Below are 57,671 nucleotides of genomic sequence, written 5' to 3' on the forward strand. Positions count from 1 at the left end.
CGACGTGCTGTTCCACCTTCGCCACGCGCCGTCCCCGGTCATCGCCCGCCGCCTGGCCCAGACGATGGACAAGTCCGCGGCCGCGCTGAGCAAGACCTTGACGAAGCTGGAGCAGCGCGGGCTGGTCGAGCGGGTGCCCAACCCGGCGGACAAGCGGAGCGCGCTGGTCACGATCAGCGAACAGGGCGCGACCGCGGTCGACGAGGTCATGCCCCGCCGTCTGGTGCTGGAGGGCGAAGCCATCGCCGCCTTGACCGACCGGCAGCGCGCCGACGTGGCCCGCGCCTTCCGCGTGATCGGGCAGGTGCTGGGGTCGACGGCCGGCGTGCGGGTCTGACGAACAACGCGCAGGCTGGTCCGGAAGCGCTTTCAGCCGTCGGTGTTCGCGCCTTCCTCGCCGTACCCGCGGCGCCAGCCGAGCCGTTCGAGATCGGGAAGGCCGGCGCCCATCTCGTAGTTGACCCGCGCGATCTCGGCCCGGTCGGGCAGCTGCTTGACTTCGACCTCCGGCGGCATGGTCATCGACTCCGCCGGCACGCCGATCAGCCGGAACAGGGCGACGTTGTCGTTGATGCTCGGATACTCCCGGCTTGCCGTCACGGTGAACGACAGCATCCGGGTGGCCGGCGAGGTCGCGACGAACCAGTGGATCCGGCCGGCCGGCAGGAACACCAGGGAATTCCGCTCGGCGTGGTGCTCGGCCCCTTCGACCCACGCGGTGATGCTGCCTTCGATCACGAAGAACAGCTCGTGCTCGTAGTGGTGGATGTGCGGCGGCGGGCCGATCCGCTCCGGGATGTTCCCTTCCCAGACACAGCAGGTGTTGTCCACCACGTCACCCTGCGCGTAGACCGTCATCAGCTGGCCTTCGTACCAGAGCGAACGGTCCACGGTGCGCTCGGAAACGAACGGTGCCAGCGGTTCGTACTCGCCGATGCCCCGCTCGGACCGCAGCCGCGCCGATTCCGCTTTCCAGTCCATGCCGTGCTCCACTTCGGGTGAGGTATCGTTGGAACAAAGTTCCAGCCAAGTCAGGACGGGCCCCATGGCGACCAGGAGGCAGCGCACCGAACGGCGCACGGACGCGCTCTCGAAGGAGCGGATCGTCGAGGCCGCGATCGAGATCCTCGACACCGAGGGCGAGAGCGCGTTGACCTTCCGCGCGCTCACGACGCGCCTGGCCACCGGGCCCGGGGCGATCTACTGGCACGTCGCGAACAAGAACGAGCTGCTCACGGCGGCCACCAGCGACGTCATCGCCCGGGTGCTGACCGACGTGGCCGCCGGCACGGAGCCGCGCGAGGCGATCCGCACCCTCGCGCTGGGGCTGTTCGACGCGATCGACGCGCACCCCTGGGTGGGCACCCGGCTCTCCGGCGAGCCGTGGCAGTTCGCGATGCTGCAGATCTTCGAAGGCATCGGCGGCCAGCTCAAGGCGCTCGGCGTGCCCGAGCCGGAACTGTTCGGCTCCGCGTCCGCGCTGGTGAACTACATCCTCGGCGTCGCCGGGCAGAACGCCGCGAACGCCCGCCTGGTCGCGCCCGGGACGAACCGGTCGGCCTTCCTCGCGGACGTCGTCGCCCAGTGGACGCGGCTCGACCCCGCGGAGTACCCGTTCGTGCACCACATCGCGAAGCAGCTGGTCGAGCACGACGACCGCGATCAGTTCCTCGCCGGTATCGACCTCATCCTGGCCGGCGCCGGGACCCTCCGGTAGGCGCAATCGACCTCCATCGTCGCCACGATCGTCCTCGACCATTAGAGATCGGCGTTCGCTGGCGGGGCAAGTGATCCACCGTTACCGTCGAGAGCCGCCACCGTCAGCGGGAATGACGCTGACCGCGACCGGTGATCACCGCGCCGCGGCGTTCGAGCAGGCTCGGGAGCGCGGCCCGCGTCGCGCGGACGTTCGACACGATCGGACCGGCTCGACGTTCAGGGCCGCTGCCCGTTCCCGGACCGTTGCGCGCGAAGGAGATCCGCCGGGTCGCCGCTGTGGGCGTGGCGTGCCTCGTACGCGCGGCGGAGACCCGCCTGCCGCTCCGCGAGATACGGGTGTCCGGGCGGGGTTATCGCCACCGCCTGCTCGGCGACGTCGATGGCCAGGTCGACGTCGGCGCGGGCGTTGGTGCGCTCGAACCGGCGCTGGTAGGCGGTTCCCAGGTTGTGCAGGGCGATCGCCCGGTCCAGGTTGTCCGCCGGGTAGGTCCGGACCGCGTCCTCGCCGTAGGCCACCGCGCGGTCCAGGTCGCCGGGCTCGCCGAACCGCTGGTAACGCTCGCGGTAGGCCAGGCCGACGTTGGAGTAGTGCCCGGCCCGGTCCGAGGGAAGGGCGCAGTCCGCGGCGACGGACTGCTCTCCCCACGCGACGGCGAGCTCCAGATCCTGCACGGTCCGGCGGACCTCGTAGCGCCGCCGGTGCGCGATGCCGAGGCGGGACAAGCGTTCCGCGCGTTCGGGATGGTCCTCCGGAGTGGCCACGACCGCGTCCCGCAGCGATTCGATCGCCAGGTCCAGGTCACGGCGCCGGCCGTCGTCGAGGAAACGCTGCAGGAGCAGCATCCCGAGCTCGGTCCGGAACTTCGCGCGGTCGCCGGAGCCCTCCTCCGCCGTGTCGAGCAGCTCCCGGCAGAGCCGTATCGCGCGCTCCAGGTCTTGCGCGCCGCCGGCCACCGTGGCGGCGCAGGCACGATGCGCGGTCACGGCCATGGACATCGCCTCCCGGCGCAGGCCGGAGTCCTGGGGCAGACCGGCCAGCGCTTGATCGAGCGAGACGACGGCCGCGAGCGCGTCCAGCGGAGACCGGCTCCGCGAGTACTTCCGGAGCTGGCTGCCGCCCAGATTGTACTGGTAGAGCGGCAGATTCGGGTCCGACCGCGCAGCGGCCGCGACCGTCCGCTCCAGCAGCCCGTGCGCGGCGTCGAGTTCGGCCGCGTCGCCGGTGCGGTGGTACCGCGACTGGTGCGCGGCGCCGAGATTGGACAGCCGCGTGACGTACCCGGCACTGGTCCGCGGGGTGGCCGCCAGGGATTCGGTCAGCAACACGACCGCGGCGTCGGCGAACACCCCGTCCTCGGTGGCCGCGTCCGCGCCCAGCATTTCCACGGCCAGGCCGGCCTGCTGGTCCGGGTCCGCGGCGGGACCGAGCAGCAGTTCGTACCCGGGCGGGACGGCACCGGGCCGGCCGGTTATCGGCGCCAGGTACACCAGCCCCTGGGCGAATTCGTGGAGCCACTGCCCGGAGGGCACCTCCCTGGCGCGGTAGAGGTGCGCCTTTCCCACGACGCGCCGGGCTTCGGCCAGCCGGAGGGCTTCGAGGTGGCTGGGCCGGCCGGCGTCGGCGGGCTGCGCCGACCGCCACAGCTCCGCCGCCTCCACCTGCGCCGCCGGATCGAGGATCGTTTGCGCCGCCTTCGTGGTTTCCCGCGCGGCCACCGTGCGTTCGTACGCGGAGAGGCGTTTGCCGACCTTCTTCAGCACCCGGTCGAAGCTCATCGCGTCCTCCTGGTCAAGCTCGGTCGGCTAGCGCCCCTTGCGAAGCAGGCGGCTGATCCGCTCGCCCTCTTCGGGGGTGAGCGGGCCACGGGATTCGGTCTCGGCCACGCCGAGCGCGACGGCGAGGGCCCGGCCGTGCAGGTCCACCGCGGCCTCCGACAGGGCGGCCAGGTCGTCGACGGCCGGCCGCGCCCGGGCCCAGCCCACCAGCAGCACCACCGCCCCGAGCACCGCGGCCGGCCACCACACCACGCCCAGCACCAGGTACGGCCAGCCCCAGGTGCCGACCGCGATCGCGGCGGTGAACGCCGCACTCGCCGCGGTGATCTCGGCCCGGGCCGTCTCCGGCAGCACCAGCCACAGCCGGGACCAGCCGAACGCCAGGTCCAGTCCGGACCGGTCGAGCGCCACCCGTTCCACGGCGTGCAGCCGGTCCCCGATCCACGTCGGCCGCCCCGGCCGGGCCGGGGCGAACCGGGTGATCCGCCCGGCCGCGTGGTCGATTTGCTCCTGCTGCTCGGGAGTCCGGGTTTCGCCGGGGTACGCGTCCTGCAGCTCCCGGCGTTTCGCGACCAGCCGCTCCCAGCGGAGGCGGCGTCGGCGCACTCCTGGCCGGGCAAGCATTCGCGGCCACCGGCCGAGCCACAGCGCACGGGTGAGGGCCGCGAGGGCCTGTACGGCGAGGCCCGCGCCGGTGACCGCCAGCAGGGCCACGAGGACCAGGATCGCTTGCGCGCCACCGGAAAGACGGCCGATGGACGCCAGCACCGCGGCCGCGTCGGCCCGCGGCCAGTCGAGGGCGTGCGCCTGGCCGAGCCGGACGGCCAGCCAGACCGTCAGCGCGAACAGCGCACCGGGCAGCAGGAGCAGGCCGACCCAGCGGTCGGCGAGTTTCTTCGCCAGCTCCTCGAAAAAGGTGCGCACGGCGTCAGCGGGGTTTCAGCCGGTCGCCGGTCAGCGGGCACCGCGGGGGCGGCCCGGCCGGATCGGTGGTCGCGAGCCGGTCGCACGCGCCGTCCGGGCAGCCGAACAGCTCCTCGTCCGCCCGGCCGGTCCCGGATCCCGGCAGCCGGCTGCTCAGCGAGCGCACTGTCTCGTCCGGCGGCGCCCCCAGCAGCTGCTCCAGCAGCGCGGTGATCGGGCGGCGCGCGCGGGCCTCGGCTTCGACGCGGTCCAGCAGGCGGCCCCGGTCGGCGGGCTGGCGCGCGCACTCGGCCCGCAGCTCGGGCAGTTCGGCGCACAGCGCGGTCAACGCGATCCGCTCGGCTGGATCCACCCGGCTTTCCTTTCGCTCGCGCTACGCTCATCGGATCGTAGCGAGATGTGCGTGCGGGTGGGGGCCATGCCGTTCGATGACCTGTTCCACCGCGTCCAGCGGGTGCTCGACGACCACCGGCGGTCGGGCCGCGCGGATCCGGTGCTCGGCGAAGCCGTGCTGGCCGATGCCGTGCGGTTGCGCGAACTCGCCCGGCCCGCGGACCCGGCCGGCCCGACCCGGGCCGAACGGCGCCGGCTCGCGGCCGCCGACCAGGTCACCGGCCGGCTGCACTTCCTCCGTTCGCAGCTGATCCCGGACGGCACCGTCGATCTGGCCACGGCGCTGGTGTTGCTGTGGCCGTTCGCGGACGAACCGGGTGTGGTTCCCGAGGGGCTGCGCCCGCTGATCGGCCCGGCCGCGGACCCCGATCAGCAGGCGTCGCGGGGCAGCGAGCTGCTGGCGCACGCGCAGCAGGCCGGCGATCCGGCGGTGCTCGACATGAGCGTCGAGCTGCTGGCGGCGGCCGAGGCGGGGGTGGGGGCCGAGTGGGCGGCGCAGACCCGGAGCAACCTCGGCGCGGCGCTGTTCGTGCGCCACGTGAGAACCGGCAACCGCGCCGATCTCGACCGCGCGATCGAGACGTTGACCAGTGCGGTGGCCGAGACCGACGACACCGCGTCCTACCGTCCTCAGCTGCTCGGCAACCTCAGCGCCGCGCTGTCCCAGCGGTTCCGGCGTGACGGCGCGGCGGCGGATCTGGACCAGGTGATCGTGCTGGCCGGGCTGGCGGTCGCCGCCTGCCCGCCGGAGCACCCCGATCACGTCGTTTTCCTGGCCAATCTGGGCATGTTCCACCGGACGCGGTACGAGCGCGCGAACGAACCCGGGGAGCTGGAACGCGCCGTCGAGGTGGGTGAGCGCGCGGTGCGGCTGACCCCGTCGCACCACGCGAACCGGCCGGCGGCGCTCCACGGCCTCGGCCTCGCCTACCGGGCCCGGTTCGAACGGACGGCGAACCAGCCGGACCTCGACCGCGCGCTGGACCTCGCGGAGCGGAGCCTCGCCGCGACGCCCGCGGGTGATCCCCGGGCGAAGAGCAGGCAGAACGCGCTCGACACCGCGCGTTCGCTGCGTGCCGGGGACCGCAGTGGACCGTCGTTCGACCTGCTGCTGGCGGAGGTGAACCGGGCGCTGGCCGAGCACCAGCGCGGAGGTCGCGTAACCGAGGTGGCCGACGGCATTCCCGAACGGCTGTTCCTGGCGTCGCAGACCGTGGATCGCGACCGGCGGGCGCGGGCGTCGTACGCGCTCGGCTGGCTGTATTACTTCCGGTACCGCGCTTCCCCCGAGCCAGACGTGGTCAGTGTCGACTTCGCGCGCGCCGTCAGCCTGTTTGTCGACCTGGCGATCGAACCGAGCCAGATCCCGCCCGCGTTCCGGCGGATCCTCGGGCCCGCGGCCGAACCGCAAGGGCAGGGCCACATCGGCGGCGCGGTGCTGCGCTATGCCATGGACAGCAAGGATCCGCTGGCGCTCTACGGGGCGCAAAGCCTCCTCGAAGCGGCAGTCGGCGGCGGCTCGTACAGCGACGGTGAACGCGCGGGTTTCCTGGCCGATCTCAGTTCCCTCTACCTTTGGCGGTTCGAGCGGAGTGTGGCGGCGCTGCTCGACCCGGCCGTGGAGCGCGCGGAACAGAGCGTCGCGATTTCGCCGGCCCCGCACCCGTTGTCCGTGCTCAGAGCGGCCCGCGAACTGCGGTTCCGCCGGTTCGGACGGCTCGACGACCTGAACCGCGTCGTCGAGGTCGACCGGCAGCTGGTCGACCTCGACGCGCCGGATCGGGCCCACCGGCTGGCGGACCTGGCGATCAGCTACCGGATTCGTTACGGCCAAACGGATTCCGCGGACGATCTCCAGCAGGCCGTGCGCACCGCCGAGGAGGCGGTCGGCGCCACCGACGAGGAAAGCCCCGACCTGGCGGCGCGGCTGTCCATGCTGGCCCAGGTGCACCGCCTGCGTTACGAGCGCGACGGCGACCAGGAGGACCTGCACTTTGCCGTGGCGCTGGGCGAACGGGCCGTGCTCACCGCGGACCCGGAAAGCGGCAGCTGGGCCATCTGCCTGTCCGAGCTGGGCACCGCCTACCACTTGCGCTCGATCCGGCGGTCCGACCCGGCCGACCTGGAACGCGCGATCGAGATGGGCGAGCGCGCGGTGGCCGCGAGCACCGACGCGGGCCCGCCGCGGACGAACTACCTGTCCTCGCTCGGCGCGGCCTACCAGCTGAGGTACCGGATCGAGCACCGGCCCGCCGACCTGGACCGGCAGCTCGAACTCGGCGAGCAGGCCGTGGCCGGGATGCCCGAGGGCTACCCGGACCGGATCCGCCACCTGCGCAACCTCAGCGGCATCCACCTCAACCGCCACCAGCAGCCGGACCGGGACGCGGGCGATCTCGACCGGGCGCTCGAACTCGGCGAGCAGGCGCTGGCCGCGGCCGAGGGCACGGTGCTGGAGACCGCGTGCCTCGAAGTGGTGGCCGCCTGCCGGCTGCTGCGGCATCGAGCCGATCCGGCCGCGGTCGGCCGCGCCACCATGGAGGGGCTCACCGGGGAAATCGTCCGGGCCGCGGCCTCCTCGCGGCCGCTGGACGTCATCACCGCGGCCCACATCGGCGGGACGCTGGCGGCGGAAGCGGGGCAGCCGGATCTCGCGGTGCGCCTGCTCGACCTCGCCGTGACGCAGCTGTCCCTGCTGACTCCGGGCGACGTCCGCTGGCCGGACCAGGAGTTCCGGCTGATCCCGCACACCGGCCTCGTCGGCCACGCCGTCGCCGCGCACTTCGCGGCCGGGGATCCGGCCGGGGCCGCCGGAATCGCGGAGGCCGGGCGCGCGGTCGTGGTGGCGCAGCGGCTGGGGGCGCGCACCGATCTCGGCGAGCTCGAAGCGCGGCACCCGGGCCTGGCCGCCGGGTTCGCCCGGATCCGGGACCAGCTCGACCGGTCCGAGGCCGACGTCGCCGAACGCGTCCGGCTCCGCGCCGAACGCGACGACCTGCTCGCCCGGATCCGGCAGCAGGACGGTTTCGCCCGGTTCCTCCAGGCGCCCCGGCTGACCGAACTCCGGCAGGCCGCGGCCGGCGGCACCGTCGTGCTGGTCAACCCGGGCCCGGCCCGCGGCGACGCGCTCGTGATCACGGCGGACGCGGAGCCCGTGCACATCGAGCTGCCGCTGCTGACGGAACACGAGGTGAACGTCCGGGCGACCGAGCTGCTGGACGCCACCCACGCCACCGGCCTGACGGCGAGCCTGCGCAAGGCCCGCGTCGTGCGCGAAACGCTGGAATGGCTGTGGGACACGGTATCCGGGCCCGTCGCCGCGGTCCTGCCGGTCGCCGACGGAGAGATCCCGCGGGTGCGGTGGCTTCCGGTCGGCCGGCTCGGGCTGTTTCCGTTGCACGCCGCCGGTTACGCCGGTCGTCCGGGCGCGCTGGACCTCATGGTGTCGTCCTACACACCCACTCTGCGCGCCCTCGCCGACGCGCGGGCCCGTCCGCCGGCGCGGGTCCGGAAGCAGCTGACCGTCGCCGTGCCGCAGACGCCCGGCCTGCCCGACCTTCCGGGCACCGTGGCCGAAGTGCACGCGTTACATCCCGGCGCACTGGTGCTGGCCGGCCGGGCCGTCACCGTTCCCGGGCTGCTCGACGCGCTTTCGGGCAGTACGTGGGTGCACTTCGCCTGCCACGCCGGCACCAACCCGGTCAACCCGTCGCTGGCGTACCTGCAGCTGCCCGGCGGAAAGCTGCCGGTGTCCCGGATCGGCGAGCTGCGGATGCCCGGCGCCGAACTGGCCTACCTGTCCGCCTGCTCGACCGCGCACGGCGGGGAACTGCTCGCCGACGAAGCCGTGACCCTCGGCTCCGCCTTCCACCTGGCCGGATTCCGGCACGTCGTCGCCGGCCTGTGGCCCTTGTCCGACCGGATCGCCGCCGACGCCGCCCGGTCCTTCTACCGCCACCTGCCCGATCGCGCCGACGCCGACGGGGCGGGCGGCGCGTTGCGCGAAGTGGCCCTCCAGCTGCGCGACGCCCATCCCGACCGGCCGGACCTCTGGGCTTCCCTGGTGCACAGCGGCGCCTGACGCCGTCAAGGACTCCTTACCCGCGTCGGACGCTGGTAAGGAGTCCTTGACGGCGCCTGAGTCCGGTTAGGACAGTGCCGGGAGATCAGCGAGGTTTGCCGAACCAGCGGCCGAGCGCCGGCTCCAGACCGTCTGCGCCACCGGCCCAGCACACGTAACCATCCGGCCGGACCAGCATTGGCTCAGTACCGGCGGCCACGCGATCCACCCGGTCGCCCCAAAGGTCGGCGACCTTCGCGAACGCGCCGTCCGGGTCGATCAGGAGGCCGCGGCCGGAGCGCAGCAGCTCGTTCACCCGGGCCGGGCCGAGGTCCACGTCCGGTGCCGGTAGGCCGGCGAGCGGCTGGTCCTCGACGCCCGGGATCCGGTAGCGGATGCCCATGCCGGACAGCATGTCGTCGAGCTGGTACTGCACCTCCGGCAGTTTTGCCATGGCCGTGAACAGTTCCCGGGTGGCCATCACCTCCGGGGCGCGGGTGCCTTCCCAGTCCATCAGCAGGCTCTGCGCCTGGACGTTGCGCAGCACGGCGGCCCCGACCGGGTGCCGTTCCGCGTGGTAGGTGTCGAGCAGGTTCTCCGGCGCCCAGCCGCGTACGGCGGCGGCGAGTTTCCAGCCGAGGTTGAGCGCGTCCTGGATCCCGGTGTTCATGCCCTGCGCGCCGAGCGGGAGGTGGACGTGGGCAGCGTCGCCGGCCAGGAAAACCCGGCTGTGCCGGTACTGCGCGGCCTGCCGGGCCGCGTTGGTGATGCGGCGGGCGTAGCGAAGTTCGAGCAGCTGCACCTCGAGCCCGAACACGGCGCGCAGGCCGTCGCGGATCTCCTCCTCGGTGATCGGGACATCCCGGGCGCGGGCCCGGCCCGGCCCGCCCATGGCGAGCCGCAGCAGCGGCCGGCCCTCCTCGTCGGTGCCGAGCGGGAACAGGTGCGCCCAGTCCCCGGCCTCGTTCCAGCGGTGCGTCATCGTGTGCTCGACCCCGCTCAGCCGGAGGTCGGCGGCGATCACGGTCGCGGTGCCCGCCTGGCCGGGGAACTCGGCCCGCAGCAGCTTTCGCACCGTGCTGTGCCCGCCGTCGGCGGCCACGAGGTAGCGGGAACGGATCGTGGTGCCGTCGGCGAAGAACGCGGTGACCCCGTCGCCGTCCTGCTCGAGGCCGGCCAGCTCCTGGCCCCGCCGGGCGTGGATGCTTTGGGCGGCAAGGTGTTCCTCGAGGAAGCCCTCGATCACGACCTGCGGGATGGACCGCCACGGGAAGCGGTGCCGGCCCCGGCTGAGCGGGAGGTGGATGCCGCCGAAGTGGGCGGTGCCGACCGGGTGGTCCCCGGTGGCCAGCAACGCTTCCAGCAGCCCGCGCTGGTCGAACGCCTCCTGCGTGCGGGACTGCACCCCGCCCGCCTTGGACAGCTCGCTGCGCTGGGACAACTTGTCGACCACCAGGGCTGGCACCCCCGCCAGCTGAAGTTCGTTGGCCACCGTCAGCCCGGTCGGGCCCGCTCCGACGATCAGTACGTCCGTGTCCATGGCTGCTCCCCTGGTCTTGTTGCTCGGCATGGGACAACACTCCCGCCGCCGATCGGCCCGAGCCAGAAAACGGCATGACCGCGCCGGTATCCGGCTTCAGCTACCCTCGGCCCGGTGGAATCCGACTACGATGAGCTGGATCGCCAGCTCGTGCGCGCCCTTCAGCTCGACGGAAGGGCCGCTTTCAGTACCATCGCTGAAGTTCTTGGTGTGTCGGATCGCACCATCGCCCGCCGGTACGCCAAACTGCGGTCGTCCGGGGCGGTGCGGGTGCTCGGCGGGTTCGCCCCGACCGCACTGGGCGCGGTGCAGTGGTTCCTCCGGGTGCGCTGCGCGCCGGGCACCGCGGCCCCGGTCGCCGAAGCTCTGGCCCGGCGGCCCGACACGTCCTGGGTGAGCCTCACCTCCGGCGGCACCGAGATCACCTGCACGGTCGACACCGAGAACGAAGCCGACAGCGAGGCGCTGCTGCTGGCCAAGCTCCCCCGCACGCCCCGCGTGGAGGGGGTGACCGCGCACTCCGTGCTGCACGCCTTCTACGGCGGCCCGGACAGCCTGATCGCCAAGCTCGGCTCGCTGAGCGAAGAGGCGGTCGAGCGGCTGCGCCCGCCACCGGTGCCGCATCGGCCGGCGCCAGTGCGGCTCGACGACGGCGACCGGAAGCTGCTCGCCGCCCTCGCCGCCGACGGCCGGACCGGGTTCGAGCACCTGGCCTCGGCGACCGGCTGGTCACCGACCACAGTCCGGCGCCGGATGCGGGAGCTGCGCGAATCCGGCGTGCTGTACCTGGACATCGACATCGACGGGAGTTTGTTCAGCCTCGGCACCCGGACCCTGCTCTGGCTTTCGGTCGCCCCCGCACACCTGGAGGAGACCGGGGCGGCGCTGGCCGCGCACCCGGAGATCGCGTTCGCCGCCGCCACCACCGGGCCGACGAACCTGTGCGCGAGCGTGGTCTGCGCCGACCAGCGGGCGCTCTACCGGTACCTGACCACCCGCGTGGCCGCCCTGCCCGCCATCACGCACATCGAGACGGCACCGGTGATCAAGACCGTCAAACGGGCCGCGAAACAACCGTGACGCCGGCCGTGGTCAGTAGGAGGACACCAGGTCCGCGGGGCGGAGGTCCAGCCGGTACGGCCGTTCGAGCCGGGCGATCTCCTCGGCGGTCGCTTCGACGTCGAGCACGTACTCGCCGTCCTCCAGCCGGAAGCAGCGGATCCCGGGCGCACGCGGGTCGACCACCCAGTAGTAAGGGCACCCCGCCTCGGCCAGCCGCGCCGGCTTGAGGTGGGTGTCGATGTAGCGGCTGGACGGCGACACCACTTCGACCGCCAGCACCGGGACGCCGACGAGCGCGCGCTCGGTGAACGTGTCCCGCCGGCCGACCACGACGTCGGGGATCATCACCGTGTACTCGTCGAGCACGACGTCGACGGGGGCCGGCAGTACCTCGCAGTCCGCAGGGCAAACCGGGGTGAGCGCCGCGAGCAGGCGCGCGACCACCCTCTGGTGCAGCGGGCGCGGGGAGGGGCTCACTAGAAGAGTCCCGTCCACCAGTTCATACCGACGTCGCTCATCCGAGATCGTCTCCAGGTCCCGACGGGTGAGACGGTCGCCGTGCGCGAACATCGGGACTACCACCATGCTGCCCCCAGGAGCGGGCCGACCGGAAAACGACTACGCCAGAGTAAACGCGCGCACCCGCCACCGCGAGCCGTCTCCCGGGGGCGATCGGCGCCCGTCTGGCCCACCCGGCGGCGCGGCCACCCCGATCAACACTCACAATCCGTGACGGAAACGCGGAGAAACTGCCCCGGGCAGCGCAAGAACCAGACCGGAATACGGCCATTCGAGCACTGTTACCGGATTCTCGAAAACGCCATTCACTCGCACCTTTGAGGACACTCGCCGCTCATCTTCTGGACGCTTGAACTGCGAGTATGCTCGGATAAGCGCTCAACTAAAACCTGCCGAAACGATACCATTGCCCGGCGAACGAGGGTTTCGGCGGCCAGGTTAAACCCGATTTCACCCTTTCGCCCGGCATTAGCTCTGCGTGATTAACCGGACGGCCGGACGCCTGTCCTATCCTGGGTCGTCGTCGCCCATGTTCAGACCTTTCGGTGGTGGTCATGCCAACCCCGTCCTCCCCGAGCAAACCGGTCTCCCTCTTCCGGCTCGACGGCACCGAGGCCGAGCACGAACTGCTCGTCTCGCTGACGGCCGAGCAGGTCACCACCGACGTCCCGGTCGACCTCTCCGGCACGGCGGCCCGGCTCGTCGCCGGCACCTTCCGCACCGAGATGCCCCAGTGGGTCCCGCATGCCGCCGCGCTCACCGGCAGCCGACTCGACCTGTCTTCGACGCTGCCGTTCGCGGTGCTGCTCGTCCCGCGTCCACCGTGGACCTACGCGGTCGCCTGGGGCGCCGGGCACCTGGTGCTCAACGACGAGTACGTCGAGCAGGGTTTCGGGCTGCTGTTCGGGATCCGCCGGCTGGACCCGTACGACCTCGGGCTGGTGGCGAGCGCGGCGCTGGACGTCTCGGCGCGGGCGACCCAGATCTCCATCCCCGGCGGCGGCGAGCTGTCGGCGTTCCGGCTGGAGCCCTACGGCGACCTGGTGAACCGGCTGGCCGGCTCGGCCGACCTGACCGACCTCACCTACGGGCGCGTGACCGGCAAGCGGTACCGGATCCGCGTCGGCAACTCCCTCTGGGCGCCGCTGGCGAAGGAGCCGGACGCCTTCCTCGCGGACCTCGACGCGGTGGGCGCGGTCGTGGACGAGCCGGACGCGGAATCGGCGTTGCGGTTCGTCGCCCAGACCCGGCCGCTGGAGCGCCACCACCGGCTCGTGCCGACGCTCGAACGGCGGCTCGCGGAGGCGTTCGAAGACGAGTCCGCGGCACTCGGCCTGACCTGGCCCGGGGCCGCGGTGCACGACGCCGAGAACGCCGGTTCGTTCCGCATCACCGGCCTCGGCGCGGGCGGGCCGCTGCACGTCGAGGCGCGGCTGGAGCTGGCGCACCTGACCGGCCGGCTGGCCGAGATCCCGGTGGACCGGCGGATCAAGGCCCTGCGCGCCGGGCGCGTCGTCACCTGCGCCGACGAGGCCGGCGAGGAAGAGACCGGCACCCCGCTGCCGGTCGCGCGCTGGCTGGTGTTCGAGACGACCATCGACCACGTCCGGTACGTCTTCCACCAGGGCCGCTGGTACCGGATCGGCGAGACCTACGTCGAGCAGATGCGCGCCCAGGTCGCGGACCTGTTGTCCCGCAAGTACTTCTGGCCGGACGTCACGTGGCGGCCCAGCGGCGAGTCCGACGACGAGAACCGGTACTGCCACCGGGTCGCCGGCGAGCCGGGCTACCTGTGCCTGGACCGGGATTTCGCGACCACGCCGTTGCACCCGCGGTTCGAGCTGTGCGACCTGCTCGGCCCCGGCGACGAGCTGATCCACGTGAAGTGGCTCGGCCGCGCCACGGCGGCCAGCCACCTCTACACCCAGGCCCTCGTGTCGGCCGAAGCCCTGCACGACGAGCCGGAAGCCCTCGCGCAGCTCGCCGCCAAGGTCTCGGCCGCCGACCCGGACCGCGTGCTCACCGAAGCGCCCCGCACGGTGGTGCTCGCCGCCGCGGGGCGGGCGTGGCAGGTGGACGAGCTGTTCACTCTGTCCCAGATCGCGCTGTTGCGCTTGGATCGCGCGGTGCGGGGTCTGCAGGCGACGCTTCGGTTCGCGGACATTCCGTACGTGCCCAAGCGGACCACTCGTGCGCAGCCGGTTCTCCGTCGCCGGAAGCGATAGTGTTTTGCGGCTTGGCGGGTTTGCGCACCAGACTTGGTTGCTCCAGCCCTGCCCCACCACCCTCAACGGAGGTGCTCCGCGCCCAGCCTCGATTCCACGCACCGAACGCCACATTGTGGTTTTCTCAGTGGGGCTGGGTGGGGTGGGTGTTGTCGTGGGATGAGGCGTGGGGCCGCTGGTAGGGCTGAGTTTGCGAAGACCAAGTCTTGGAGTCCAGGGTTTCCTGTGGTGCCACGTTTGATGTGGCGCGTGAGGTGGCCCTGTTCGTCGTCGGCGGCTGTGTGCCGGGGTCAGGCGGCTGCCTCACGTCCGGCCCCGCCTGTGGTGTCTTTGACTCGGTTTTCGTGCAGTGGTGGCGGTGTTGTCGCGTACACCCGCCCCGTCGGGGTGGTGATGGTGCCGTTACCACCGGGCGCCGTGGTGTAGGACCAGCCGGGTTCGTCTTTGAGGCGGTGGTGCCGCCGACAGTGCGGGGCCAGGTTCTCTTCAGCGGTCTGGCCGCCTTGCGCGAAGTCGCGGGTGTGGTCGATATCGCTGTACTGCGACGGGCGACGACATCCGGGGTGACGGCATACCCGGTCCCGTGCCTGCACCAGGTCCGCGAGGGCGGCGGGTGGCCGGTAGCGGGTCCGGCCGACACTGAGGACCTGCCCGGTGTCAGGTTCGGTGATGATCCGGCGCCACACCGAATTCGAGTCTGTGGCGAGCGCCCGCGCCAGCCACGCGGGGACCGTGCCGCAGCCGGAGAGTTCGGCGGGTTCCTCGTTCAATCCGGCTAGTGTCAGAAGGTCCACGTAGAGGTAGATCACGGGCTTGATGCCGCTGTCGCCGGGCGCCCGGTTCAGCAGCCGGTCGGCTAGGACATCCGCACGCAATTGGTCCAGGGTCCGGAGCTCGTCGCCTCGGCGCAGCCTCCGCGCCTCCTGATCGAGGGAGGCGTAAATCGACGAGGCTTGTTCCACGGGCAGGTCACACAGCAAGGTGGACATGGTCTCGTCCTGGTGAATCAGGCAGATGTTGCGGTCGCGCCGTCGCGCCCGGGATCTTCGCTCATATCCTTCGGCATCCACCTTCTGCACTACCCGATTCACGGCGGCCCGTAACGACGACGGATTCTTCCCCGCCAACCGCGTCGCCACAATCGCATCGACCTGACCGGCCATCTCATCGGATAGGGCGATGGTCGGCTCGAATACCATCCGCGCCTTGAAGCCATCGATCTCCCCGCGTCGGAATGCCGCGAACGTCTCCGGCAACCGGGTTGTCAATGCTTGCGCCAACGCGACATCGGCCCCGGCGCGCCGTTCTGTCATCGACAACTCCAACGCCAGCTCGGCCGTCACCGACCGGGTAGACCCGCCCGTCGCCGCGAACAAGGCGACATCAGCGGCCTGCTCGGCCTCCAGCTGCGCCACCCGGACGGCCCGTTCATGAATCCGAGACAAAACATCGGAAGCGTCATGTAAAGAAGAATCCCCATAATTGCTCACTCTTCAATTTTACCGATACCACCCACCGGAAACGTCACCAAATCGAGTGAACAAAACATCTCCATATCGGCTATTGGGTCACCGCAACGCCTCATTGAGGTTTTTTCATCCTGTTGTTGCTGGTGAGGGGGGAAGTGGTTGGTGTGGTGGGCATGTCGATGTTGGGGTGACCTGAATGCTGGCGGTTCGTGCCCTGCTCAGCGGTGAAGCCCCCGGCAGGATCGTGGATGTGAGTCAACCATCCGCCGGGGGCCTCAACGGCCTTGTCTACCAGGCTGTCCTGCCTGTGTCCACGCAGACCGTGACCATGGTCGCGGGTCTGATCCGCGACCGCCGTAAAGCTGTGGGGTCCCGGTGGCGTAAAGCCGGTCCGGGGACTCAGGCGATGCTGGTGCTGGTGGTGCCGCGCCATGATCAGCGGCTGGTTGATCTTGCTGTGGAGGTGTTCGCCGGGACCCGATGCGCGGTGGAACGCGGCTTCGCCGCGATCAAAACCTGGCGTGTCCTCGACCGGCTCCGGATGAACCCACGCCACGCCACCACCCTGACCCGGGCAATACTCGTCCTCGTTCAACACGAACAAAGAACCCGCCGAGCAACACCCTGACCAGCACAAACCACGATGAAACAACCCCAATGTGGCGCTCAGGATCCGCCCGCCGGACCGGGCACCTCAAGCGCGTCGGCGAGCCACTCCCGGGCCACCACGGACCTCGCCAGATCCAGCTGCGGTGTCCCGTTGATCGTGGCCACCAGTGAGTGGTACCGGCCGAGCGCGCCGGTGAACCGGGACCGGAAATCCTTGGCCCGTGGGCTTTCCGCGGCGCCGCGGCCACCGCCGGCCAGCCGGCTCCGCAGCTGGGCGGAGTCGGCCTCCCCGGCCAGCTCGGCGGCCGAAGCCGCCAGGCGGCCGGCGATCTCCTGGGCCCGCGGGGAGTCCGGTGGTAACCCCGACTGCTGGGCCGCCTTGGCTTCCAAGACGATCCGGCGATGCCGCTCGATCAGCTCCAGCGTCGGCGGTGCGGTCACCTGGCGGGCCCGGGCGGCGGAGAAGGCGTGGTGGAAGAACTCGCGGACCGAGCGGCGGAAGTCGTCGTCCAGTACCAGGTCGGCCAGCTCGATCCAGGCTTCGAGCTGCCCGGTGGTGGGCTCCTCCGGCAGGTTCGGCCGCATCCGGTGCAGCAGCTCGACGAAAGCCGGGTGGACGTCGAGGCCCGCGCTGACCTCGTCCCAGAACTGGTCGATGAGCCGGTCGCGGTCGTCGTCGGACAGGGACACGAGCTTGTGCATGAGCGTTACCTGTTCGGCCAAGCTGTGCTGTTTCACGATGGTCCGCAGGACGGCCCGCCGGGCCCGGAGGCTGCGCATCCGGTCCTCGACGAGCGCCAGATGCGTCGTCGCGAGATCACGCAGTGTGGTCTCGTCGGCCAGCAGCCGGCGGATGTCGTCCAGGCCCGCGTCCAGTTCGCGCAGCGTGCGCACGAGTTCCAGCCGGGCGATGGCCTGGACGTCGTACAGCCGGTACCCGGCCTCGGTGTGACCGGTGGGCGTGACGATCCCGGCGTCGGCGTAGAACCTGACGGCGCTGACGCTCAGGCCGGTCCGGCCGGCCACTTCCCCGATGGGGTACAGCTCGTTGTCGTCCACAGCGCCCACTATGCGGTCTCAAGCCGGTTGAGAGTCAACCCCGCCGGTCGCGGGCCGCGGCCGTTGTTCACCTCATCGCCGTCGCGCCTTAAGCGGGGCCGGTAACCTTCCTCCCGCGTGCGCACGATGTTCTTTGTGCCAAGGGACGGCGTTTCACCGGATGGCCGTTCCGCGCGAACTGGGGATGCGACAAATGAACAGCGTTGCGATTCCGCGCCGGATACCGCGGTTCCAGCTGATCGGCGGGCGCGGGGAGGCGACCCGGTGGCGGCTGCTGGGCAGCAACAACGCGTCGCTCGGGCTGGGCACTGTGGACTACCGGGGCGGGGACGAGTGCGTGGCGGCCGTCCAATGGCTGTGCGCGAACCTCGGCCGCACCCGGCTGGAGCTGACCCACGACCACGGCATCGACTGGCGCTGGGTCCTGCACGCCGGCCACGGGTCGATCGCGATCGCGAGCCACGCCTACGGGCGCCGCATCGAGGCGAAGCGGGGCTACGAACGCTTCGCCATCGCCGCGGGCGAGGCCGCGGAGTCCGCCGTGGACGGTCGTATCACCGACTGGCGCACCAAATACCGGCTCCCCGGCTGAAGACCCCTCACTGCGCGTGCGTTCGTCGGGCATTAACCGGCACGCCGTCGGGCGGGAAGGCAACACACCGCCCCGCGTTGCCGGGCTGGACGAGGTTGGTCTGGGCCACGGAATCCCGTGGCCTAGACCAGACAGAAAGAGTACAACCCATGCGTGCTCGTACTGCCCGGTTCGTGGGCATCACCGCCGTCGCCGCAGGCGCCTGCCTCCTCCTCCCGGGCACCGCCGGCGCCGTGCCCGGCCCGAACGGCCTCCCCGAGGTCCTCGCGGCCGCCGGCTCCGACACGATCGCCGACGTCACCAACGCGATCTTCACCGCCGCGAACACCGACGCCACCAACGTCGACCCCGACAAGTACGTGAGCATCCCGCCGGTGCTCGCGAGCGGCGCCTCCTTCACCGTGCCCAGCGACTCGTTCGACGCCGGCACGACCTACAACGCCGCCAACCCGCCGGCCAACGGCTCCGGCGCGGGCAAGACCGCGCTGGCCAACGCCGCCGCGGCCGGCAGCGCCTCGATCGACATCGCCCGCTCGTCGGCCGGCCGCGCCGGCACCGACCCGGCCACCTTCGAGTTCTACGGCTTCGCGAAGGACGGCGTCTCCTGGTCCGCCTCGTCGACCGGCGCGGGCGCCGGCGTCACCCTCACCCTGGCGCAGCTGCGCGGCATCTACAGCGGCACCATCACCAACTGGAACCAGGTCGGCGGCGCCAACGCGGCGATCACCGTCTACCTGCCGCAGGCCGGTTCCGGCACGCTGGCGTTCTTCACCGGCACCGTGCTCGGCTTCGACCCGACCACCAAGCCGGTGACGGTCAAGCGGTTCCAGGAGAACGAGGGCAACACCATCGCGGCCGCCGACCAGGCGTCCGCGATCGCGCCGTACTCGGTGGCCCAGTGGGTCGCGCAGGGCAACAGTGTCGTCACCGACAAGCGCGCCGGGTTCTTCGCGGGCACGCTGACCGGTGCCGGTTCCGACGCCGCCCCCGTTTCGGGCAGCGCCGGCACCTACGCCCCGGCGTTCACCGACGGCTTCCTCGGCGCCCGGACCGTGTACTACGTGCTCGACACCCGCTCGCCCTCGTACCAGGCCGCGCTGAACGCGGTCGGGTTCGACAGCACCGGCCCGAGCAAGCTGTGCGCCGGCTCCCTGGCCACCACGCTGACGAAGTACGGCTTCAAGCCGCTGGCCGCCGACGCGAACGGCGTCACCTGCACCCTGTCCTGACCCGCACCACGAACGGAACCGGCCCGGACGGGGTTTCCCGTCCGGGCCGGTTCCCGTTGTGCCGCTGGTGGTTCAGGCCCAGGCGGGCAGCAGCCGCCACACCGCGGCGGCGGCGAGCACGGCCAGCGCCAGCAGCGCCGGGGTGGTGATCACGTAGGTCGAGACCGGGCGCCAGCGCCGGTACAGCAGGGTCGCGCCCGCGGCCGCCGCGGCGAACCCGCCGAAGGACAGGACCAGCTGGGCCCACGCGCCGCTGTCGCCGGTCCGCCCGTCCTGCGCGTCCGCCCGGCCGTTCTGGGGCGTGGGGCGGAACGGCTTGCCCGCCAGCACCGCGGTGACCACCGTCGCCCGCGACGCCGAGCCCGGCCACCAGCTCGCCGAGGTGACCAGGGTGAGCCGGTCGTCCTGGGTGCGGCCGTAGTCCCGGTCCTCGTCCAGGTCCCGGGTCGCGGCGCCGGTCACGGTGTAGACCGACCGGCCCTGCGTCGTCGCCACCACGAGCTGGTCGCCCCGGGCCAGCTCGCCCAGCCGGGCGAACGGGGCCCCGTAACCGGAGTAACGCCCGGCCACCGCGGAGTTCCCGGGCTGGCCCGGCCCCGACGTGCCGGGAATGTGGCCCGGGCCGGACGTCGTCTCGCCGGGCGAAGCGCCTTCGAGCACGACCTGCTGGACGCGCAGCTTCGGGATCTCCAGCACCGCCACCGGCGCGCCGAACTCCGGCGGCTTCGTCACCGGCGCGGCGCCGAGCAGGGTCCGGGTCGCGCCCTGCGCCTCCGCCATCCCGGCCTTGATGGTGGCCAGCGCGGCACGCTGGTCGTTGTTCGCCAGCATCGGCCCGAGCGCGTAGGCGACCAGGCCGACGCACACCGCCGTGGTGACCAGCCAGCCGGCCACGGTCACCACTGTCCACTTGGGATCGAACCGCACCGCGGGACGCGGGGCCTCCGTGGTCGTCATGCCCGGCCCCGCAGCGCCGGAATCCGCAGTACCGAAACCCAGAGTGCCGCGACCCGGCGGGCGAGCCGGTTCACCCAGGGCGGCAACGGTTTGCCCGCGGTCAGGTACCCGGTCGCGGACGGCAGCAGCACCAGCGCCACGAGGGCCAGCAGCGGGATCAGCGCCGCCAGCGCGCCCGCGCCCGGGAACAGCGGGATCCGGACCCCGTCGGCGAGGTTCCGCGCCGCCTGGACGCTGGCCTGGGTGGGCGCCTGCATCGCCAGCGCCGCGGCCTCCGGGCCCGGGCCCGCGACCGGTGTGCCCGGCCCGGTGCCGCCGAAGCCCCCGGTCACCGGGCCACCCCCGCCGGTGTCACCTGGCCCGCCCGGTCCGGTGCCGGGGTTCTGCGCCTCCTGCTGTTCGTGGCAGGCCGCCGAGGCGGTGCCCGTGCCGACCTTCGCCACGGCGTCCTGCGCGGCGGACAGCAGGTCGGGCGTCAACGGAACCAGACCGGGGCCCATGCTGTTCTGGCCGCCGTTGGTGGCGGCCTTCAGGAAGGTGGCGAGCTGGTCCTGCTTCGCCTTCTCGGGCGCGCAAGCCGCGTCGACGAGCGGGTTGACCGGAGCGGTCACGGATTCCACGAACGTGAGCGGGTAGCCAGCGCCGCCGGTGAGGTGCAGTGAGCCGTCCTCGGCCGGCTGGGCGTGCGCGGCCGCGGCCTGCAGCGTCGCCGGGGTGGGCGCGACGTAGCCGCCCTTGCCGTCGGGCAGCGCGGCCGGGGTCCAGCCGTACTCGGTCGCGGTGGCCAGGTCGGTGACGACCCAGTTCAGGCAGCCGTTCACGCACTCCTGCCCGGTGCCGAGAGTGGCGCTGCTGACCTGTTTGCGGACGTTGATCCGGCCGGTCTTGGCGTCGACGTTGTGCACACCGTCGTCGCCGAGGTTGAGCGTGTTGAGGTCGCCGACCACGCCGACCGGCTTGCCGTTGCCGGCCAGCGGTTTTCCCTGGGCGTCGCGGAAACTGCCGTACGTCCAGGCGGGCAGCCCGGCCAGCCGTCCGCTCAGCGTCAGCGGGACACTGCCCGGCCCGGCCTCGCCGGTGACGCCGTAGAACGTGTTGTCGAAGTGCCCGGCGCGGGAATCCGGCGCCTGCACGGGGCTGGTGGGGCCGCTGATCACAGCGAGTGCGGGGTTCCGGGCCACGAGCGCGGAGCCGTCGGCGAAGACCCCGCCGCGGCCGGTGCTGTCCGGCAGCTCGCCGCCCTTGCTCAGCAGGTTCGCCACGTCGTCCCAGCTGAACGCCGGGCCCCCGGACAGCCGCGACAGCAGTGCCGCGCCGGTGTCCGAGCGGTCGGTCGGAGTCCAGCCGACGGCGGCGACCACGGTGGCGTTGAGCGCCACCGGGACGTAGCTGCGGGCCCGGACGGACTGGGCCGCCAGCGTGCCGCCGGAGCCGGTGACCACCACGTCGGAGTCGCCCTTGTCGAACGACGTCAGCCCGCTGTCCTCGGTCTCGGCCACGATGTTGGCCGGCTGCACCGCCTTCGTCGGCGCGCACAGCATCTGGTTCCAGGCCACCGCCGTCCGGCCGAACCGCTCCGGCATGCTCGCGGTCACCGTGCCGGCGCCCACGCCGCCGCAGCCCTGGATCTTCAGTCCCGGGGCGGACGCGGCGAAGGTGATCGAGCTGTCGTAAACCGTCTGCGGGACGGTGGCGCCGGCCGGTTTGCCGGTGAGCTTCAGCATCATCGTGCAGGGGTGGGTCTCGTCGCAGGCGAACGAGTACTGCTTCTTCGCGGGGTTCGCCGGCCACGGGATCGTCGCGGACGCCGCCAGGGTGGTGAACTCCGGGTCGAACGCGACGGCCTTCGGTGCGCTCGCGCCCCTCGGCACGGAGGTGTCGAACACGACGGTCTGGCTCGCCGCGCTGCGGCCCCGGTCCGATCGCGGCGTCTGGAACAACGCGCCCGACAGCTCGTCGTTGAGGTTGCCGCAGTAGGCGGTGACCCGGTTCGCGAACGACGGGTCCGGCACCCACACGAGTTTCTTCGTCACGGGGTCCAGCTGCGACTTCAGCAGCGAGTCACGCAGCTGGGCCGGGCAGACGACGAAGTTCGCCGTGGCGTTGGCGGGCAGGCCCGCGACCGTGATGCGCAGGGGGTCGCCGTCCTGCGCGTGCGCGAGGTCGCCGCCGGTGGTCTGGACCGTGTAGGTGAGGGGTGGCGCACTGGTCTGCGCGGATGCGGACGGCACCGCCGCGAGCCCCAGCACGGCCAGCAGGCCACTGGCGAACACGAGGACTACCCGTCTCAAGCCATTCATGGTGCCAACCTCCTCAAGCCGGGTGCGCCCCGTCAACAAAGGCGGGGGCACGCGCGAAGCGGTTCACGAACACGCCGTCGGGCCTTCGCTGCTCGTCCAACTTCGCCGGGCCAGTGCTCGGAATACTCGCTGCCGTGACAGTCACGACCCCCGCTCCGGGCGCCCCGCCTCCGGAGCCGCTCGCGATCGCCGACGTGCCGTCGCGGGCCGACCGCGTGTTCCGCCGCCTGACGACCGGCGCCGGCCTGTCGGTCCTCGGCCTGCTGGTCGTGATCGGCTTCTTCCTCGTCTACCGCTCGGTTCCCGCCTTCCGGATCAGCGGGTTCGGGTTCTTCTCCACCGTGCAGTTCGACGCGGCGTCCGGGCAGCTGGGCGTGCTGGGCCTGCTCTACGGCACGATCGTGGTCGCCCTGATCGCGGTCGTGTTCGCGGTGCCGCTGTCGATCCTCGCCGCGCTGTTCATCAGCGACTACGCGAGCGGCCGGGTGCGCGGGTTCCTCACCGGGCTGGTGGACCTGCTCGCCGCGATCCCCAGCCTGCTCTACGGGTTGTGGGGCTTCAGCTTCCTGCGGCCGTACATCACGCCGCTTTCGGAGTGGCTGACGTCGAACCTGGGCTGGTTCCCGCTGTTCTCGACGAAACCGGGCGCGATCCTGTTCAACTCCATGTTCGTCGCCGGGCTGGTCGTTTCGCTGATGGTCATCCCGATCACCACCTCGGTGATCCGCGAGGTGTTCACCCAGACGCCGGCCGGGGAAAAAGAAGCGGCCCTCGCACTGGGCAGCACCCGCTGGGGCATGGTCCGCACGGTCGTGCTGCCGTTCGGCCGCGGCGGGATCGTCGGCGGCTCGATGCTCGGCCTCGGCCGGGCGCTCGGCGAGACCATCGCGGTCTCCCTGCTGCTGCCGCAGGTCCCGCAGGTGACCACGCACCTGCTCGAGTTCGGCGGCGCCACGATCTCCGGGTTCATCGCCAACAACGCGGGCATGTCCGGGCTCGGGCTCAACGGGCTGATGGCGGCCGGGCTGGTCCTGTTCGTGTTCACGCTGGCGACCAACTTCACCGCCTCGGTGATCATCTCCCGCAGCCGCTCCGGGGTCGGGGTGGACGCCTGATGACCACCACCGTCAAGGACACTGTGGACACTGACGGGGACCCGGTCGCCGCGCCCGTGGTCCCGGTCCGGCGCCGCACTTCGGCCACCACCCCGCAGGACCGGCTGGTCGCGCTGGGCTGCGCGGTGTCGGCGACCCTGCTCACCTGGTTCGTGCTGCACGAGCTGCTCACCTCGCCGGGCCGGCTCGCCGACCTCGTCGTCGCCTACCTGCTGTACCTGGCCATGCTGTACCTGGTCACCCGCGACCGGCTCGGCCACCTCGCCGCGATGGACCGGCTGGTGTCGGCCGTGGTGATCAGCGGGGCCGCCGGCCTGCTGGTGCCGTTGCTGTTCCTGCTCGGGTACATCGTGGCGAAGGGCCTGCCGAGCCTGCGCCTGGCGTTCTTCGGCCACGACATGTCGTCGGTCGCGCCGACCGACCCCGCGACGGCGACCGGCGGCCTGCACGCGATCGTCGGCACGCTGGAGCAGACCGCGCTCGCGCTCGTGTTCGTGGTCCCGCTCGGGGTGCTCACCGCGGTGTTCCTCAACGAGACGCGGTCGCGGTTCCGCCGCCCGGTGCGGATCTTCGTCGACGCGATGAGCGGCCTGCCCTCGGTGGTGGCCGGCCTGTTCGTCTACGCGGCGCTGATCCTGCCGCCGGTGCAAGGCGGCTTCTCCGGCTTCATGGCGACACTCGCGTTGACGATGATCATGCTGCCCACCGTCACCCGGACCGTCGACGTGGTGCTGCGCCTGGTGCCGGACGGCCTGCGCGAAGCCTCGCTGGCGCTGGGCGCGAGCCGCGCGCGCACGGTGTGGTCGGTGGTGCTGCCGACCGCCCGCACCGGCGTGAGCACCGCGATCATCCTCGGCATCGCCCGCGTGGTCGGGGAAACGGCGCCGCTGCTGTTCACCTCGTTCGGCTCGCTGTCGATGAACTACAACCCGTTCTCCGACCCGCAGGAGAGCCTGCCCCGCTTCGTCTACCGCTACATCAAGGAACCCCTCGCCTCGGCACAGGAACGCGGGTACATCGGCGCGCTGGTGCTGATCCTGCTGATCTTCGCGCTGTTCGCGCTGACCCGGCTGATCGGCCGCCGACGCCGGCCGGGCCGCCGGACGAAACCCAGGAGTGACCGGTGACCGAAATCCTCGACGCCCCCCAGCCCGTGCGCGTGGTCGGCGGGCCGCCGCCCGGCGCCGCCGCCCTGGAGTCACGCGGGGTGCACGCCTGGTTCGGCGACCGGCTGGTGCTGGAAGACGTCTCACTGGCCATGCCCGCGCACGAGGTGACCGCGCTGATCGGCCCGTCGGGCTGCGGCAAGTCGACCTTCCTGCGCATCCTCAACCGGATGCACGAGCTGGTGCCCTCGGCCAGTCTGGCGGGCGAGGTGCTGCTGGACGGCCAGGACATCTACGCGGACGGCACCCGCGCCCAGCACGCCCGGCTGCGGATCGGCATGGTCTTCCAGAAGCCCAACCCGTTCCCGGCGATGTCCATTCGCGACAACGTGCTCGCGGGGCTCAAGCTGGCCGGCGTCAAATGCGACGACAAGGACGGCCTGGTCGAGCAGAGCCTCGAGCGGGCCGGGCTGTGGCGCGAGGTGCGCGACCGCCTGCAGTCCCCCGGCGGCGCGCTGTCCGGCGGCCAGCAGCAGCGGCTGTGCATCGCGCGATCGCTCGCGGTGCAGCCCAACGTGCTGCTGATGGACGAGCCCTGCTCCGCGCTGGACCCGACCTCCACCCGGCGGATCGAGCAGACGATCGTGGAGATCTCCGACGAGGTCACCGTCGTGATCGTCACGCACAACATGCAGCAGGCCCAACGGGTTTCGCACCACTGCGCGTTTTTCCTCGCCGGGGAGAACGAGCCGGGCCGCATCGTCGAGCACGGGTCCACCGAGCAGATCTTCGGCGAGCCCGAAGACAGCCGCACGCACGACTACGTCAACGGCCGTTTCGGCTGACCGGGAGTCTTTTTCATGCACCGCAAGAGTCTGGCGGCCCTCGGCTGCGCCGCCCTCGTGCTGGCGGGCCAGCTGGCACTGGCCCCCGCCGCCGAGGCCTTCACCCAGGTCAACGGATCCGGGTCCACCTACGTCGGGCTCGCCATGAGCGACTGGCAGAACGGCGCCAACTCGCGCGGCATCCCGGTCAACTACAGCGCGCTGGGCTCGCCCGCGGGCGTCAACCAGTACGGCGACCGCACCGTCGACTTCGCCGGCACCGAAGCCGAAGTCAGCTCGCTGCAGGCCGCGGGCGGCGGCGGGCTGAGCGCGGACCAGCGCGGGTACCAGTACGTCCCGGACGTCGCGGGCGCGGTCGCGGTGATGTACAACGTCACCGACGCCGCCGGCCGCCGCGTCGACTCGCTCCACCTGAAGCGGGACACCATCGCGCGGATCTTCGCCCGCGACATCACCCGCTGGAACGACCCGGCGATCACGGCCACCAACGGCGGCTTCGCGCTGCCGGACCGGCCGATCACGCTGATCGGGCGCAGCGGCCAGTCCGGCACGACCGCGCTGTTCTACGACTTCGTGGCGCACGTCGCGCCCAACGCGTACAACGCTTTCATCGGCCGCAACACCGACAAGGGCATCGGCCCGCTGCCGCCGGGCGTCCGCCCGATCCAGCTGCCCACCATGGGCCCGGACGCGGACTTCTACCGGCTGTTCGCCGACTCCGACCAGATCGCGCAGACCGTCGCCAACGGCAGCGTCCCGTTTTCCATCGGCTACGACGAATTCGGCTACGCCAAGAAGTACAACGCGCCCACGGCGTGGGTGGACAACGAGGCGGGCCAGTACACCCTGCCCTACGCCGCGAACATCGCGGCGGCGCTGTCGAAGGCGAACCTGCGCCCGGACCTGAGCCAGGAACTGTCCGGGGTGTACACCAACCCGAACCCGCTGACGTACCCGATTTCGGCGTACTCCTACCTGATGACCCCGTGCGCCAGCGGCCGCGACACCTGCAAGGGCGGCTACTCCGAAGCGGCCAAGACGGACACCATGAGCGCCTTCGTCGAGCACATCGCCTGCGACGGCCAGATCAACATGGCCCGCATCGGGTACTCGCCGCTGCCGCCGAACCTGTCGCAGGAGATGATGAACGCGAACGCCCGCCTCACCGGGCAGCCCGCCAAGCAGCTGAACGCGGGCAACTGCGGCAACCCCACGTTCCACGGCGGCCTCGGGGCCGGCGCCACCGCACCGCAGGATCCCTTCGCCGGCATGGGCGGCGTCGACGCCCTCACCCACGGCGGCACCGGCGGCAGCGCCCGCACCAGCGCGGGCGGGCCGGGCGCCTCGACCGGGCCCCACGCCTCCGCGGGCCCCAGCTCCTCGGCCGCCGAGGCCACTGACGCCAACGGCGGCTCGACCGACTGGCGCAACGCCGAGCCCACGTCGTACCAAGGCGGCGGTCTCGGCGGCTTCGGGGCCTGGGCCGCCTTGGTCCTGTTCGCGGCGATCTGCACGCCGCTGCTCGTGCGCGGCCTCCGCCGCATCAAACGGCGCTGAAGGCCAAGAGAAGCGCGGCAGTCCGCGACGGGTCCTCGACGTTGGGTGAGTGCCCGGAGCCGGGCAGCAGCTCGACTTCCGCACCGGGAACGGCGCGGTACTCAGCAGCCGACGAGGAGCGCCACCGCCGGTCGTCCTCGCCGAAGATCACCAGCAGCGGTTTTCCCAGTGCCGCCAGCCGTTCCGGGAGGACCCGCTCCTCCAGGTACGCGCGGCCCGCCTGCGAAGTCGCGGCGAACGTCTGGAGGTTCATCCCGCGCGTCTCGTCCACGAACGCCTGGGGGATCTCGAAACCCGCGCGGAACGCGGGGCTCAGGAGCCGGCGGAGCTGCTCGTCGGTCAGGTCCGGCCACTGCGCCGGGCCGATGGTGAGCTCGTCCGCGATGTAGGCGGCCATGCCGGGGCCGGTGTTGATCAGCGCGAGCGCGGTCACCAGGCCGGACCGCTGCTCGGCCAGCGCGGTGGCGATCATCCCGCCGCTGGAATGCCCGGCGACGACGGCCTGTTCGACGCCGAGCCGGTCCAGCGCCGCGGCGACCCGGCCGGCCTGGTCCGGGAGCGCGTACCCCGCGCCCTCCGGCGGGGCCGACCGGCCGCACCCGGGCAGGTCGACCCGGATCACGCGGAGGGAGCCGGTCAGCAGCGGGACCATCGGGTCCCACGTGCGCAGCGACGCGCCGGTGCCGTGGATGAGCAGGAGCGCGGGGGCGTCGCGGGGGCCGTCCTGGCGTACGTGGATCCCGCCGGTGGTTGTGCTGTCGGAAACAGTCATGGACGCACTGTCGCCGCCGTCGTGGGCCGGTGGCTTGGACGAATGTTCCCGGCTGCCGCCGTGCGTAGCATCGGGGAATGCGGGACAGCGTGGTGCCGGACGACGGGTTGTTGTGGGACATCGCCTGCCCAGCCCGGCCGCTCCGGGTGCCGGGGGTGACCATGGCCGGGTTCCGTGACCGCGGGGTCACCCCGCCCGCAGGCGACGTGAACGCACGCGGTTTACCCCTTTCCTTCACGCGGGCGCGACTGCCCGCATCTGCTTAGGTTTGCCTAACCTAGCTGCCGAAGGCGGTAAACCGGAAGATTCGCCCACTGTGACGTGAACCTCCGCGATGAGATCCGATGTATACGCACCGTGCACGAGCCCCTCCACGCGGCGATAACCGGTTCCTGGCAAGAGAAGAACGGACAGAGTTCGGCGACCTGAAGACCCCTGTCAAGACCCGGTTTGTCGTGAAAATGACACGAAGATCGGACGAATGCCGCTATACGGCGCCCCGGGCGCAGGCCAAGATCACCCGCATGACCCCAAGATCGGCCACCAGGCACACTCTGAGATCGACGGCCAGACGCACGCTCGTTCTCGGGCTGCTCGCGCTGCTCGTCTCCACCGGGACGACCGCCGTAGCCACCGCCGCCCCCTCGCCCCAGCCCACCGCCGACGTGAACGCGACCGGTCTGCCTCGTGGCGGCTGGGAATCCGTCGGCCCCAACAGCATCGGCGGGCTGCTGGGTGTTTCCGGCTCCCCGGCCAAGCTCGCCATGATGGAGCCGAGCCCGCCCACGCTGTGGCTGTCCGACGACCGCGGCGGCTCCTGGACCGCGCGGCGCGGGCTGCCGCAGGACACCGTGATCCAAGGGTTCTTCGTCGACCCGGCCAACGCCGACCGGATGCTGGCCGTGGCCAACGTCCCGGCGGAATACCCGACCACGTGGCGCGGCGACCTGCTGGCGACCACCGACCGCGGCCAGAGCTGGCAGACGCTGCGGGAGTGGTACCCCGGCGGGGCGTTCCAGATGGCCACCGACCCGGCCGGCCGCACGATCGTGGTGCAGAACCGGGACAGCATCAGCATCAGCATCGACGGCGGCGCGCAGTGGCGCGACGTGCCGAGGACCTGGCCGCGGCAGGGGATCGCCGCGCCGGTCGGCGACCTGAAGCTGACGCTGGTGGGCGACGACGCCTACTTCACCACCGTCACCCCGGACTACGCGCTGTGGGCCATCCGCGGCGTCACCGGCGACGACCCGAAGGCCGAGCAGGTCTACCGGGCCGACGGCGAGGTCGACCAGGTCGCTTCGGACGGACGGCAGATCGTGGTCACGGTCGGCACCGAGCTGCGGGGCTCCACCGACGGCGGCCGGACCTGGACCGTGCTGCGCGCCGATCCCACCGGCCAGCCCCTGCGCGAACCGCGCTTCGTCGGCGGCCGCCTCTACGTTGCCACGTACCAGAACCTGGACGTCAGCACCGACGGCGGCCGGACGTGGACCCGCAAGCCGGTGCCCGCGGCCGGCGAGGGCGTGACCGACATCCTCGACCTCCCGGCCGGGGCGGGCAAACCGGCGGCCACGCTGGTCTCCGCGCTCTACCGGGGCGTGTACTCCGACGGCGGCAAGAGCGGCTACCAGCAGCTCGGCGTGCCCGGCGAGTCGATCCGCCAGCTCGTGACGACCGGCTACCCCTGGCAGCAGAGCGTGGTGGCGGCCGGCGTGCAGGAGATCTACAACTCCCCGCTGCCGCAAGGAAAGATCGTCCCGTCGACGCGGGCGTGGCAGTCGCATCCCGGCGACCGGCTGCACGAGAACGCGTACCTGTCGGTCTCCCCGAACCGGCCGGACGTGGTCTGGCAGGTCACCAAGAACGGCTTCACCACGGACGTGCTGCGCAGCGGTGACGGCGGCCGGAACTGGCAGCTGGTCGGCAAGCCGCTGCCGGGCTCGGCCCAGGCGTTCCTGGCCGACCCGGCCGATCCGGACCGGCTCCTGCTTTCGGCGTTCACCGACCAGGGCTTCGTGCTCTACCGCAGCGGCGATTCCGGGCAGCACTGGGAAAAGTCCGAGGCGGAAGGCTTCCTCGCCCTCGCCGGGGACCCCTGGAACCCGGACCGCCTGTGGGGCGGCAGCCGCAGCGGCCTCTTCCGGTCCGACGACGGCGGCAAGACGTGGACGCGGGTGTCCGACCAGCCGGTCAGCACCATCTCGCTGAGCCGCTGGGGCTTCGGCCGCATCCTGGTGGGCGGCGCCGGGCTGCTGCTCAGTGAGGACAACGGCCGGTCGTTCCGGCAGGTCCGCGACGGTGACAACCCGCGCGAGTTCACCCAGATCGTGGCCCACCCGTTCGATCCCCGCGTGTGGTTCGCGGGCAGCGCGGACGGCGCGGGTGTGCTGCGCAGCACCGACTTCGGCCGCACCTGGTCCCCGATGCCCGGCGCCCTGCCCGACACCCGGGTGATCTCGCTGACGATCAGCGCGGACGGGCGGTACCTGTTCGCGGGCACCGCGCAGTCCGGCGCGTATCGCCTGACGCTGTACTGATCCACGCTGTACCGGCTGATGCGGTAACTGATTCGCGAGGCGTGGCCGGGGACGTGCTGGACGCGTCCCCGGCCTGTCCTGGCGCACCCGGAACTCCCGCGTCGTCCGGGACCACTCGCCCTGGGCTTGGCGCCCAGCTGACTCATCCGGCAAAGTGACCACTGTGGACAGAGGTCAGCAACGGCCCCGCAGAACCTCCACGCCGGCACCGTCAAGCTCGTCGCAGCAGGTTGCCCGCCCGGTCATGGCCATGATCAGCGCCGCAGTGGAACCGGATACCAGCGGCCCGTCCTCAGGGCCCGCGGCGAAGGGACCGTCCGTGGCGGCCAGTCGCAGGTCGCGGACGCGGCCCCGCGCCAGCACGACCTGGTCGGACTGCCGGTAGTACTCGGCCGCCCGGGTCAGGGTGGCGATCGGGTAGTCGCGATGAAGGCCCAGCGGACGGCGGATGTCCTCGCCGTGCACGATCACCTCGCCGAGCATCGCCAGTACCGGCAGTGGTGGTTTGGTGGTGCTCGTGACGCGGTCGCGGAACCGGGCGAGCGTCTCGGCCGGGGTCCGGCCCAGCTGCTCGCGCAGCCGCAGCACCACCTGCTTGTCGAAGTCGAACCGGCAGCGGACCACGCCCGCCAGCCACCGCGCCGGGCCGAGGGCGGCGCCCGCGCTCAGGTGCGCCAGCACCTCGCGGACGGTGAGCCCGTCGCACAACGACGGCGTCGCCCACTGCTGGTCGGTCAGGCTGGCGAGGTCGGCAGCCAGGGCCGCTCGTTCGGCGTGCACCAGCGGCCACGCACTGGTGACGCGACGTTTCTCGGCCGGCAGCTCGGGCACAGTCATCTCCATGGTCGTGGGGCCGCAGCTTAGCGAGTCGCGGGCCGCCACCGGGGCCCACGCAGGCCGTCTCAGGTCACGACCGCCGTCTGGTCCCGGCGGAACCGCGGAGCCTCGTGCTCCTTCGTCGCGAGAATCTCGGCCAGGGCGCGCATCGCGTCCCACACGTCGGCGTAGCTCAGGTAGAGCGGGGCCAGGCCCAGGCGCAGCAGATCGGGTGCCCGGAAGTCGCCCACCACTCCCCTGGCGATCAGCGCCTGGCAGAGCTCGTAGGCCTTTTCGTGGCGAAGCGACACGTGCGAACCACGCCGCCGGCCCTCGCGCGGGGTCACCACGGTCACGCCGTCCGTGCGCAGCCCGTCGGCCAGCGTGATCAGCAAATCGCCCAGTGCCAAGGACTTCGCCCGCACGGCCGCCGGGTCCACCCCGTCCCACACGTCGAGGGCCGCTTCCACGGCCACCATCGACAGCACCGGCGGCGTGCCGATCCTCGCCCGCGCCACGCCCTCGGCCGGCTCGTAGGCCCCGGCTAGCCCGAACGGGTCCGCCCGGCCCATCCAGCCGGTGAGGGGCAGGTCGGCCACCGGCTGGTGCCGATGCGGAAGGTACAGCCAAGCCGGCGAACCCGGGCCGCCGTTGAGGTACTTGTAGGTGCAGCCGACCGCCGCGTCCGCGCCCACACCGTCCAGGTCCACGGGAAGCACGCCGGCGGCGTGGCACAGGTCCCAGACGACCACCGCCCCGGCCGCGTGCGCCTGCCGCGTGATCGCCTCGACGTCCCACAGTTCCCCGGTCCGGTAGTCGACCGCGCTCAGCGCCACCACCGCCACGTCCGCGCCCACCTTCAGCCCGGCCGGGTCGACCCGGCGGACCTCGAGCCCGAGCAGCCGCGCGACGGCGTCGGCCAGGTACTGGTCGGTCGGGAAGTTCGACGCGTCGGTGAGCAGGACCCGCCGGTCCGGCCGCAGCCGGGCGGCCGCGGTGAGCGCCTGGAACAGCTGCACACTCGTCGAGTCACCGCAGATCACCTGCCCCGGCGCCGCGCCGACCAGTGCGCCGATCCGGTCGCCGACCCGTTCCGGCAGCGTCCACCAGCCATTGCCGTTCCACGAGCCGATGAGGTCCTGGCCCCATTGGCGGCTGACCGCGTCCAGTACCGCCGCCCGCACCCCCGTCGGCAGCGCCCCGAGTGAGTTGCCGTCCAGATACACAACGCCTTCCGGCACCGAGAACCGCGCCCGCGTGAACGCCAGGGGGTCGCGCGCGTCCAGTTCCTCGGCCGCCGCACGATCAGGGTGTATCGCCAACGCTTCGATCTTGGGCTGAGCCATACGGCCCATCGTAAGCATCGCCGAAGCCGCCATCTCCGGGCTTGCTGAGAGTCCGATGGAGTATTGCCGTTCCCGCCCCGGTGCCGGTATCTGTGTTTTGTACCGATCGCCCACCGGCGGAGGACGGCCAGGCACCGAAGGCGGAAACGCATGTCGATGAACCCGAGCAGGTCCCGGAATCTTTGCCTGGTGGTGATCGTCGCCGGCGCCGTGCTGGCTGTCGTCTCCTCGATCATCGGCTTCTTCCGGCCGTTCACGATGACCGGCCCGGCCATGCCGGCCATGAACGGGAACACGCTGCAGGGCATGCCACTCACGGACATGCCGGAGATGTTCCTCGCGGGCGCGGGACTCCTGGTCACGCTGGTCGGCGCGGTGGTGCTGGGAAACCGGGCCAGACCCGGGCGCGGACGGGCGGTCCCGGCCACCGGGCAGCGCGGACGATGGCTGATCGCGGCCGTCGCGACCGCCGCGCTCACCATCGACATCAGCAAAACCTCGACGCTGGGCTTCGTCATTCCCGGGGTGCGCGCCGAATACGGCATCACCGCGTCGACGGCGTCCTTTCTCGCCGTGGCCGGCCTCAGCGGAACGGCGACCGGCGCGCTGGTGTTCACCAGGATGGCCGATCACCTCGGCCGCCGCGCGTCCTACCTGATCGCCACCCTGGGGTTCACCGTGACCAGCATGTGCGGGACCATGCCGGGCTTCGGCGGGAACGTGACGATGTGCTTCCTGATGGGGATCGCGGTCGGCGGGCTGGCGCCGTTGCTGATCACCATTCTCGCCGACCTGTTCCCCGGCAAGGCCCGCGGGCCGATGGTGACCGGGCTGTCGGTGGTCGCGACCGCGATCGGCTACCTCATCGCGTCCGGTTCGGCGCTGTGGCTGGAGCCGGCCTTCGGCTGGCGGGTGCTCTGGCTCATCGGCGCCCCGACCGGGCTGGTGCTGGCCGCGGCGACCTTCCTGATCCCCGAACGCGCTTCCTTCGCCGAAGCCGCGCCCGAGCCCGCCGATGACGCCGCGGCGGACCGGCGCCGCTGGGAATCGAGGACGACGTTCACCGCGGGGCTGCAACGGGTCTACGCGGTCGCCGTCGGGCTGCTGACCTTCGGGCTGACCACCTGGGTGCCGACCCTGTCACGCGCCGGCGGGCTTTCCCTGACCACCGCGAACACGCTGCTGACGTCCGTCGCGGTGGCCATGGTTCCCTGCGCCGTCCTGATGATGCTGCTCTACCGCCGGATCGGGCCGGTGCGGCTCGCGGTGCGCCTGGCCGTCTGCACGGCCGCGCTGCTGCTGGCGCTGGCGGCGTCCGGGCTGGCCGGCAGCCAGGTCTGGCTGACCGCGGCTGCACTCACCGCGACCCTGTTCGCCGTCAACACCATGGCGGCGATCTTCCTGCCGATCGCCGCCGACCTCGCCGAAACCCGCAAACGGGGCCGGGCCACCGGCACGGTGTCCTTCTTCAACCGGGTGGGCGGCCTCACCGGGCCGCTGCTGATCTCGCTGATCGTCTCCTCGGTGACCGACGTGCTGGTCGCCGTCGCCGTGCTCGCCCTGATCTGCGGCACGATCGCCTGGTACACCGGCCGCCGTCATCACCGGGTGACCACCGCGCCGGCACCGGGCGAACGGATGCCGGAGCGGTCCGGCTGAGCCGCCCTCACTGTTCCGCCATCCCGGCGGTGAGCGAAACCCGCGCGGCGCGGCGGGCCGGGAACGCGGCGGCCAGCGGGGCGGCCAGCACCGAGGCGCCCAGCAGGATCCCGAGCCGGCCCCACGGCAGCGTGAACAGCACCGGGGCGCCATCGCTCGACGCCACCCGGCTGATCAGCCACGCCGAGCCGATGCCGAGGACCAGCCCGCACGCCGCGCCCAGCACCGCGACGAACACCGACTCCACCGTCAGCGCGGCGCCGAGGCCGCCCCTGGTCAAGCCGAGCGCGCGCAGCAGAGCCGACTCGCGCGTGCGTTCCAGGACGGACAGCGAAAGCGTGTTGGCGATGCCGGCGAACGCGATCAGCACGGCCAGCGCGGTCAACGCCCACAACAGGTTCAGCGTGCTCCGCACCGGCGCCGCCAGCTGCTCCGCGAGGTCGGCCACGCTGTTCAGCTGGGCGAGCGGCGCGACGGCGAGCGCCCGTTCCAGCGCCGGCCGGACCACGGACTGGTCCGCGCCCGGGGAGAGCTTGAGCAGGACGCTCTGGTCGTAGCCACCGATGCTGCCCGGGTAGGCGATCGCGGGCATCTGGCCGAGCTCGACGACGGCGAGCCCGAGGTCGGCGCCCGGGGCGCGAACCGCGTCGTAGACCGCGACGATGCGCAGCGGGACCGGGTGGGCGCTGGGCCCGGCCGGCACGGTGTCGCCGACCGCGAGTCCCGTTTCCTTGGCCAGCTCGCTGCTCACGGCCAGCTCACCCGGGCCGAGCCGGTCGAGGCGGCCGGCCAGCACCGCGGGCCGCAGCAGGGTGCCCAGCGCGTCGCCGCGGACCGCGGTCATCCCGTAACCGCCGCGTGCGCCCAGGTCACCGGAGAACGACGTCCGGGGCGCGGCGGCGGCGACCCCGGGGACCGCCGCCAGGGTGTCCGCGAGCGTGGCGGGCAGCGGCTGGGTGCTGACCACGGACGTCACGGTGAAGTCCGCGGCGAGCTGCTGGTCGAGAGCCTGGCCCTGGCCGGCTTCGACGCCCGCCGTCACCGTGGTCGCCAGCGAGACGACGGCGAGCCCGATCGTGAGCGCGGCGGCGCTGGCCGCGGTGCGTTTCGGGTTGCTGTCCGCGTTGAGCGCGGCCAGTTTCGCGGGCCCGCCCAGCAGCGGGGCGAAAACCGCCCCGAGCGTCCGCACGATCGGCCCGGCCAGCAGCGGCCCCGCGGCCAGCACTGCCCCGAGCAGGGCGACCATGGCCACCACGGACAACGCCGCGCCGGTCTCCACCGAGGCGCCCACCGCGAAAGCGGCCGAGACGACGCCGGCCGCCAGCGACACGACGGCGGTCACCACGCGGGGCCGCCCGGCGCGCGCGGACTTGCCTTCGATCGGGGTCCGCAGCGCCTCGATGGGCGCGACGCGGGTCGCCGCCCAGGCCGGGAGGGCCGCGGCCGCCGTTGTCACCAGCACCCCGACCGCCAAGGCCGCGACGACCGTCCGGGCGGTGAGCGGGATGTGCACCGCCGCGTCGTGCCCGCCGACGATCGACTGCACCGCGGCGGCGACGCCGAGCCCGCCGAACAGCCCGGCCACGGACGCGACCAGACCGACCACCACGGCTTCGGCGAGCACGCTCGTGAACACCTGCCGCCTCGCGGCCCCGACACACCGCAGCAGGGCCAGCTCCCGCGCGCGCTGCGCGACCAGGATCGTGAACGAATTGGTGATCACCATCGCGGCGACGACCATCGCGAGCACCGCGAACGCGGTGAAGAACTTGGTCAGGCCGGCCGAGTCGGGCGCGGTTTCACGCAGCAATTGCGACGCGGCTTGCCGCCCGGTCACCACCGTGATGCCCTGACCGCCCACCGCGTGCTCCAGCGCGGCGACGAGCTGCGGCTGCGTGACCCCCGGCGCCGCGCGCACCACGATCTCGCCCAAGGCCGTCTTCGCCGACAGCCCGCGCACGGCTTCGGGCAGCAGGACCAGCTGGGCGCTGCCGACACCGGCGTCGGCCGGCCGGCTGAACTTGCCAACCAGGGTGAACGAGTGCGCGCGGCCGTCCTGGTCGAAGACGGTCACCGGCTGTCCGAGCGCGTAGCCGGCGGCGGCCTCCTGGTCCAGCACGGCCTCACCCTCCGTGCTGGGAACCCGGCCCTCGGTGAGGTCGAACGGGCGCAGTCGCTCGTCGGCGGACAGGGTGGTGGCCGCCATGTCCTTCGGCCGGCCCGAGGGGTCCCGCAGGGGCGCGCTCACCGTGGTGCGGCCGTCCGCCGCGGCGACCCCCGGCACCGCGCGGACTTCCGCCAGCGTCCGGTCGTCCAGCTCGATCCCGTGGCGGGTGGCGGTGATCGACGCGTCCACCCCGCGTGTCTCGAAAGCGACGGCGTCGCGGAGGCCGGCGCCCACGGCGTCGGAGAGGACAAACGATCCGGCGACGAAGGCCACTCCGAGCGCGATGGCGACGGCCGAGAGCAGCAGCCGCAGCGGCCGGGCCTTGAGCCCGGCGAACACGGTTCGCAGCATCACGCCCCCAATCCGGCGAGCGCGGCGAGCACGGTGTCCGGGGTGGGCCGCGCGAGGTGCGCGGCGACCCGGCCGTCGGCCAGGAGGACGCCGTGGTCGGCGTAGGACGCGGCGACCGGGTCGTGGGTCACCATCACCACCGTCTGGCCGAGTTCGCGGACCGACGTGCGCAGGAACCCGAGCACCTCGGCGCCGGAGCGCGAGTCGAGGCTGCCGGTGGGCTCGTCGGCGAACACCACGTCCGGACGGCCCACCAGCGCGCGGGCGCACGCCACCCGCTGCTGCTGGCCGCCCGAAAGCTCCGATGGCTTGTGCCTCAGCCGCTGGCGCAGGCCCAGCGTGTCGACGACCGTGGCGAACCACGCCGGGTCCGGGGTGCGGCCCGCGAGCCGCAGGCCGAGCCGGATGTTGTCCTCCGCGGACAGCGTGGGCAGCAGGTTGAACGACTGGAACACGAACCCGGCCCGGTTCCGCCGCAGCCGGGTCAGGGCGGCGTCGGACAGGCCGGTGAGGTCGGTCCGTCCGATCCGGACCCGGCCGCTGTCCACAGTGTCCAGTCCGGCGAGGCAGTGCATGAGCGTGGACTTGCCCGAGCCCGACGGGCCCATGATCGCGGTGAAGCGCCGCGCCGGGAAGCCGAGGGTCACCCGGTCGAGCGCCCGTACCGCCGCGTCGCCGCGGCCGTAGACCTTCACCACGTCCTCCACCCCGGCCGCGATGGCGTGATCCCCTGTGTTCCGGTGCATGCGCTCCCCTGGTCCGTGCGTCGGCGGGGCCGTCCGTCGCGGCCGCCACGGCGATCATCGCGGGGTGCGCCTGAACGGTTCCTGAACCACCTGAAGATCCGTTCAGGAACCCGCGGCGCCGTCTGGGAGGATCGGGGCATGCGGGTGCTGGTGGTGGAGGACGAGAAACGGCTGGCCGAGACCCTCCAATGGGGACTCGAGTCCGACGGTTACGCCGTGGACCTCGCCCGCGACGGCGTCGAAGGGCTCGAACTCGCGCAGCTGTACCCGTACCACGTGATCGTGCTGGACATCATGCTGCCGAGGCTGAACGGCTACCGCGTCTGCGCGGCGCTGCGGGAACGCGGGGTGCGCACGCCGATCCTCATGCTCACCGCCAAGAACGGGGAGTACGACGAGGCCGAGGCGCTCGACACCGGCGCCGACGACTTCCTCAGCAAACCGTTCTCGTACGTGGTGCTCACCGCGCGGCTGCGCGCCCTGACCCGCCGCGGCTCGGCCGGTTCCGCCGCGGCGCTGCAGTTCGGCGACCTGGTGCTCGACCCGGCGAAGCGGACGTGCCGGCGCGCGGGGCAGCCGGTGCAGCTGACCACCAAGGAGTTCGCGGTGCTGGAATGCCTGCTGCGCCACGACGGCGAGGTGGTGGCGAAACACGAGATCCTGGAACAGGTGTGGGACCTGGCGTACCGGGGCGACCCGAACATCGTCGAGGTCTACGTGAGCGCGCTGCGGCGGAAGCTGGACGCGCCGTTCGGCCGGCGCACCATCGCCACCATCCGGGGCGCCGGCTACCGGTTGATGGCCGATGAGTAGCCGGTGGCCGGTGTCGGTGCGGCTCAGCACCGCGCTTTCGGCGGTGCTGCTGTCCGCGGTCGTGTTCGCCCTGGGCTGGGCGGGCACCCGGGAGTTCCTGCGCGCCCAGCTGACCGGCAACGCCACCGGCGCGGCCCGCACGCAGCTGGACCGGATGGCCGACGCCTACCGGGTGGCGTCCCTCGGCGGCGGCCGGGCCGGGCTGGCCACGGCGATCTCGTCCGGCGACGCGATGTTCGAGGTGGTCGCGGAGTCCGGGCAGCCGGTGGTGAGCAGCAAGAACCTGCGTCACTGGGATCCCGCGCTCAAGCCCCCGTCGCCCGCACCAGTCGGGGCGCCGGCCGGGTGGACCACGACCACGGAGGTCACGCTGCACCCCGGCGACCATCCACAGTGGCGTGAGTACCGCACGTACACCGTGCTGGGGCGGGTGATCGACGACGTCCCGGCCACGCTGGTGGAGCCGTTCGGCCGCGAAGGATCCACTTTGGACGACGGGCTGACGGGCGCGGCTTCGGCGGAGCGCCACCGGCTGACGCTGTACGAGTTCGTGCTGCCGTGGGACACGATCCGGACGGTGCGCTCGTTCGACCACATGCTGGCGTTTTTCATCCCGCTGGCGGTCCTGCTCACCGCGCTGGTCGCCTGGTTCGCGGCCGGGCGGGCACTGCGGCCGGTGGAGGCGATCCGCCGGGAGCTGGGCGAGGTCAGCGGGAGCCAGCTCGGCCGCCGCGTGCCGGTACCGCCGTCCGGCGACGAGGTCGCCCGGCTGGCCGTGACCACGAACACGACCCTCGAACGGCTGCAGCACGCGCACGAGCAGCAGGAGCGGTTCGTCGCCGACGCCAGCCACGAGCTGCGCAGCCCCCTCGCGAACCTGCGGGCCGGACTGGAGGTCGCGCTCAAGCACACCGACCGGGTGGACTGGCCCGCGGTCGCGCAGCGGTCCCTGCTCGACGTCCAGCGCCTGCAGCGCATCACGGCGGACCTGCTGCAGCTCGCCGCCGACCCGGCCGGGACGCCCGCCCCCGCCGAGGTCGTCGACCTCGCGGACGTGGTGGCCGAGCAGGTGGCGGAATACGCGGTGGGCCCCGGCGGCGCGGCGGTACGGTCCGTTGTGGACGGTCCGGCGCGGGTGCCCGGCGAGCCCGTGCAGCTCGAACGCCTGCTGCGCAACCTCCTGGACAACGCGGTGCGGCACGCGCACTCGTCGGTCACCGTCCACCTCGGCCGGACCGCGGACGAGGTCGTCCTCGAAGTGGCCGACGACGGACCCGGCATCCCCGCGCCGGACCGCGAACGCGTCTTCGACCGCTTCGCCCGCCTCGACGACGCCCGCGCCCGAGACGCCGGCGGCTCGGGCCTCGGCCTCACGCTCGCCCGCGACATAGCCGCCCGGCACGGCGGCTCCCTCCGGGTGGAGGACAGCGCGACGGGAGCCCGGCTGGTCGCCCGGCTACCGGCCGCGTGAGAACGAGCCCCCTGGTTACGTCCCGGCGGCGATCCACGCGGCCACCTGAGCCCGCGACTTGAACGACAGTTTCGCCAGCACGTGCTCCACGTGCCCTTCCGCGGTCCGCTGCGAGATCACCAGCCGGGTGGCGATCTGCTTGTTCGTCAGGCCTTCCGCGATCAGCCCGGCGACCTGCTTCTCCCGGCGAGTCAGCCGTGGCTCGCCATCCCGCGCCCGCACGGCCTCGTCGCACGCGAACGACAGCACGTCCGCGACCGACATCTGCTCGCCCAGCGCATGGCATTGGCCGAACGCCTTCAGGCCCAGCGCCGACTGCAGGCGCTCGACGTACCCGTCGTGGATGTCCAGGAGCTCCACCGAGCCGAACAGCGGATGCCCGATCGACGCCCACAACGCCTTGGCGGCGCCGAGGAGCTGGGCCGCCCGGCGGGAAGCGCCCGCTTCACACGCGACCCACGCCAGCAGCTCCGCACACGCCGACATACCGAGCCGGTCGTCGAGCGCGTTCTTGGCCCGCAGCGAATCGCCGAGCGCGACCGCGGCCGATTCGAACCGGGCGAGTGTCCAGTACGCCAGGCCGCGCACCCAGTGCGCCCAGGACAACGCCCACAGCTCACCGTGCGCCTCGCTCACCGCACCGCTGTCGTCGCACAGTTCGAGAGCCCGATCGGCCTTGTCGATCAGGCACGACACGAAACCGAGCTGCGCCGTCGCGAGCACCGTCAGCGAGTTCACCACCCCGCTGCGCCGGTGGGACCGGACCGCCTCCTCCAGCAGCACCTCGGCCTCTTCCAGGTTTCCCTTGAACTGCTCCGCCGAGCCACGGAACTGCTGGCAGTACGCGCGGGCCATCGGGTCGTCCAGCTGCGCGGTCAGGGCGAGGCAGTCGCCGAAGCTGGCCATCGCCGCCGTGTTGTCACCTTGGGTCATGGCCACGTACCCGTTGACCCACAACGCCTTGACCTTCTCCCGCGAGGGCTCGACGGCGGTCTCCAGCACCCGGCCGAGCCAGTACCGGCCGTCCTTGAGGTGACCGCAGGCGTTCCAGAAGAAGACGAGGGCGCCCGCCATGCGCAAGCCCGTCAACGACTCCCCCGGCGTCGCCAGGCAGAAGTCCAGCGCGGCCCAGAAGTTGGCCTGCGCGTTCTGCAGCCTCGCGCACCAGAGCACCTGGTCCCGGCCGAACCAGCGATCCTCGCTGCGCTCCGCCAATTCGAGGTAGTAGTCGCGATGCCGGCGGCTCAGCACGACGTCCTCACCCGCCGCCACGAGCCGTTCGTGGCCGTACGCCTTGATGGTCTCCAGCAAGCGGTACCGGGATTTCTCGTCCGTGCCCTCGCACAGCACGATCGACTTCTCGACCAGTCCCGAAAGGACCTCGAAGACGTCCTCCCGCTCGATCTCGCCGCCGGCGCACACCTCCTCCGCGTCCGGCAGGGCGAAGGAGCCGGCGAACACCGAAAGCCTGGACCACAGGCACTTCTCGCGCTCGGAGCACAGGTCGAAGCTCCAGTCCACCGCGGCGCGCAGGGTCTGGTGCCGGGCCGGCCCGCCGCGGTTTCCGGTGCTCAGCAAGCGATACCGGTCTTCCAGGCGAGCGACGATCTGCTCCAGTGAGAGCGCCCGCAGGCGCACCGCGGCCAGCTCGATGGCCAGCGGCAGGCCGTCCAGCCGCCGGCACAGCTGAGCGGCCATGGCCCGGGAAACCGGCCCGATGGTGAACTCGGGGCGCACCGTCCGGGCCCGTTCTTCAAGCAGCTCCAACGCCTCGTAGCCATAGACGTAGCCGCCCCGGGCCGGGGCCACGTTCGCCAGGTCCGGCATGGACATCGGCGGCACCGGCCAGCTGTGCTCCCCCAGCACCCCCAGCGGCTCACGGCTGGTCGCCAGTACGACAACCCCGCCGGCCGAACGCAGCAGGTCGCTCACAAGCCCCGCGCACGCCTGCAGCAGGTGCTCGCAGTTGTCCAGGATCAGCAACAACTCCCGCTCGGCCAGATACTCGGCGAGGGCGGCCTGCGGCGAGAGCGCGGACTGGTCCGGCACGCCGAGTGCCTCCGCGATGACGTTCGCGACCAGAGCCGGCTCGGACGCCCGCGCCAGGTCGACGAACCACGCCCCGTGGGCGAACCCCTTGGCCAGCCCCTGGCCGACGCGGCGCGCGAGCCGGGTCTTGCCCACCCCGCCCACCCCGACGAGCGTGACCAGTCTCGTCGAGGAGAGCACGATCTTGAGCTCCGCGATCTCCTTGCGGCGCCCGATGAAACTGGTCAGGTCGTTGTCGAGAGTGGTACTTTGTGGACACACAGGCACTCACATCCCTTACCGGCGCACCGTTGCGCGGGCGTGAGAGATTCTAACCCATTGACCGGCCCCACCGGAATTCCCCGGCGCGGGAAATGTCGCGGGCCTCAGCCCCCGACCAGTTCCGCGACATCCTGGCTCGCGCAGACCGTGCACGCCGTGAAGGACTCGTCCTCGGCTTCCTCCAGGGTCAGCTGCTCGACATCCTTGCCGTCGAGCAGCCGGCATCCGGTGACATGGAAGCGCATTCGCCCCGGCACCACGAAAACGACATCACTATCCTCGGCCGCCACGCTGTCCGGCTGTTCCACGATCTCGAGGTCGACACCGTCCACGGTTTTCGGTTCCGCCTTGGCCGCCTTCCAGCGTCGCCAAGCCTGTACCAGCACCAGCACGAAGCCCGCCGCCGAAAGACCCAGCGCGACGTAGACCAGCACCACTTGCTCCAGCAGCCAGCCGAGCCCGAGGCAAACCCCGGCCGCCACCGCCATCATGAGAGCCAGCATCATTCTCCTCCTTTTCTGACCTATTGACCGTCCGCGGGCGGCGCGTCCGGATCGGACGGCAGGTACTCGGGGGCGTACTCCACCTTCGCGGCCTTGATCCGGGTGACCAGGAAGTCGTCCCAGACCTTGAGTTTCGCGTCATTGTCCAATTTGGTCTTGACCGCGTCCTTCACCTGGTCGAAAGCCATGGGGCTGCCGGGATGGACGGCGCCGACCCGCCCCACGTTCCAGCCCTGCTGGGTCTGCACCGGGCCGAACACCGCCCCCGCCGGCGCCGCGAAGGCCGCCTTCGCGTACGCCGGGTCGAGCTGGCTCGCGGCCACCTTGCCCAGCGAGCCGCCGTTGCCCTTGGTGCTGCCGTCGATCGAGTACTGCCCGGCCAGCGCCGGGAAATCCGCGCCCGAGCGGGCCTGCTGGGCGACGAGCTGTGCTTGGTCGGACGACGACACGACGATGTTGGCGAGGTCGCGCTGCTCGGGCGAGACCATCTGCGCGCGGTTGGCGTCGTAGTAGTGCTGCGCGTCCGCATCGGTGGTGGCCTTGACGCCGGCGGTGGCCTGCTGGAACAGCCGCGCGCCCGCCTGCTGCCGCTTGACCTCGTCCAGAACGTCCTTTTCGGACAGACCGTGGGCGCCCAGCTGCTGGACGAAGGTCTTGCGGTCGGTGCCGTTGTCGCTGACCAGCTTGTCGAGCTGGTCGCTGGCGGCCTTGTCGGCGATGACAATGCCGGCGCCCCGGGCCACGTCGTCGACGACCATGCTCACCGCGACCGCCTTGGCCACCGAGCGGCGGAACCGGTCCGTTCCGGCGGGGTCCGGAGGTTGCTGCACCCCATAAAGAAGTTCCATCAGATTCACCCGCTGCTGGAGCTGTTCCTGTGACACCACGGTGTCGCCGGTACGGAACACCGCCCCGGCCGGCAGCTCGTCGAGCGCCCGCACGATCAGGTTCCCGCCCGAGCCGCCGGCGATGGCGACCAGCGCCGCCGCGAGCACGCCCTGGGCCCGAAGGCCCGACGGCACCACTGTCCATCGCCGGAAGAACCCGGAGACCCGGAGTTTCACTCCCTACACCTCCACCAGTTCGGCTTTCGAAGGAGCCGCCGCCCGCTTGCCGGACACCGGCTTTCGGCCCAGCGACACACACGCGAGGGCGGCCAGGTAGGACACCACGACGGTCGCGGCCAAGGTGAGCCCGAACTCACGCAGCAGACCGATCCGCGACAGCGCGAGCACCAGGTACCCGAGCGCCGACGTCACGCAGGCCCACCGCACCGCCCGTCTCGGGCGGGTGTCGTCGAGCAGCAGGATCGTGAACTCGCTGGCCGTGACCGTGGCCAGCGAGCCCAGTGCCACCGTCAGCGGGCTGAGCGACTGGCCGGCGGCCCACAGACCGGCGATCGTCCAGCCGGTGGCGAGCACCGCCGCGAGGACGGCCCGCACCGCGTCGGCCCGCCGGCGCAAACCGCACAGGAGCACGATCCCCGCCGCGGCGACCCCCGCGAGATTGGCCGGATACCGGTCCCAGCGCACCAGGTCGTAAGCCCGGGAGGCGGCCACCGGCAGGCCCACCACGTCCGCGTGCGCGCCGGGCGGCGGGGGCGGCAAGGACGCGCGCACGTCGTCGAGCAGCTGTGTCTGCTTCCCGAGGTCCTGCAGCTTCAGCCCGAACGTGAGCAAGGCCTGCGTGCCGTCCGGTGACAGCACGGACGAGGTGAGGTACGGCGGCATCAGCTGCAGCCCGGCGGCGATCTCCCCCGAGGTGGGCGCGTCGCCGAGAAAGCCGAGCAGGTCCGGTGCCGTGATGATCGGCCGGAGCCGGTCGCCGAAGCGCGCGATCACGACGTCCTGCGCCTGGCTGAGCCATTTCAGCGCCGCCGGGCTCTGGGCGTCACCGCCGCGCAGCACCACGCTGACCTCACCGGAGGAACCGAGCACCTGTTCGGCATAACGAGCTTCGTCCAGCGCCGAGAGCCCGCGCGCGACATCCTCCGGGCTCGCCCGGACGTCCAGGCGCGGCAGCACCACCCAGCCGACCGCGGCGACCGCCACCAGGCACCCGGCCAGTACCCATCGCCGGCCCCCGCCGATGGTGCGGACCCGGTCGCCGGGCTCCGGCGGCGACGGCGCGAACCGGCGGCCGAGCAGCAACGTCGCGCCCACAGTGAGCAGGACACCCAGGCCCAGCGCGAATCCGAGCTCACGGACGAAGGGCAGTGGCGAGATCGCCAGGGAAAGGAAGGCCGCCGCGCTCGCGGCCGACATCACGATCACCTTGCGCCGGTCGGCCACCATGCCCAGGTACAGCGGGAACGAGCTGCCGATGCCCAGCAGCAGCGGCAGCAGCACGATGGCGCCGAACGACATCGCGACGCCCGCCCAGCCGAACGCCGCCAGGGTCAGCACACCCCCGATCAACGCGGCCGCCAGCGGCCACAGCCGGCGCAGCAGCCGCTCTTTCCGGCCGGTCAGCAGGAACCGGCCGAGCAGCACCACGACGGCCAGCGCGCCGATCAGCGGGATCTCGCCCACGGCCTCGTCGGTCACCGCCGAGGTGACCACGGGGACCCCGGTGACGGTGACCCGGCTGGTCGTCAGCCCGGCGTGGCCGACCGTGTCGCGGACCGCGGCCACCAGGCGCCGCGTGCCCGGCTCGTCCAGGCCCTCGCGCGGCCGCACCAGCACCGAGACCGCGTTCGGCCCCGGCACGACGAAATGCCAGCGGGGGCGCGGGTTTCCGGAGCCGTCGTAGATCACGTTCCGCACGAAGCCCGGGTTGTTCGTGGTCGGCAGCCCGGCCGGCAGGCCACGCACGAGCAGCGCCCCGTAACGCCGGTCGAATTCCGCGACCGCGGCGTCCCCGGCGGCCTTGACCGCACTCGCGGACGAGCCCTTCCCCTGCGCCTCGCTCTCGGCCTTCGCCCGCAGCCCGTCCCGCGTCCCGCTCAGCCGCGCGAGCATGTCCTGCGAGGTGATGGCGAGCTGGTTCATGATCGTCGCCGGGCCGTAGACGGTCGCGACATCGGGCAGGTGGGCCAGCGCCCCTTCGAGCCGCATGAGCGCGGGCAGCCGGCCGTCGCCCAGCAGAAGTCCTTGGGGCTGCGGGGATTCCAGCAGGACGACGATCGGGTCGCCGCCGAAGGTCCTGGCGTTGTCCCCCAGCGCCGCGACCGTGGCGTCCCCGGCGGGGAGGAAGGAGCCGACCGTCGTCTCCACCCGGAGCCTCAGGAGCCCGGTGGCCGCGGCCGCGAGCGCGGCGAGGGCCAGGGCGGCGCCCACCACCCGGACGCCGATCGTCCTGCGGCCCATGGGCACCGATCCCTTCCCTGTGACGGCGGTCACCGTAACCGCCGCCGCGGTGGATAGTCAACAACTCCTGGTACTCAGTTCCCGATCCTGTCCAGGATCACCCGGGTGCGAGTGCGGCGGGCAGCAACGACCCGAGCCGCACCAGCGCCCGGTGCTGCAGCTGCCGGACGGCGATCTCGGTGCGGTTCATCAGCTTCGCGGTCTCGGCCACCGAACGGCCATCGTGGAATCGCAGGTCGAGGCACCGGCGCTGGGCCTGGTTGAGCAGCGCGACGCACTTGCCGACCTCGGCGGCGATCCACTTCCTGGTCAGCTGGTCCTCGAACGGCTCGTGGTCCACCGGCCCTTCGGGCACTTCGCCCAGCACCACCAGGCGCCGGGACCGGGCCGACTTCCGGTCGTCGAGGATGACGTTCTTCGCCACCCGGAACAGCCACGGCACCACGCTGTCCTGCCGCTGCTTCAACGTCATCACGTGCCGCGCCGCCCGGAGGAAGGTCTCGCTCACGAAGTCCTCGGCGGTGGCCGGGCTCACCGACCAGGTGCGGACGTAGTGGTACACGTCGCGATGACAGCGGCGATACACCTCGGCGAGCCAGTCGGCATCGGAGATCGCCTGTGTGGACACACTCATCTCAGCCTCCAGCGGGTTCGAGCCGGGTGAACGAGCGCCCGTCGGGGGCCAGGCTCTGCCCTGGCGCCGGATACGGGTTGCGGTTGGTCAGGATCGCCGGCAGCGGCACGGGCACGCCCTTGACGATGCTCTCGTTGCCCAGGTCCGGTTCGAGGCGGAAGAAGTGGATGCCCGCCTCGTCCACATAGTTGAGCATCGCCCCGAAGTTGGAGAAGAACGCGCCCAGCTCCGGCCCGTACGGGGCGAGGTAGCCCAGCATCGGGTTCAGGTGGGTCATGGTCGTCCGCAGCTGGGGAACCAACGCCGAAGCGTCGCCGGCGAGCGTCGGCACCCGGTCCAGTGTGGACGGTGCCTCGTGCAGCGTGGCCGTGAGGTCCGGGAGGAGGCCGCGCAGGTCCTGCGTGGTCGCGGGCAGTTGCTGCAACGCGGTCGACAGCGCGGGCGCCGCCTGGTTGAGGTCCGCCGCGACCGGGCTCAGTGCGGACGACAAGTCGCGCAGGCGGCCGGTGGCGGTCTGCGTGCTCGCCAGCAGCGGCGGGAGCTTCCGCACGGTGTCGGTCAGGTTCTGCTTCTGCCCGCTGGTGGCCGTCGTCAGCTTCTGCGCTTCTCGCACGAGGTCCCCGATCTGCCCCTCACCGGTGTTCAACGCGTCGAGCACCACCGTGGTCTGCTGGGCGAGCGCGGTGAGGTCCTTGGACTGGGCCGCGACGGCGTCGATCGCGGTGTAGCCCTGGCGGCCGAGCGCCCCCAGGCCGGACAACGCGCTCGACACGTCGTCCTTGGTGCCCGCGGTCGCCGCGCCCGCGGTGCGCAGCACGCTGCCCAGCGCGTCCCGGGTCTTGGGGTCGAGCGAGTTCACCACGTCGCGCAACTGCACCGCGGGCTTGACCGCCGAAGCCGCCAGCCGCGTTCCCGACGGCAGTTCCGCGCCCGTGCCGTCCTGCACGTCCACATAGGACTCACCGGCCAGGGACTTCGCGCCGACCCGCACCGTCACGCCCTCGTGCAACGGCCCCGCCGACGGGTCGAGGCCGACGACGACCGTCGCTTTCCCGTTCCCGTTCGACACGTCCTCGACGCGTCCCACCCGGACACCGGCGATGTCGACGTCGCCGACCGGGATCAGGTTGTCGACGTCGCCGGTTTCGAAGGACATCGTGTAGTCCGCCGCCTGGAACGGGCCCGTGACGCCCGCCCGGTCGAACAGGTAGCCGAGGTAGACCAGGGACAGCACGAAAAACGCCCCCAGCACAACGAGTTTTCGCACCGTTCCGTTGAAGATCCTCATGGGTGGCTCCCACCGGTGTTGCCGCCGTGTGTGCCCGGGAGCACGCCGGCGTCGGGCAGCGGGACCGCGACGTGGCCGCGGATGAAGCCGCCGTTGGCATCCGAAAGACTGAACGCGCCGTTGGTGTTGTAGATGAAGGCCTGCAGGTCGCCCAGGTAGGAGACCAGCAGGGCCGAGTCGGGGATCAGGTCCCGCGTGACCGGTTCGAGGTCCGCGAGCGAGCGGTGCGCGTCATCGACCAGGGGGCTGACGTCGCGGACCACGGGGCCGGCCGCGGAGACGACCGGCTTGGCCGCGGCCACGGTCGCGCCGAGGTTGTCCACGGTGCCGCCCAGCTTGCGCAGGGTGTCCGGGAGCTGGGCGGACGCCTGGTCGAGGTGGTCGAGCACGGGGTTGAGCCGGTCGGTCAGGCCGCTCACGCCGTCCATCGCGCGGCGCAGCTCGCCCGTGGTGCCGGGCAGCTCCGCCAGCGTCGCCCGCACATCGTCGTTGTGGCGGGCGAGCACGGAAAGCGTGGACTGGGTGGAGTCCAGCAACTCCGCCAGCCGCGCGTCGTTGTGCCCGACCGCACCACTGATCTGGGTCAGCCCAGTCACGAGTTTGGCGATGTTGTCCCGCCGCGCCGCCAGCGCGTCCAGCACCGGTTTGACGGCCACCATCGTGCCGTCGGCGGCGCTGAGCCCACCCGGCAAGGTGGCGGGGGCGTTCGCGAGCGCGACGTCGGAGGCCGACAGCAGGTTCGTCAGCGCGGCCCGGCTGCGGTCGTCGAGGTGGTCGAGCACCTCGTCGGGCTGGACCGGCCGCTCGGTCTGGCCGACCGGGATCACCCCGTCCGGCGGCAGCGCGGGCTGCGGCGGCCCGCCGGGGTCGACCTCCACGTACATCTCGTTCAGCGGGTTGGTGGGCCGCAGGACCAGGTGCGCGTTGCGGTAGATGGTGTTCCCGGGTTCGAGCGACATCGTCAGGCGGGCGGTCCCGTCGCCGGTCACCGCGCTGCCGGTGATCTGCCCGACCTCGACCCCGGCGATGCGGACCTTCGGCTGCTGGCCCGGATTGATCGCCGGCGCCTGGGCGAAGTCCGCCGAGAACACGTACCGGTCGGACCAGGGCAGGATGAACCGCTGGTTGCCGAGGATGACGGACGCGCTGACCACGCCGAGCGTGATCAGGACGATCACGGTGAGCACGTTGCGCCCGAGCCCGGGCACGGTGCGGACCCGTTCCCACGTCCGGCGGAGCGAGAATTTCTTCTTCACCGCATGACTCCTAGTTCGATCGCAGGGGGATCGGCGGGAGGGCGCCGGGCAGGACCTGGCCTTGGCCGGGCGAGGTCGCCGGCTGCGGGCGGTAGGTGTCGCCGGAGTTGCCGGGCGGCGGCAGGAGCTGCACCCCGCCGGGCAGCAAACCGAGTGACTGCAACAACTTCGCCGTACCGGGGTCGTTGCCGCCGACGCTCGAAACGCCCGCGCCGAGGGCGAGGCCGAGCATGCGCCCGTTCTTGTCGCCGTACTGGGACAAGTTCGCCGTGTGGGCCGCGAGGTAGCCCACCTCCTGATAGAACAGGTGACCGGTGCCGCCGTCGCCGGCGTACGCACCGGTCCCGCTCCAAGGCGACAGCACGGTTTTCGCGATCGGGCCGTTCACGCGGTCCAGCACCGGCCCGCGGACGTTGTCCAACGTCGACGTCGCCCCCGCGGCGGTCGGCACCAGCTCGTCCACCACCGGGCGGACCTGGGCGAGCAACGGCCGCAGATCCCGCACCAGCGGCAGGGCCTGCTCGACGACGGGGTTGGCTTTCTCCAGCAGTGGCGCCAGTTCCTTGACCGCGGGCGCCGCCTTGCCCGCGACCGCGGTGACCCGGTCGAGGCTCCCGCTCAGCGCGTCGAGCCCATTGCGGGTCGAGCCGAGCGTGGCGGGCAGCTGGCCCACCGTGTCGGCGAGCGGGGCGCGCTGCGCGGCCAGGGTCGCGCTGACGTCCCGCAGCGAGTCGATCACGCCCGACAGCTGCCCTTCCTTGCGTGTCATCGTGCCGGCGGCCGAGTCCAGGTCGGGCACGAGCTGGTAGAGGTCCTCCTGCGGACGGGTACCCCGCAGCGCGGACAGCACGTCGTTCGCGGGGGCGAGCGCGCCCGGGGCGTCCCGGACCAGATCGCCCGCAGCGGCCCCGGCCCCGGCCTTCAGCGCCTCGTCCGTCAGCCGCGTGCTGTCCTGCACCGACTCCCGGGCCCGGCCGGGGAGCGTGGCCAGCACCTGGTCCAGCTCGACCGGGACGGACGTGCGCGCCACGGGGATGGGCTGGGCGGTGTCGTACGCCTGCCGGGCCCCGCCGGGCACCAGCTCCAGGTAGTAGTTGCCGCCGAGCAGCGTGGTCGGCCGGATGATCGCCGACGGCCGGCTGCCCAGCTTGCCCACGGTGCCGTCGTCCACCTTCATCGTCACCAGGGAGTGCCCCTGCGCGGCCTTGCCGACCTCGGTGACCTTGCCGACCACCACCCCCGCGACCTTCACGTCGGACTTGTCCGGCTCCAGCCGGTAGTCCCGGACGAACTCCGCGCGGACGGCGTCGCCCGAGGAGAGCGACGTGGCGATCCGTTCCTTCTGGTACACGGCGAACAGCGCGCCGACGACGAGGATCAGCAGGACCGCTCCGAGCACCACCGGCTTGCGCACCCTCGATGCCATCAGTTGTTCCCTCCCGGCAGGATGTTCACCGGCGACTGCGTGTGCTCCCGGTCGGCCTGGCCGGGAGCGGGGTAGGCGTCCTGGCCCTGCAACGGATCCGGCAGCAGCCCGCCGGTGGCCGCGGACAGGCCCTCCACCGCGACGCCCACCCGTGCCCCGTGCACTCCCGGTGAGACCTCTGTGGACACCATGCTTTCGATGCGCCGGAAGAACTCGACGACCTGAGTGCTGTACGGCGCCAGGGTGTTCACCGGCGAAGCCAGGTCCACGAGCCCGCGGGACAGCGCCGGGGCGAGGGGGCGCGCGTCGGCCAGCACCCCGGTCAGGTCCGCGATCGCCGGCACGGCCTTCTGCGACACACCCGGCACCGCGCCGAGCGGGGTCGGCGCCTCACGCAGCACGCCGCGCAGATCGGGGGTCGCCTGTCCCAGTGCCTGCGCTCCCGGCCGCACCGCGGCCAGCGTGCCCCGCAGATCGTTCAGCGGCCGGCTCAGCGAGTCGAGCCCGGCCTTCGCGTCGGTCAGCGTCCTGGGGAGCTTCCCGACCGTGTCCTGCAACGGTTTGCCGTTGTCCACGGCGAGCGCGCCCGCCGTGTCGCCGGCTTGCTTGACCAGGTCGGCCAGCTGCTGCTGGTGCCCCTGGAAGGAGCCGGCCAGCTGATCGGCCCGCAGCAGCAGGCCGGGCAGGCCCGCCTCCGGCGCGGTCAGCGCCCCCGCCGTCGTCCCGAGCCCGGTCAGCTCGGCGGGCGCGTGCTCCAGGAAGTCGTGCAGGTCCTGGCTGTGCCCCGCCGCGCCGTCGCCGACCTCCCGGACCGTGCCGGTCAGCGCGTCTCGGGTCGGGGGGTCGAGAACGTCGAGCACCTGGTCCAGGTCGGCCGAATCCACGTTGCGGTCCGGCGGGATGACGCGGTCTCCCAACGGCCCCGCGCCGGCGTGCCCACGGTCGAGCTCCACGAGCTTCTTCGCCAGTGCCGACTGATCCCAGACAGCGGCACGGGCGTCGGCGTACACGGGCACCGTGCCGTCGAGTTCGAGTGTCACGACGGCTTGCTGGCCGTCGTAGCGCAGGTCCGCCACGCGGCCGATGCGGGAGCTGTTCTCGCGGACGTCGTCGCCGACTTTGAGCGGGGCGCCGACGTTGTGGAAAGCGGCCCGCACCACCGTTTTGGGGGCTCCGGGCACCCCGGAGCTGGCCGTCATGCCGAACAGGATGGTCACGGCGAGCACCGCGAGACCGACGAGCCCGATGCCGAACGAGCGGGTGGTGGCCGAGCGCATCACAGGCCTCCGAGCAGTTGGTCGAGCAACGAGCTCTCCTGGTTCCCGGTCAGGCCGGTCGCACTGCCCGGGTCACCCGCCGGCGGCCCGGCCGGAGCGGGGAGGTTGAGCAACGGCGGCGGCTGCTGGGGCTTCTGTTGTGGCTGCGCCGGTGGCGCCTGCGGCGGGGCCGCGTTCGCCGGGCCCAGCCCGACGCCGGGGATCTGCAGCAGCGATTTCGGTGTGGTGACCACGAATGCGCGGAAGTAGTTGCCCAGCGCGTCGCGGCCGTTGGTGCTCATCGCCCAGTACTTCACGAAGTCCAGCGCGGTGCCCAGCGCGGGCGTCAGGTCGCCGACCAGCCGGTGCGCCGAAGCGCTCACTCCGGGCAGCACGGCCCCGCCGGGCCCCAGGTCCCGCACCACCGGCGCGGCCTGGTCGAGGAGCGCCTTCGCGCGATCCAGCACGGCCGGGAGTGAGGACAGCGCCGGATCCGCGCTGTCGGCGAAGGTGTTCAGCTCGGTCGTGATCGCGCTGAGGTTGTCCGTCACCGGGCGGACGGAATCCAGGGCCGGGATGCCCTGTTCGGCCACCCCGGCGGTCTCCGACAGCACCTGCCGGGCGGTGCGCAGCGTGCCCGGCAGCTGGCCGAGCGCGTCCTGCATCGCCTGGCGCTGCGCCGCCACCGCGGCCAGCATCCGGTTGCCGGCGTCGACGGCCTGGTCGAGGTTCTGGCCGTTGCCGCTCGCCAGTGCCTGCGCGACCGGCGTGGCCCGGTCGACCAGCTGGCCGAGCACCGCGTTCTGCTGGTTCAGCACGTCCGCGAGCTGATGGGTGTCCTGCATGGCCGGGGCGAGTGCTTTCAGCGCCGCGTCGATGTCCTGACCCTGCCCCGCGGCGCCCTCGCCGAGCGTCGTCACCAGCGCGGCGAGCGCGGTGCCCGTGGGGTCGTCGACCGAGTTGAGCACCTCGTCCAGGTCCACCGCCCGGCTCGTGTGGTTCGCCGCGATCACCCCCTGGCTCAGCACCGGCGCCTGCGGCGAACCCCGGTCCAGGTCGATGTAGCGCTCACCGAGCAGCGTGACCGGGCGGATCTTCGCGGTCGCGTCCTGGTGCAGCGGCAGCACGGCCGGGTCCAGCTCCATGCGCACGGCCGCCTGGCCGTTGCGCAAGGTGACCGAGTCGATCTCGCCGACCTCGATGCCGCCCATGCGGATGAGGTTGCCGGGGATCAGCGGGCTCGCGTCGGCGAACATCGCCGTCAGCCCGACCTTGTCCGAGCTCGGCCGCGACACCAGGTACCCCGCCGCGGCCGCCGCCACGACCAGCACGACGGCACCGATCCGGAGGCTACGTTTGACCACAGTCTTCATCGCGGTGCGCTCCCATTCGCGTCGGCCCACGGCTGTCCGGAGGCCATCCCCGGGGCCGGGGTGGAGCTCGGCCCGCCCTTGAGGCCTGCGTTCACCCCCGGGTTGTCGTCCAGCACGCTGGTGCTGACCTGCACCACGCCGTGGAAGTAGTGGCCTTGCGCGTCGTAGTTGGCGAAAGCCGCGCCCCAGTTGGACAGCCAGCCCATCAGGTCGGGGGTGTAGGGCCGCAGGAACGCCACGGCGGGGTTGAGCTGGGTGGCGGCCTGGGTGATCCCCGGCAGCACCCCGTGCGCGCTGTCGAGCAACGCCGGTGTCGTCTGCAGCAGGGCGGTCGCGGACCGCAGCGTCGGGCGCAGGTCGGCGATGGCCGGTCGCAGGTCGGTGAGCAGCGGGCTGAGGTTGCGTGCCAGCGAAGTCAGCTGTTTCGTCGCCGGCTGCGCATCCTGCAACAGCGGCACGGCGGCGTCCACGGCGCCCGGCACCCGGTCCACGGCCTGCTGCGCACTGTCCAAAGTGGAGGGCAACGCGCCCAGCGCCTGCTGCAGCTGGGACTGCTCGGCCGCGAGCGTGTCCGTCGCACTGGTCAGGTTGCCGATCACCTGGCGCACCTGCTGCTGGCGCGCGACGACCGGGTCCATCAGCCGGCGCAGGTCGGTGATCAGGTTCTGGATCGCGGGGCCGTCCTGGCCGACCGCCTTGAGCACCGCGCCGAGTTCGTTCACGGCGGGACCGGCCGTGCTCAGCGTCGCCTTGATGTCGTCCGGATGGGCTTTGAGGCTCTGGTCGAGTTGCTGCACCACCGAGTTCAGATGCGACCGGGTCCGCGGGTCCAGCGCGGCCAGCACCTGGTCGAGCTCCACCTGCTCCCCGCCCGCGGGCAGCATCGCCCCCGAAGGGACCACCGGGTTGGCGGCCGGGCCGGGCGTCAGCGACACGACGCGCTCCCCGAGCAGGCCGCGCCACTGCACCTGGGCCGTGCTGCCCGCGTGCAATGGCGCGTGGGCGTCGTCGACCGAGACGGTCACCAGCGCGCTGCCGTCGCGCGTGGCCAGGCCGGTGACCTGCCCGACCTCGCTGCCGCTGATCTCGACCCGCGAACCGTCCAGCAGATTGGCCGCGTTCGGCATCACCAGCTGGATCTCGTATCCGTGCTGCTGCGCGGCCAGCAGGTAGCCGCCACCGACGACGGCGACGGCCAGCACCGCGGCGCCGGTCAGCCACTTCGTGACGCCCATGTCAGTCCATCCCCAGTGGACCGACCGAGTCGCCGGCCAGGAACTGCCGCACGAACGGGTCTTCCGAGGCGAACGCGTCGTCGGCCGCGCCGTAGTAGACCACCCGGCCCTGCCAGATCAGGCCGACGTAGTCGCTGACCTTGCGCGCCGTGCGGATGTCGTGCGTGACCACGACGTAGGTGCCCTGGTCGTCGGCGTGCACCTTGAGGATCACGTCGTTGAGCAGGCTGGTGCGCACCGGGTCGAGGCCGGAGTCCGGCTCGTCGAACAGCACGATCTCCGGGTTGAGCACCAGCGCCCTGGCGAACCCGGCGCGCTTCTTCATGCCGCCGGAGATCTCGTTCGGCGCCTTCTTCTCGGCGGCCTCCAGGCCGACCTCCTTGAGCCGCTCCATCACGATCTCGCGGATGTCGGCCTCGGGCAGGTCGGTGTGCTTGCGCAGCGGGAAGGCGACGTTGTCGTAGACGTTCATCGAGCCGAACAGCGCCCCGTCCTGGAACAGGACGCCGAACCGCTTGCGCAGCTCGGCGCGTTCGCGCTCGCGCACCTTCCAGATGTCCTGGCCGAAGATCTCCACGGTGCCCGAGTCCGGTTCGAGCAGGCCCACCATGTGCTTGAGCAGCACGCTCTTCCCGGTGCCGGACGGGCCGAGGATCGTGGTGACGGCCCGTGGCTTGAACTCCAGCGTGAGCCCGCGCATGACCTGGAACGAGCCGAACGACTTGTACAGGTCCCGGACCGTGGCGACCGGCCCCGTCCCGCTGTCCTGCGGGACAGCCGGGAGCACGTCGGTGCTGTGCCCACCGCGACTCTGCGGATCCATCGGAACTCCTCAACGCCACCGCGGGCGGTCTAGTTGGCTATCGGGGTCTGGATGCTCGTGCCGAAGAACAGCTGGTAGAGGATCGCCGCCGCGCCGGACACGATGATCATGTTGACCATCATCGATTTCGCGGTGTTGCGGCCGACGCCGACGGGGCCGCCGGAAGCCGTGTAGCCGTAGAAGCAGCCGACGACGACCACCAGCGTGGAGAGCAGCACCGCCCAGATCAGCGCGTACAACAGGTCGACGGGGGTCTGGAAGGACCAGAAGATGTTCGAGTAGCCGCCGGGAGACGTCGTCTCCAGCATCGGCTGCACCACCGCCCAGGAGCCGAGGTACTGGCACCCCTCCCCCGCGATGAACATGAAGGGGGCGGCCAGCCACATCGCCCACAGCCGGGTGCCGGCGAGGTAGGCGCGGGAGTGGATGCCCATCACCTCGAGCGCGTCGATCTCGTCGCTGATCCGCATCGAGCCGATCTCGGCCACGTAGCCGCAGCCGACCTTGGCCGCCAGCACCCAGCCCCACATCGACGTCGAGTCCGCCTTCAGGTCGCCGATCGAGGTGAACACGCCCACGTAGCCGGACGCGCCGACCTGGTCGAGGATGTAATGGCCCTGCAGACCGGTTTCCGCGCCGATCGCGAACATCATGAACCAGATGATGATGCCGCTGGACCGGATCAGGATGGCCGCCTGCCGCAGTACCTCGGAGAAGTAGAGCCCGAGGGTCAGCGGCATCTCCGCCAGGACCCGGAAACCGAAGTAGGCGATGTCGCCGACGGTTTCGGCGGCACCCCGCAGGACGTTCGACCGCTTCGGGACCGGGGTCCGCAGGTCCGGGAGCTTCACGGGCTTCTCGACTGTTGTCATCGCCGGCCGCCCTTCACCGCAGCATCAGCAGGTTCGGGTTGAGCCCCTGCGCGATCGCGTTGAAGAAGAAGTTGAACACCCAGACCATCGCGAAGCAGATGACAACCGCCTGGTTGACCGCCCGGCCGACCCCCTCGGGGCCGCCGCCGGCGTTGAGTCCTTTGTAGCTGCAGATCACGCCGATGAACAGGCCGGTCAGGAGCGTCTTCAGCTCGGCCCCCCACACGTCGGCGGCGTACAGATTGTGCGACATGCTGTCGATGTACGCGCTCGACGTGGTGTCGGCGAGCGCGCTCACCGCGACCAATCCGAGCAGCACGCCGACGAACGACGTGAGGCAGTTGAGCAGGGCGCACATCACCGCCGTCGCGATCACCCGCGGGATCACCAGCATCCGCAGGACGTCCATGCCGAGCACCTTGAGCGCGTCCAGCTCCTCACGGGCCCGGCGCGCGCCGAGGTCGGACGTGATCGACGTGCCGATCACGCCGGCCACGACCATGCCGACCATGAACGCGGCGATCTCGCGGATGTCGGCCATCACCCAGAACGCGCCCATCCGGTTCGCCGCGCCGAGCAGCCCGAGCAGGCCGACGCCCATCACCGTGATCAGGAAGCCGAACCCGGCCATCGCGAAAGTGGCCGGCCAGAAACACAGGCGCAGCAACGCATACATCTCGTCGAGGGTGTCTTTCCAGTAGCCCCTCGGGTGGCGGATCGCGCTGGCCAGCACCTGCCCCAGCAGCTGGCAGATCCGGCCCACCTCCAGCACCACCGTGCGCGCCGGCCCGGGCACGAGGCCGATGGCGCGTTCCGTTCCCCGGACGCGGCGGCGCGGCGGCGCCGCACCGGGTTTCTCGACCGTGGTCACGTCAGTTCACCGCGTCGACCAGATCGGCACGCCCGGCTTCGCGCAGGATGTTCTCGTACGTGCCGAACAGCGGCTTGGTGATCGGGACCACCTTCATCACCGCGGAGACCTTGCCCTTGGTCTTGATCTGGCCGCGGGCCATCGCCAGCGCGACGTTGACCTTGCCGAGCCAGAACCGGTGCGCGGTGTCGGCCAGCATCTCCAGCTCGGCGTCGATCGGACGCGTCACCGGGGCGCCGCCGTCCCGCCCCAGCTGCACGACGCCTTCACCGAAGTCGATCACGATGGTCGATTCCGGGTCCGACTGGTTGAGCTTGAGCACGGAGCCGACCTTCCGCAGCTTCGGCCCCAGCTCGGGGTCCGCCAGGCTCACCTGGAAGATCTTGCCCAGGTAGCGGTAGACCTCGTCCTCGTCCTTGAAGACACCCACGAGAGCTCCTTTGCTCGAATCGCTATTCGTCGTGAAGGGAGATCGCCCGCTCCGGGCACGTCTCGACCGCTGCGGCCGCCGCGTCGGCCAGCTCGGGTGGCACGGTTTCCATCAGGGCAAGGGATTTGCCCTGGTCGTCGTCGACGTCGAAGAGCTCCGGCGCCCGGACCGCGCACCGCGCGTGGCCCTGGCATCGGTCCGCGTCGATCGCGATCCTGATCACTGCTCCGGCCATTCGTCGAACACCACCGGCACCGTTTTCACACCCCATGTGTTGCCGGTGTGCCAGACGGCCTCTTTGCCGGGCGCGACCCGGTAGCGCGGGACACGGTGCAGGAACTCCCGCAGC

The 57,671-nt window shown here is 71.8% G+C and carries 48 protein-coding genes (2 of these 48 cut by a window edge); 15 read left to right on the plus strand and 33 right to left on the minus strand.

What is annotated here, in order from left to right; genetic code table 11:
• Positions 1 to 337, plus strand: the 3' portion of a protein-coding gene (locus tag OG943_RS19030; protein WP_328611127.1) for a MarR family winged helix-turn-helix transcriptional regulator. 170 nt of this gene lie to the left of the window's left edge; only the last 337 of its 507 coding nucleotides appear in the window; its start codon lies beyond the left edge, outside the window; it ends in the stop codon at positions 335 to 337.
• 32 nt (positions 338 to 369) lie between these two features.
• On the opposite strand, the gene OG943_RS19035 is transcribed toward OG943_RS19030, so the two are convergent.
• Positions 370 to 981, minus strand: coding sequence for a cupin domain-containing protein (locus OG943_RS19035; protein WP_328611128.1), 612 nt, complete (start codon positions 979 to 981; stop codon positions 370 to 372).
• A 64-nt stretch (positions 982 to 1,045) separates the two neighbouring features.
• Here OG943_RS19035 and OG943_RS19040 point away from each other — a divergent pair, with 64 nt between their 5' ends.
• Positions 1,046 to 1,717: a TetR/AcrR family transcriptional regulator gene (locus tag OG943_RS19040; protein WP_328611129.1), complete on the plus strand. Its 672-nt coding sequence runs from the start codon at positions 1,046 to 1,048 to the stop codon at positions 1,715 to 1,717.
• Positions 1,718 to 1,935: 218 nt separating this feature from the next.
• On the opposite strand, the gene OG943_RS19045 is transcribed toward OG943_RS19040, so the two are convergent.
• Genes OG943_RS19045 through OG943_RS19055 form a run of 3 tightly spaced genes read right to left on the minus strand, consistent with a single transcriptional unit; the run spans position 1,936 to position 4,771 of the window.
• Positions 1,936 to 3,495 (minus strand): tetratricopeptide repeat protein, encoded by a 1,560-nt coding sequence (locus OG943_RS19045; protein WP_328611130.1) that lies wholly within the window; start codon positions 3,493 to 3,495, stop codon positions 1,936 to 1,938.
• Positions 3,496 to 3,522: 27 nt separating this feature from the next.
• A complete protein-coding gene (locus OG943_RS19050; RefSeq protein WP_328611131.1) occupies positions 3,523 to 4,419 on the minus strand; it encodes a hypothetical protein in 897 nt (298 codons plus the stop codon).
• 4 nt (positions 4,420 to 4,423) lie between these two features.
• Positions 4,424 to 4,771, minus strand: coding sequence for a hypothetical protein (locus tag OG943_RS19055; RefSeq protein WP_328611132.1), 348 nt, complete (start codon positions 4,769 to 4,771; stop codon positions 4,424 to 4,426).
• Between the two features lie 66 nt (positions 4,772 to 4,837).
• Between OG943_RS19055 and OG943_RS19060 the strand changes: the two genes are divergently transcribed.
• Positions 4,838 to 8,893: a CHAT domain-containing protein gene (locus tag OG943_RS19060; RefSeq protein WP_328611133.1), complete on the plus strand. Its 4,056-nt coding sequence runs from the start codon at positions 4,838 to 4,840 to the stop codon at positions 8,891 to 8,893.
• A gap of 85 nt (positions 8,894 to 8,978) precedes the next feature.
• Here OG943_RS19060 and OG943_RS19065 read toward each other — a convergent pair whose 3' ends face one another.
• Positions 8,979 to 10,412 carry an FAD-dependent monooxygenase gene (locus OG943_RS19065; RefSeq protein WP_328611134.1) on the minus strand — a complete coding sequence of 478 codons (1,434 nt, stop codon included), beginning with the start codon at positions 10,410 to 10,412 and terminating at the stop codon, positions 8,979 to 8,981.
• 114 nt (positions 10,413 to 10,526) lie between these two features.
• Here OG943_RS19065 and OG943_RS19070 point away from each other — a divergent pair, with 114 nt between their 5' ends.
• Positions 10,527 to 11,492, plus strand: a complete 966-nt coding sequence (locus OG943_RS19070; protein ID WP_328611135.1) for an Lrp/AsnC family transcriptional regulator — start codon at positions 10,527 to 10,529, stop codon at positions 11,490 to 11,492.
• 12 nt (positions 11,493 to 11,504) lie between these two features.
• Here OG943_RS19070 and OG943_RS19075 read toward each other — a convergent pair whose 3' ends face one another.
• A complete protein-coding gene (locus tag OG943_RS19075; protein ID WP_442874743.1) occupies positions 11,505 to 12,059 on the minus strand; it encodes a Uma2 family endonuclease in 555 nt (184 codons plus the stop codon).
• 488 nt (positions 12,060 to 12,547) lie between these two features.
• On the opposite strand from OG943_RS19075, the gene OG943_RS19080 reads away from it, so the two are divergent.
• Complete coding sequence (locus OG943_RS19080) at positions 12,548 to 14,218, plus strand: TIGR04141 family sporadically distributed protein (protein ID WP_328611137.1); 1,671 nt, start codon at positions 12,548 to 12,550, stop codon at positions 14,216 to 14,218.
• A 290-nt stretch (positions 14,219 to 14,508) separates the two neighbouring features.
• On the opposite strand, the gene OG943_RS19085 is transcribed toward OG943_RS19080, so the two are convergent.
• From OG943_RS19085 to OG943_RS19095, 3 genes are all read right to left on the minus strand, one after another.
• A complete protein-coding gene (locus tag OG943_RS19085; protein WP_328611138.1) occupies positions 14,509 to 15,708 on the minus strand; it encodes an HNH endonuclease signature motif containing protein in 1,200 nt (399 codons plus the stop codon).
• Positions 15,709 to 15,799: 91 nt separating this feature from the next.
• Entirely contained in the window at positions 15,800 to 16,282 is a 483-nt protein-coding gene (locus OG943_RS48385) for a hypothetical protein (protein WP_442874744.1), read from the minus strand.
• A 71-nt stretch (positions 16,283 to 16,353) separates the two neighbouring features.
• On the minus strand, positions 16,354 to 17,355 hold the full coding sequence (locus OG943_RS19095; RefSeq protein ID WP_328611139.1) for a MerR family transcriptional regulator: 1,002 nt from the start codon (positions 17,353 to 17,355) through the stop codon (positions 16,354 to 16,356).
• Between the two features lie 193 nt (positions 17,356 to 17,548).
• Between OG943_RS19095 and OG943_RS19100 the strand changes: the two genes are divergently transcribed.
• Together OG943_RS19100 and OG943_RS19105 are read left to right on the plus strand one after the other, a co-directional pair.
• Positions 17,549 to 17,947, plus strand: a complete 399-nt coding sequence (locus tag OG943_RS19100; protein ID WP_328611140.1) for a DUF1508 domain-containing protein — start codon at positions 17,549 to 17,551, stop codon at positions 17,945 to 17,947.
• 149 nt (positions 17,948 to 18,096) lie between these two features.
• Positions 18,097 to 19,176: a substrate-binding domain-containing protein gene (locus OG943_RS19105; RefSeq protein WP_328611141.1), complete on the plus strand. Its 1,080-nt coding sequence runs from the start codon at positions 18,097 to 18,099 to the stop codon at positions 19,174 to 19,176.
• A 72-nt stretch (positions 19,177 to 19,248) separates the two neighbouring features.
• Here OG943_RS19105 and OG943_RS19110 read toward each other — a convergent pair whose 3' ends face one another.
• Together OG943_RS19110 and OG943_RS19115 are read right to left on the minus strand one after the other, a co-directional pair.
• Positions 19,249 to 20,133 (minus strand): sortase, encoded by an 885-nt coding sequence (locus OG943_RS19110; RefSeq protein WP_328611142.1) that lies wholly within the window; start codon positions 20,131 to 20,133, stop codon positions 19,249 to 19,251.
• Positions 20,130 to 22,424, minus strand: a complete 2,295-nt coding sequence (locus OG943_RS19115) for a hypothetical protein (RefSeq protein ID WP_442874745.1) — start codon at positions 22,422 to 22,424, stop codon at positions 20,130 to 20,132. The genes OG943_RS19110 and OG943_RS19115 overlap by 4 nt, the downstream gene beginning before the upstream one ends.
• 143 nt (positions 22,425 to 22,567) lie before the next feature.
• Here OG943_RS19115 and pstC point away from each other — a divergent pair, with 143 nt between their 5' ends.
• Genes pstC through OG943_RS19135 form a run of 4 tightly spaced genes read left to right on the plus strand, consistent with a single transcriptional unit; the run spans position 22,568 to position 27,056 of the window.
• Positions 22,568 to 23,548 carry a phosphate ABC transporter permease subunit PstC gene (gene pstC / locus OG943_RS19120; RefSeq protein ID WP_328611144.1) on the plus strand — a complete coding sequence of 327 codons (981 nt, stop codon included), beginning with the start codon at positions 22,568 to 22,570 and terminating at the stop codon, positions 23,546 to 23,548.
• Positions 23,548 to 24,675, plus strand: a complete 1,128-nt coding sequence (gene pstA, locus OG943_RS19125; protein ID WP_328611145.1) for a phosphate ABC transporter permease PstA — start codon at positions 23,548 to 23,550, stop codon at positions 24,673 to 24,675. Before pstC ends, pstA begins: the two co-directional genes overlap by 1 nt.
• A 5-nt stretch (positions 24,676 to 24,680) precedes the next feature.
• Complete coding sequence (locus OG943_RS19130; RefSeq protein ID WP_442874796.1) at positions 24,681 to 25,499, plus strand: phosphate ABC transporter ATP-binding protein; 819 nt, start codon at positions 24,681 to 24,683, stop codon at positions 25,497 to 25,499.
• A gap of 15 nt (positions 25,500 to 25,514) precedes the next feature.
• Complete coding sequence (locus tag OG943_RS19135) at positions 25,515 to 27,056, plus strand: substrate-binding domain-containing protein (protein ID WP_328611146.1); 1,542 nt, start codon at positions 25,515 to 25,517, stop codon at positions 27,054 to 27,056.
• Here the strand turns inward: OG943_RS19135 and OG943_RS19140 are convergent.
• Complete coding sequence (locus OG943_RS19140) at positions 27,043 to 27,828, minus strand: alpha/beta fold hydrolase (protein ID WP_328611147.1); 786 nt, start codon at positions 27,826 to 27,828, stop codon at positions 27,043 to 27,045. The two genes, OG943_RS19135 and OG943_RS19140, sit on opposite strands and share 14 nt — an antisense overlap.
• Before the next feature lie 524 nt (positions 27,829 to 28,352).
• On the opposite strand from OG943_RS19140, the gene OG943_RS19145 reads away from it, so the two are divergent.
• Positions 28,353 to 30,368, plus strand: a complete 2,016-nt coding sequence (locus OG943_RS19145; RefSeq protein WP_328611148.1) for a sialidase family protein — start codon at positions 28,353 to 28,355, stop codon at positions 30,366 to 30,368.
• Positions 30,369 to 30,542: 174 nt separating this feature from the next.
• On the opposite strand, the gene OG943_RS19150 is transcribed toward OG943_RS19145, so the two are convergent.
• Positions 30,543 to 31,199 (minus strand): maleylpyruvate isomerase family mycothiol-dependent enzyme, encoded by a 657-nt coding sequence (locus OG943_RS19150; protein WP_328611149.1) that lies wholly within the window; start codon positions 31,197 to 31,199, stop codon positions 30,543 to 30,545.
• A 71-nt stretch (positions 31,200 to 31,270) separates the two neighbouring features.
• Positions 31,271 to 32,530 carry a kynureninase gene (gene kynU / locus OG943_RS19155; RefSeq protein ID WP_328611150.1) on the minus strand — a complete coding sequence of 420 codons (1,260 nt, stop codon included), beginning with the start codon at positions 32,528 to 32,530 and terminating at the stop codon, positions 31,271 to 31,273.
• Positions 32,531 to 32,719: 189 nt separating this feature from the next.
• On the opposite strand from kynU, the gene OG943_RS19160 reads away from it, so the two are divergent.
• A complete protein-coding gene (locus tag OG943_RS19160) occupies positions 32,720 to 34,189 on the plus strand; it encodes an MFS transporter (RefSeq protein ID WP_328611151.1) in 1,470 nt (489 codons plus the stop codon).
• Positions 34,190 to 34,196: 7 nt separating this feature from the next.
• Here OG943_RS19160 and OG943_RS19165 read toward each other — a convergent pair whose 3' ends face one another.
• A complete protein-coding gene (locus OG943_RS19165) occupies positions 34,197 to 36,707 on the minus strand; it encodes an ABC transporter permease (RefSeq protein WP_328611152.1) in 2,511 nt (836 codons plus the stop codon).
• Complete coding sequence (locus OG943_RS19170) at positions 36,707 to 37,453, minus strand: ABC transporter ATP-binding protein (protein ID WP_328611153.1); 747 nt, start codon at positions 37,451 to 37,453, stop codon at positions 36,707 to 36,709. Before OG943_RS19170 ends, OG943_RS19165 begins: the two co-directional genes overlap by 1 nt.
• Positions 37,454 to 37,591: 138 nt before the next feature.
• Between OG943_RS19170 and OG943_RS19175 the strand changes: the two genes are divergently transcribed.
• Both OG943_RS19175 and OG943_RS19180 read left to right on the plus strand, forming a co-directional pair.
• A complete protein-coding gene (locus tag OG943_RS19175) occupies positions 37,592 to 38,266 on the plus strand; it encodes a response regulator transcription factor (RefSeq protein ID WP_328611154.1) in 675 nt (224 codons plus the stop codon).
• Between the two features lie 10 nt (positions 38,267 to 38,276).
• A complete protein-coding gene (locus tag OG943_RS19180) occupies positions 38,277 to 39,737 on the plus strand; it encodes a sensor histidine kinase (RefSeq protein ID WP_328611155.1) in 1,461 nt (486 codons plus the stop codon).
• Positions 39,738 to 39,752: 15 nt separating this feature from the next.
• Here the strand turns inward: OG943_RS19180 and OG943_RS19185 are convergent, their stop codons facing one another.
• The 17 genes from OG943_RS19185 to OG943_RS19265 all read right to left on the minus strand — a co-directional run.
• Positions 39,753 to 42,047: an ATP-binding protein gene (locus OG943_RS19185; protein WP_328611156.1), complete on the minus strand. Its 2,295-nt coding sequence runs from the start codon at positions 42,045 to 42,047 to the stop codon at positions 39,753 to 39,755.
• A 104-nt stretch (positions 42,048 to 42,151) separates the two neighbouring features.
• Complete coding sequence (locus OG943_RS19190) at positions 42,152 to 42,553, minus strand: hypothetical protein (protein ID WP_328611157.1); 402 nt, start codon at positions 42,551 to 42,553, stop codon at positions 42,152 to 42,154.
• Positions 42,554 to 42,570: 17 nt separating this feature from the next.
• A complete protein-coding gene (locus tag OG943_RS19195) occupies positions 42,571 to 43,614 on the minus strand; it encodes a peptidyl-prolyl cis-trans isomerase (RefSeq protein ID WP_328611158.1) in 1,044 nt (347 codons plus the stop codon).
• 3 nt (positions 43,615 to 43,617) lie between these two features.
• Positions 43,618 to 45,858 (minus strand): RND transporter, encoded by a 2,241-nt coding sequence (locus tag OG943_RS19200; protein ID WP_328611159.1) that lies wholly within the window; start codon positions 45,856 to 45,858, stop codon positions 43,618 to 43,620.
• Positions 45,859 to 45,955: 97 nt separating this feature from the next.
• Positions 45,956 to 46,492, minus strand: a complete 537-nt coding sequence (locus OG943_RS19205) for an RNA polymerase sigma factor (protein WP_328611160.1) — start codon at positions 46,490 to 46,492, stop codon at positions 45,956 to 45,958.
• Position 46,493: 1 nt separating this feature from the next.
• Complete coding sequence (locus tag OG943_RS19210) at positions 46,494 to 47,780, minus strand: MlaD family protein (RefSeq protein WP_328611161.1); 1,287 nt, start codon at positions 47,778 to 47,780, stop codon at positions 46,494 to 46,496.
• The gene (locus tag OG943_RS19215; RefSeq protein ID WP_328611162.1) at positions 47,777 to 49,036 is read right to left on the minus strand and encodes an MlaD family protein; all 1,260 of its coding nucleotides are present in this window, start codon (positions 49,034 to 49,036) and stop codon (positions 47,777 to 47,779) included. The genes OG943_RS19210 and OG943_RS19215 overlap by 4 nt, the downstream gene beginning before the upstream one ends.
• Before the next feature lie 10 nt (positions 49,037 to 49,046).
• Complete coding sequence (locus OG943_RS19220; protein WP_328611163.1) at positions 49,047 to 50,462, minus strand: MlaD family protein; 1,416 nt, start codon at positions 50,460 to 50,462, stop codon at positions 49,047 to 49,049.
• Positions 50,462 to 51,739 carry an MlaD family protein gene (locus OG943_RS19225; protein ID WP_328611164.1) on the minus strand — a complete coding sequence of 426 codons (1,278 nt, stop codon included), beginning with the start codon at positions 51,737 to 51,739 and terminating at the stop codon, positions 50,462 to 50,464. Before OG943_RS19225 ends, OG943_RS19220 begins: the two co-directional genes overlap by 1 nt.
• Positions 51,739 to 53,091 carry an MlaD family protein gene (locus OG943_RS19230; protein ID WP_328611165.1) on the minus strand — a complete coding sequence of 451 codons (1,353 nt, stop codon included), beginning with the start codon at positions 53,089 to 53,091 and terminating at the stop codon, positions 51,739 to 51,741. The genes OG943_RS19225 and OG943_RS19230 overlap by 1 nt, the downstream gene beginning before the upstream one ends.
• A complete protein-coding gene (locus OG943_RS19235; protein WP_328611166.1) occupies positions 53,088 to 54,326 on the minus strand; it encodes an MlaD family protein in 1,239 nt (412 codons plus the stop codon). The genes OG943_RS19230 and OG943_RS19235 overlap by 4 nt, the downstream gene beginning before the upstream one ends.
• 1 nt (position 54,327) lies before the next feature.
• Entirely contained in the window at positions 54,328 to 55,149 is an 822-nt protein-coding gene (locus OG943_RS19240; protein WP_328611167.1) for an ABC transporter ATP-binding protein, read from the minus strand.
• Between the two features lie 29 nt (positions 55,150 to 55,178).
• Entirely contained in the window at positions 55,179 to 56,021 is an 843-nt protein-coding gene (locus tag OG943_RS19245) for an ABC transporter permease (RefSeq protein ID WP_328611168.1), read from the minus strand.
• A gap of 13 nt (positions 56,022 to 56,034) precedes the next feature.
• Positions 56,035 to 56,892, minus strand: coding sequence for an MlaE family ABC transporter permease (locus OG943_RS19250; RefSeq protein WP_328611169.1), 858 nt, complete (start codon positions 56,890 to 56,892; stop codon positions 56,035 to 56,037).
• A gap of 1 nt (position 56,893) precedes the next feature.
• Entirely contained in the window at positions 56,894 to 57,322 is a 429-nt protein-coding gene (locus OG943_RS19255) for an SCP2 sterol-binding domain-containing protein (protein WP_328611170.1), read from the minus strand.
• Between the two features lie 22 nt (positions 57,323 to 57,344).
• Complete coding sequence (locus OG943_RS19260) at positions 57,345 to 57,557, minus strand: ferredoxin (RefSeq protein ID WP_328611171.1); 213 nt, start codon at positions 57,555 to 57,557, stop codon at positions 57,345 to 57,347.
• Positions 57,542 to 57,671: the 3' end of a cytochrome P450 gene (locus OG943_RS19265; protein WP_328611172.1), read on the minus strand. It continues 1,103 nt past the right edge of the window; the window shows 130 of its 1,233 coding nt (coding positions 1,104-1,233); its start codon lies off the right edge, out of view; the stop codon is at positions 57,542 to 57,544. Before OG943_RS19265 ends, OG943_RS19260 begins: the two co-directional genes overlap by 16 nt.

Origin of the sequence: Amycolatopsis sp. NBC_00345 (assembly GCF_036116635.1) — a bacterium.
Lineage (GTDB): Bacteria > Actinomycetota > Actinomycetes > Mycobacteriales > Pseudonocardiaceae > Amycolatopsis.

Coding starts and splice junctions, on each gene's coding strand:
- OG943_RS19035 (WP_328611128.1), bottom strand. CDS start 981: ATGGACTGGAAAGCGGAATCGGCGCGGCTGCGGTCCGAGCGGGGCATC.
- OG943_RS19040 (WP_328611129.1), top strand. CDS start 1,046: ATGGCGACCAGGAGGCAGCGCACCGAACGGCGCACGGACGCGCTCTCG.
- OG943_RS19045 (WP_328611130.1), bottom strand. CDS start 3,495: ATGAGCTTCGACCGGGTGCTGAAGAAGGTCGGCAAACGCCTCTCCGCG.
- OG943_RS19060 (WP_328611133.1), top strand. CDS start 4,838: ATGCCGTTCGATGACCTGTTCCACCGCGTCCAGCGGGTGCTCGACGAC.
- OG943_RS19065 (WP_328611134.1), bottom strand. CDS start 10,412: ATGGACACGGACGTACTGATCGTCGGAGCGGGCCCGACCGGGCTGACG.
- OG943_RS19075 (WP_442874743.1), bottom strand. CDS start 12,059: ATGGTGGTAGTCCCGATGTTCGCGCACGGCGACCGTCTCACCCGTCGG.
- OG943_RS19080 (WP_328611137.1), top strand. CDS start 12,548: ATGCCAACCCCGTCCTCCCCGAGCAAACCGGTCTCCCTCTTCCGGCTC.
- OG943_RS19100 (WP_328611140.1), top strand. CDS start 17,549: ATGAACAGCGTTGCGATTCCGCGCCGGATACCGCGGTTCCAGCTGATC.
- OG943_RS19105 (WP_328611141.1), top strand. CDS start 18,097: ATGCGTGCTCGTACTGCCCGGTTCGTGGGCATCACCGCCGTCGCCGCA.
- OG943_RS19110 (WP_328611142.1), bottom strand. CDS start 20,133: ATGACGACCACGGAGGCCCCGCGTCCCGCGGTGCGGTTCGATCCCAAG.
- pstA (WP_328611145.1), top strand. CDS start 23,548: ATGACCACCACCGTCAAGGACACTGTGGACACTGACGGGGACCCGGTC.
- OG943_RS19135 (WP_328611146.1), top strand. CDS start 25,515: ATGCACCGCAAGAGTCTGGCGGCCCTCGGCTGCGCCGCCCTCGTGCTG.
- OG943_RS19140 (WP_328611147.1), bottom strand. CDS start 27,828: ATGACTGTTTCCGACAGCACAACCACCGGCGGGATCCACGTACGCCAG.
- OG943_RS19145 (WP_328611148.1), top strand. CDS start 28,353: ATGACCCCAAGATCGGCCACCAGGCACACTCTGAGATCGACGGCCAGA.
- kynU (WP_328611150.1), bottom strand. CDS start 32,530: ATGGCTCAGCCCAAGATCGAAGCGTTGGCGATACACCCTGATCGTGCG.
- OG943_RS19165 (WP_328611152.1), bottom strand. CDS start 36,707: ATGCTGCGAACCGTGTTCGCCGGGCTCAAGGCCCGGCCGCTGCGGCTG.
- OG943_RS19170 (WP_328611153.1), bottom strand. CDS start 37,453: ATGCACCGGAACACAGGGGATCACGCCATCGCGGCCGGGGTGGAGGAC.
- OG943_RS19175 (WP_328611154.1), top strand. CDS start 37,592: ATGCGGGTGCTGGTGGTGGAGGACGAGAAACGGCTGGCCGAGACCCTC.
- OG943_RS19190 (WP_328611157.1), bottom strand. CDS start 42,553: ATGATGCTGGCTCTCATGATGGCGGTGGCGGCCGGGGTTTGCCTCGGG.
- OG943_RS19200 (WP_328611159.1), bottom strand. CDS start 45,858: ATGGGCCGCAGGACGATCGGCGTCCGGGTGGTGGGCGCCGCCCTGGCC.
- OG943_RS19205 (WP_328611160.1), bottom strand. CDS start 46,492: ATGAGTGTGTCCACACAGGCGATCTCCGATGCCGACTGGCTCGCCGAG.
- OG943_RS19210 (WP_328611161.1), bottom strand. CDS start 47,780: ATGAGGATCTTCAACGGAACGGTGCGAAAACTCGTTGTGCTGGGGGCG.
- OG943_RS19220 (WP_328611163.1), bottom strand. CDS start 50,462: ATGGCATCGAGGGTGCGCAAGCCGGTGGTGCTCGGAGCGGTCCTGCTG.
- OG943_RS19225 (WP_328611164.1), bottom strand. CDS start 51,739: ATGCGCTCGGCCACCACCCGCTCGTTCGGCATCGGGCTCGTCGGTCTC.
- OG943_RS19230 (WP_328611165.1), bottom strand. CDS start 53,091: ATGAAGACTGTGGTCAAACGTAGCCTCCGGATCGGTGCCGTCGTGCTG.
- OG943_RS19235 (WP_328611166.1), bottom strand. CDS start 54,326: ATGGGCGTCACGAAGTGGCTGACCGGCGCCGCGGTGCTGGCCGTCGCC.
- OG943_RS19240 (WP_328611167.1), bottom strand. CDS start 55,149: ATGGATCCGCAGAGTCGCGGTGGGCACAGCACCGACGTGCTCCCGGCT.
- OG943_RS19245 (WP_328611168.1), bottom strand. CDS start 56,021: ATGACAACAGTCGAGAAGCCCGTGAAGCTCCCGGACCTGCGGACCCCG.
- OG943_RS19260 (WP_328611171.1), bottom strand. CDS start 57,557: ATGGCCGGAGCAGTGATCAGGATCGCGATCGACGCGGACCGATGCCAG.